The 57671-nt window shown below is 54.1% G+C and carries 24 protein-coding genes and 1 pseudogene (1 of these 25 running past the window's edge); 19 read left to right on the plus strand and 6 right to left on the minus strand.

Annotated features, from left to right (window positions below):
* The first annotated feature begins 1570 nt into the window (after positions 1-1570).
* From MXE39_RS08385 to MXE39_RS08420, 8 genes and pseudogenes are all read left to right on the plus strand, one after another.
* Positions 1571-2899, plus strand: a complete 1329-nt coding sequence (locus MXE39_RS08385) for a chemotaxis response regulator protein-glutamate methylesterase (RefSeq protein ID WP_246978141.1) — start codon at positions 1571-1573, stop codon at positions 2897-2899.
* 1363 nt (positions 2900-4262) lie between these two features.
* On the plus strand, positions 4263-5009 hold the full coding sequence (locus MXE39_RS08390) for a flagellar motor protein (RefSeq protein WP_246978142.1): 747 nt from the start codon (positions 4263-4265) through the stop codon (positions 5007-5009).
* Between the two features lie 322 nt (positions 5010-5331).
* Positions 5332-5520 (plus strand): annotated as a pseudogene (locus MXE39_RS08395) (flagellar motor protein MotB); the annotation flags it as partial.
* A 123-nt stretch (positions 5521-5643) separates the two neighbouring features.
* Positions 5644-6594, plus strand: coding sequence for an OmpA family protein (locus tag MXE39_RS08400; RefSeq protein ID WP_348647476.1), 951 nt, complete (start codon positions 5644-5646; stop codon positions 6592-6594).
* Between the two features lie 1074 nt (positions 6595-7668).
* Positions 7669-8520, plus strand: coding sequence for a ParA family protein (locus tag MXE39_RS08405; protein WP_246978143.1), 852 nt, complete (start codon positions 7669-7671; stop codon positions 8518-8520).
* Positions 8521-9198: 678 nt separating this feature from the next.
* Positions 9199-11235 carry a chemotaxis protein CheW gene (locus tag MXE39_RS08410; RefSeq protein WP_247073977.1) on the plus strand — a complete coding sequence of 679 codons (2037 nt, stop codon included), beginning with the start codon at positions 9199-9201 and terminating at the stop codon, positions 11233-11235.
* Between the two features lie 600 nt (positions 11236-11835).
* Positions 11836-12348, plus strand: a complete 513-nt coding sequence (locus MXE39_RS08415) for a chemotaxis protein CheW (protein WP_246978145.1) — start codon at positions 11836-11838, stop codon at positions 12346-12348.
* Positions 12349-13008: 660 nt separating this feature from the next.
* Positions 13009-18111 carry a hypothetical protein gene (locus MXE39_RS08420; RefSeq protein ID WP_247073978.1) on the plus strand — a complete coding sequence of 1701 codons (5103 nt, stop codon included), beginning with the start codon at positions 13009-13011 and terminating at the stop codon, positions 18109-18111.
* Between the two features lie 289 nt (positions 18112-18400).
* Here the strand turns inward: MXE39_RS08420 and MXE39_RS08425 are convergent, their stop codons facing one another.
* From MXE39_RS08425 to MXE39_RS08435, 3 genes are all read right to left on the minus strand, one after another.
* Positions 18401-18757, minus strand: coding sequence for a hypothetical protein (locus MXE39_RS08425; protein ID WP_246978147.1), 357 nt, complete (start codon positions 18755-18757; stop codon positions 18401-18403).
* A gap of 397 nt (positions 18758-19154) precedes the next feature.
* Positions 19155-21221: a metallophosphoesterase gene (locus MXE39_RS08430; protein ID WP_246978148.1), complete on the minus strand. Its 2067-nt coding sequence runs from the start codon at positions 21219-21221 to the stop codon at positions 19155-19157.
* Positions 21222-22049: 828 nt separating this feature from the next.
* Positions 22050-23414 (minus strand): anhydro-N-acetylmuramic acid kinase, encoded by a 1365-nt coding sequence (locus MXE39_RS08435; RefSeq protein ID WP_246978149.1) that lies wholly within the window; start codon positions 23412-23414, stop codon positions 22050-22052.
* Positions 23415-24048: 634 nt separating this feature from the next.
* Here MXE39_RS08435 and MXE39_RS08440 point away from each other — a divergent pair.
* Entirely contained in the window at positions 24049-25098 is a 1050-nt protein-coding gene (locus tag MXE39_RS08440) for a galactose ABC transporter substrate-binding protein (protein WP_246978150.1), read from the plus strand.
* Positions 25099-25382: 284 nt separating this feature from the next.
* On the opposite strand, the gene MXE39_RS08445 is transcribed toward MXE39_RS08440, so the two are convergent.
* The 3 genes from MXE39_RS08445 to MXE39_RS08455 all read right to left on the minus strand — a co-directional run bounded on the left by MXE39_RS08445 (position 25383) and on the right by MXE39_RS08455 (position 28255).
* Positions 25383-25877, minus strand: a complete 495-nt coding sequence (locus tag MXE39_RS08445) for a GNAT family N-acetyltransferase (RefSeq protein ID WP_246978151.1) — start codon at positions 25875-25877, stop codon at positions 25383-25385.
* Positions 25878-25895: 18 nt separating this feature from the next.
* Complete coding sequence (locus tag MXE39_RS08450) at positions 25896-26390, minus strand: hypothetical protein (RefSeq protein ID WP_246978152.1); 495 nt, start codon at positions 26388-26390, stop codon at positions 25896-25898.
* A gap of 389 nt (positions 26391-26779) precedes the next feature.
* A complete protein-coding gene (locus MXE39_RS08455; RefSeq protein ID WP_246978153.1) occupies positions 26780-28255 on the minus strand; it encodes an AraC family transcriptional regulator in 1476 nt (491 codons plus the stop codon).
* Here MXE39_RS08455 and MXE39_RS08460 point away from each other — a divergent pair.
* From MXE39_RS08460 to MXE39_RS08505, 10 genes are all read left to right on the plus strand, one after another.
* Positions 28254-28460: a hypothetical protein gene (locus MXE39_RS08460; RefSeq protein WP_247073980.1), complete on the plus strand. Its 207-nt coding sequence runs from the start codon at positions 28254-28256 to the stop codon at positions 28458-28460. The genes MXE39_RS08455 and MXE39_RS08460 overlap by 2 nt on opposite strands.
* Positions 28461-30202: 1742 nt before the next feature.
* A complete protein-coding gene (locus MXE39_RS08465) occupies positions 30203-31945 on the plus strand; it encodes a putative transporter (RefSeq protein ID WP_246978154.1) in 1743 nt (580 codons plus the stop codon).
* Between the two features lie 121 nt (positions 31946-32066).
* Positions 32067-32600, plus strand: coding sequence for a GNAT family N-acetyltransferase (locus MXE39_RS08470; RefSeq protein ID WP_246978155.1), 534 nt, complete (start codon positions 32067-32069; stop codon positions 32598-32600).
* A gap of 997 nt (positions 32601-33597) precedes the next feature.
* Positions 33598-34770: a hypothetical protein gene (locus MXE39_RS08475; RefSeq protein ID WP_246978156.1), complete on the plus strand. Its 1173-nt coding sequence runs from the start codon at positions 33598-33600 to the stop codon at positions 34768-34770.
* Between the two features lie 284 nt (positions 34771-35054).
* Complete coding sequence (locus MXE39_RS08480) at positions 35055-35546, plus strand: YbaK/EbsC family protein (RefSeq protein ID WP_246978157.1); 492 nt, start codon at positions 35055-35057, stop codon at positions 35544-35546.
* Between the two features lie 177 nt (positions 35547-35723).
* Entirely contained in the window at positions 35724-36440 is a 717-nt protein-coding gene (locus MXE39_RS08485) for a DNA-deoxyinosine glycosylase (RefSeq protein WP_246978158.1), read from the plus strand.
* 269 nt (positions 36441-36709) lie between these two features.
* Positions 36710-38164: a hypothetical protein gene (locus MXE39_RS08490; protein ID WP_246978159.1), complete on the plus strand. Its 1455-nt coding sequence runs from the start codon at positions 36710-36712 to the stop codon at positions 38162-38164.
* A 1207-nt stretch (positions 38165-39371) separates the two neighbouring features.
* A complete protein-coding gene (locus tag MXE39_RS08495; protein ID WP_246978160.1) occupies positions 39372-42503 on the plus strand; it encodes a glycoside hydrolase family 2 TIM barrel-domain containing protein in 3132 nt (1043 codons plus the stop codon).
* Positions 42504-44802: 2299 nt separating this feature from the next.
* Positions 44803-46413: a methyl-accepting chemotaxis protein gene (locus MXE39_RS08500; protein ID WP_246978161.1), complete on the plus strand. Its 1611-nt coding sequence runs from the start codon at positions 44803-44805 to the stop codon at positions 46411-46413.
* Between the two features lie 563 nt (positions 46414-46976).
* Positions 46977-57671: the 5' portion of a hypothetical protein gene (locus MXE39_RS08505; RefSeq protein ID WP_247073982.1), read on the plus strand. The gene runs 2688 nt beyond the window's last position; 10695 of the gene's 13383 nt are visible here — the first part of the coding sequence; its start codon is at positions 46977-46979; its stop codon lies beyond the right edge, outside the window.

Here is a 57671-nt window from a genome sequence, read left to right on the forward strand (position 1 = left end):
CAAATATCCGACGGACATTCCACCCGTCATGCGGCCTGGGGGCTGCCATGCGGCATATCAACCCCTGTTCGCATGGCACTATTTTACCTAAGATAACAATCAATATGTTGCCGTCAAGGAAGCCTACGCAGCCCCCATGCATATGCAGCCTCCTGCGCATAGGCAGCCTCCGGCACATATGCAGCCGCCACGCATAGCTGTTCGCCGTGCTGGGGCCATAATGGGAGCAGTGCAGGGAGCCATGCTGGGCGGCCAACACAATAAGCGCGGGCTTCGTGCTTCTGGCCCCGATATGGCTCTGTATTGCAACCAGGAGACAGCCAAATTGGCTTAGCAGCCCATAGACAAAGTGGCTGAGCAGGGAGTGGGCCCAGACGTGGGCAGATTAGTATTGCAGATCAGTGCTGCGGACAACTTGTCATATATCATGTCTTATATGCGGAAGCCCGTATTTATAGGCCTAAAGCACAAAGCGTTTTTCTATCAGGCGTTGTATGTCTGTATCAATAAAAATTTTCAGATAGATACACAAAGCTGCTATTTTTCCCATAATGGCGTATCTTAAGTGTACAAAAGCCCGGCTTTATGGACTTTTTGCTTTAAAGTCTGGCAATGTAACTTAAGCCGTGCATATCCTTGCCGATATACACACCATTGCAGTAATGGCTTATCAGCCATAAAATGCACAGTCAAACACATCACCTGTATTCATTCCTTTTAATCATAAGGGGAAATCAGCGTCAGTCAGGCCGCGCGACAGCTGAGTCTTATTTTGCGGGCAGAACCTGCAGATAATGTTGCTTTTAGTAAGTGCCGCCTGCTAAAACTGCGTTACTACCTGAATCTGCTCTGTCACACATGTTTAGGCAGGCAGAACCTGCTGAATCTGTTCAGACATAAGGGCGGTCCATTTCAGGTTTCACTTTCTCTGTATGCAAAGGTGCGCTCTGTTGCAGCAATACAGCAGCGCAGGAAGGATCACGTGCCTGCATTGTGATTTGCACGAGCGGTTAAGTGGTTTTGTACCCATGTGTGATGATTTTTATTCTGTGTCTCAATTGCAGGGAGCCGAAGTGTACTTCAGGGAGCTTTTGCCTTTTTTAGGCAATAGCAGGCCTGCTTACTTAATTCAAATTGATTCAGCTGTATAATGTTCCAATGGTCTGACAGTCGTAAGGATTAAGATCAGCAAACAGGTTCCGCATCTGTTTTTAAATAAGCAGCACCCTGTCATGGGCACTGTTAACTGTTAAAAAACTGGCCGCAAAGGCCGCAAAGTTTTCTTTCAGATTCTGTGTGCATCGCTCTGAAGTTGCCTTGACCTGTGAGCCAGCCGGACAGATGCCGGGCTGCCATCACTTAAAGTCAGCTTTGGGAACACCAGCACTGACACAGTCTAAAACCATTGACTATAAGGAGCAGGGTATCAACCGCTATAGCTGTGTGTGGTTTGATGCTTTGTATATTTATCAGAATACGCTCCATCCTGGCGCTTCAGGCATAGAGATGGCAGCCGTTGCAGACCCGTGGGCCGCTTGCCCATGGCAGGTCGTAGATTTAAGAGGTTCTTATGGCAATTAAGGTACTCATCGTTGATGACTCTACCTTCTTCAGAAAAAGACTTACTGAGATTATTCAAGGCGATCCTGCTTTTGAGGTAGTCGGCGAGGCCAAGGACGGTAAGGAAGGTGTCGAAATGACCATGTCCTTAAAGCCTGATGTCATCACCATGGACGTAGAAATGCCTGTTATGGACGGCATTACTGCAGTTCAGGAGATCATGAACAAGTGCCCTACTCCAATTCTCATGTTCTCCTCTCTGACCTTTGAAGGTGCCAACTCAACCTTTAAGGCTCTGGAGGCTGGCGCTGTCGACTTCATGCCTAAGAACTTCGACGATATTGCCCACCGTCGCGAAGATGCTCTTAACGCCCTGCGCTCCAACATCAAGGCCGTTGCCCGCTCTCATATCCGCAGAGCTCCGCTGTCACGTCCAGCTGCCTCAGCCAGCTCAGCAGGCACTGCAGCACGTCCAGGTGCTCTTGGAAGTGCCACCTCTGCAACTGCACGAACCTCAACACTGGGCACTGCCCGTCCAGGTCTGTCATCAGCAGGCACCACCAGCACTCTGAGCAAGCCTGCATCTGCCACCCCGGCATCAGGTACATTCACCTCTGCTGCTGCCGCAGCCTCTCCACGCGTCAAGGACGATTTCGACAAGATTTACTCTTCCATCAGCTCAGTAAATCAGGGTCGTCCAGCTGCCGCCATTCAGTTCAGCTTTGGCGCTGCCAAGGGTGTATCCACCAATTTCAAGGTTTCCGGCAAGTCTCATGACCTGGTAGCCATCGGTTCTTCCACTGGCGGCCCGGTTGCCCTGCAGAACATCATTCCCAAGCTGCCACGTCTGGATGTTCCAGTTATCATCGTTCAGCACATGCCAGCTTCCTTTACCAGCACCTTTGCCCAGCGTCTTAACGGCATGAGCCAGAACGAGGTGGTTGAAGCCCAGGACAACATGGTTCTCGAGCCAGGTCATGTATACATCGCTCCAGGCGGACGCCAGATGATTCTCGACCGCGGAGCCGGCAAGACCAGAACCCGCATTCTGCCAGCTGACCCACGTGTGGTATACCACCCTTGTGTTGATGTTACCTTTGCTTCCATTGCCAATATCTACGGCGGTAAGGTACTGTCAATGATCCTGACCGGCATGGGATCCGACGGCTGTGAAGGCTGTCGTATGCTGCGCGGTAAGGGCGGCGTGGTCTGGGCTCAGAACGAGGACACCTGCGTTGTTTACGGCATGCCTCAGGCTGTTGTAAATGCAGGTCTGGCTGATCAGATCCTGCCTCTGGACAAGTTTGCAGACTGCATTGTCCAGGAAATGCGCCGCTAATGCGCAGCTGCCTTTAAGCTCCGTGAACAGGGGCAGGCCTTAATGTCAGGTCCGGCCCAGTCACAGCCTGCCCGGGCACAGCCTGCCCGAGCACAGCTTGCCCAGGCACAGTCTGCTGAGCACAGGCTGCTCAGTCACAGGCTTCTGAGCATAGCCCGCTCAGTCACAGACTGCCAAGGCAGGGAGCCTGGCATCAACATAACGAAGCCCGCAACCGGATATCCGGCTGCGGGCTTCGTCAGTTATGGACCAGCACTTTCATCCGCAGACGCGGACCTGACCAGATCATAGCACTGGCTTTAAGTTCACCGTGACTGAGGGGCCGGTGAGGAACTGAGCCTTCCAGGCTGGCCGGACCTGACCGGTCAGGCTGCCCAGGGCCAGTCAGGCCGGTACAGTTAAATGCTTGAGGTACTCAAATGTGCGCTACTGTCTTGAAGTGAGGCGTGCGCATGACAGGGAATTTTGTCCCATTATGGTGAATTGCTTTAAGAATTGCTGATCGTGCGCATGTTCCGGGAGTGCTGTAATTCTTGGATCCAGCCGGTATGCTATTATTTGCTTGTAAATTTTTTGGCTAAGTCCCTGGCATAAAATTAGCAAAGCATCTTAAAAAGTCTCATTCTGATGCGCTCTGCAGGGAATTAAGGCAATTTATCAGCCTGATAAATTACAGCTGTTTTTGATGAGTGACTGCCTTTTTATGCCTGTGAGCCGTTAGTGATTCCTGACTTGTAATTTCAGTGCGCTCTGCTGTCAAATTATAAGTAGAGCCCGTTCCCATGCCGCCTGAGCTTTGGTGACCCATGCAGACGGAGCTTGAGGGACCATATCCGTATATCGTGCCCCTCAAAGGTGCATAATTGATTAGATGTTCAGGAACTGACTTAAATACAGATTTCATTATGGCTGCTGACGGTACTGCGCTGCGCTGCTTTGCTGGCAGCTTTGCTTTTTAAATGGTGCCGTAAAGGTGTCAGTGCAGCCTTACTCAGACAAGCTCTGAGCAGATTTCGTCAGGGAGTGAAAGAACAGGTCCTTGCCTGTCTTACATGAACTGGCAAAGGTGCTTCGGCACAGCGCGTCACGAAAGTGACCAGGGGGGGGATCAACACTTTAAGCTTGCTCTTGCTGCTTAAAGAGGTCTGGTATGCCCTGTTTTGTCTTTTGGTTATATTGACTGAGGAGACCCCGGGACATTGTTCTGATGTATGACAGTATGTTTTTGTCTGTTCCTTTAAGCTCCGGTTGGGTGGAGCGGTAAAAGCAGTTCTGTGATACAGCCAATGCCGGCTTGCATGCAGGCCAGCGCTCCGGCGCCGGGCTGTGTTGATCAACGAGCTTTGTTCGGTGTGAAAATTTTATGAATTTAGTAGGTTTATTTTTAGCGGTAGGCTGCATTATCGCAACAATGCTGCTCGAAGGTACCCATCCATCTGCTCTGGTTAACCTGCCAGCAGCACTGGTGGTAGCAGGTGCATCCCTTTCTGCCTGTATCGTGCAGTTCTCCATCAAGGAGCTGCTCAGCGCTTTCAAGCACATGTTATGGCTTATTACCCCTCCACGTCTTAACTTCCAGTCTCAGGGTGACCTGCTTGCCGGCATGTCCACCGTGGCCCGTCAGCAGGGTCCACTGGCTCTGGAAAACTCCGTAGCATCTGCCAATGACGACTTCACCCGTACCGGCATTCAGATGATTGTGGACGGTGTGGATAAGGACGCTCTGTATGCCCTCCTTGAAAACGCCATTGAACTTGAGCAGCAGAAGCTCGAGCCTAACGCCAAGTTCTACGAAGCCATGGGCGGTTACTTCCCTACCATGGGTATCGTGGGCGCGGTACTTGGTCTGATTCACGCTATGTCCCTGCTCGATCGTCCTGACCTGCTCGGTCCTGCCATCGCCGTAGCCTTCGTGGCCACCATTTACGGTGTGGCCGGTGCTAACGCCTTCCTTATTCCTGCTGCCAACCGTATTCGCGCCATTAACGCTGAAATCGCTCTGTACAAGTACATGACCCTTGAGGGCCTTGTATCAATCGCCAGTGCCGAGAATACCCTGATGCTCAAGCGCCGTATCGGTGTTTACACAGGCAACCTTAATGGTGAATAGTCACTGATTGTGACTGACCTTCTTCGGGACTGACTGCCGTTCAGTACACTGAACGGGCAGGACACCGAAGCTGTGCTTAACCCACAGCTGACAGTAAGTCTGTACTGTCAGTCTCATGTCTCCACCATGAGCCTGCGGCCATAAGCTTTCAGGTTCAGCGGTAACAGGGACAACCCCCGCAAGAGAAAAAGCATCAGGGCCATGTCTTTAGGACAAGCAAGAGCCCTGATTAATCAGGTAGTCCTGATGCTTTATCAAGCTAGCAGGACAGCCCGGTGGTAACACACCGAGGCGAAATGCGGGCATGAACAGGATTTAAAAAATGGCTAGAAAGAAGAAACATCCGCCTCACGAAAACCTTGAGCGCTGGCTGGTATCTTATGCTGACTTCATGACACTGCTGTTTGCCGTGTTCGTGGTGCTCTACTCCTTCGCTATGGCCAAGTCTGTAGACGCCCAGTCCATGATTAAGGGACTGATGGCATCCTTCAGTGAAATGGGCATGGTGTCAGCCGTGCCTGGCGTTATTGCTCTGCCAGGTCCGGTTGCCAATCTGATGGCTGACGCCTCACTGGCCTCTGCTGCCAGCGCCAAGGGCGAAGTTGAGTCTCAGGCCCAGGGCGGCGGCGGTGTTATGGACTTTGGTATCACCCAGCAGAGCCTTGAGGATGCCGGTGCTACCGAGCAGACCTCCAACTCTGATGAAGATGCTGAGGCCATTACTCAGGGTGATCTGGACGTATCTGAGGTCAGCAAGCCAACAGCCGGCTCCAAGACCAATGTAACTCCAGACGAAGAAACCGACCGCAGCTCCGGTATGACTGCCGGCGGCAAGCTCGATGAAACCGGTGAAGGCGGTATTGGCCCAGCCGAGAGCGAGCTTGAGGGTGAAAACCCAAGCGGCCAGCCTTTTGACTCCTTAATGCGCTCCATTTCCGAGACCATTAATGATGAAGGCTTAAACAACGAGATTATTGTTGAGCATGACCCTAACTGGATCACCATCAACATTTCCTCATCACTGCTGTTTGCCAACAACTCAGCCTCCATTCTGACCCGTTCCCGTCCGGTCATTGCCACCATTGCCAATGCCCTTAAGGATGTGAACAACTACGTTCGTGTACGTGGTTATACTGACAACACCTTTGTTCCAAGTGCTATCTACGGCAACAACTGGGAGCTGTCATCACGCCGCGCCATTAATGTACTGCAGGAACTGGAGACTAATGGCATCGATCCTAAGCGTCTGGCTGCAGAGGCTTTCGGTCAGTACTCTCCTTTCTACTCCAACGCAACCCGCGCTGGCCGTGCTCAGAACCGCAGAGTAGTTATTGCCATCTCCCGTGAGGCCTTAAAGCCTGAAACCCTGGCTATCGTACCAGGCAACAGCGATCGTATTATTCCGACCCGCCGTGCCGGTCAGGGCGGCTTCAGCTTCCAGTCCAATACTGACGGTTCAGTATCATTCAAGGCCGAGCCTCTTGGTCCTGATGCTGGTGCTGGTGCTGTAGACGAGGCTGTTCCGGAGGAAGCCCCACCACCAAATGGTGATGTAGGTCTGCCTTTCGGTCAACAGGGCGAGTAATTCTCATTCAGCCCTTTCAACAGGCGCTGCCGCAAGGCAGCGCCCTTTGTGTTTAGAGTACAGTTGACAGCACTTTGACTGGCTGCGGGCCTGCTTATGCCACCCGGCACCAGGCCATCGAGCAGCCGCCACAGCCGTGGCGGCATGCGCCACACGGCTGGCGCCGCGTTGCACCAGGCCATCGGGCAGCCGCCACCGCCGTCGCGGCATGCGCAGCACGGCTGGCGCCGCGTTGCACCATGCCATCAGGCAGTCGCCTCATGGACGCATGTGTGTCAGTGGCAGTTGTGGCCAGAGTTCTGTCAACTTTATTCTCAGCACCGGTCTGAGCATGCAGCTGATTTGCGCTGTGACATGCCAGTACCTTCCCCTCCATCCTTAATCTGTTTCCACTGTGCAGCCCAGGCGCTGCACCAAAATCCCGCCTGGACATACACCGGCTGGCCGCTGAGCAGGCTGCACAGGATCCGGCCCGGACTGGTCACCTGCACCAGCAGGTGCTCAGAGGACCGGTCTGAGCGGCCCAATAGCTGCAGCTTCCGTCTTACCGGGCTGCAGGGCCGGTTGTGCATCCTTGCCTGAGCCCGTATCTGTGTGACCTAAGCCTGTTAAGACAATCAACGTGTACCAGCTTTCAGGTCAAGGAGTATCAGGACAGGCGATTTTTTTGATCTTTATGGGCAATGGGGCGCTAGTATCAGGCCGATATTGTTAAAATAGGCCCTGCGTGATCCAAAGCGCAGACTCAAAGCTGTGAATATGCATATGTGACAGTATCCCTGGCAATACCATTACACAGGCATCAGAGCGTGGCACGGACATCAGGTCCGAAAGTCAGCAGCAATGCCACAAGCGCCAGAGCCGCGCCTTAAACCGCGTCATAGCCGCGTCACAGGTGCTCCACAGGCTGCGTTGTAGCCGCTTCATAAGCTGCTGCAGCCGTGCTGCAGTGCCAGGCAGTGCAGGCAGAGCCTGCTGCAGCCGCGTTTGCGATAAGAGAAACTCAATAACCTGGGCCGACTGGCCCGTGCATAAGTCATCGACCTTGGTTTTAATTAATTTCAGGAGTTATCAGTGTTAGTTTGGGCAGTTGCAAGTCAGAAGGGTGGTGTGGGCAAGACAACCACGGTGGCAACACTCGCTGGCTGGTTGCATAAAGAAAAGCTCCGCGTACTGGTGGTCGATACCGACCCTCATGCCTCCCTGACCTCATATCTTGGTTATGAGGACGACAGGCTCGAGCAGAATAATCTCTTTGATCTGTATGCCATGAAGGATCTCACTCGTGAGGGCATTCTTGGCTGTATCACTCATACTCCTCATGACGGTCTGGATCTCATTGCCGCCTCCATGACTCTGGCCACCATTGACCGCCATCTGTCAGGCCGCCAGGGTGTAGGTCGTATTCTGGCCCGCTCTCTCAAGATGATTGAAGACTGCTATGACGTAGTCCTGGTCGACTGTCCTCCAGTTCTGGGCGCTCTTATGGTTAATGCTCTGGTAGCCAGCTCCACCATTATTGTTCCAACCCAGACTGAGTTCCTTGCTCTCAAGGGCCTCGAGGGCATGGTCAGAACCTTTACCGTCATGCAGCGTGCCAATAAGAGCGTTCATTTTGAATACCTTATTGTTCCTACCATGTATGACCGTCGTACCAAGGCCTCAGTACAGAGCCTGAGCTATCTTAAGACTCACTACAGTGATCATATCTGGCAGGAGAGCATTCCTGTTGATGTGTCTTTCCGTGAGTCATCAGCAAAGCGTCTGCCACTGCCGCTTATGGATGAGACCCGCCAGGGCGCCGTTGCCTACCACCGTCTGCTTAAGAACCTGGTAGAGCAGGAGCTCGAGCGCAGCCCTCAGAAAGTTACCCCAAGACTTATGGAGATGGTCGAGCGTCTCCAGTACATGCCAGCACAGATCTGACCTGGCAGGGGCCTGAGCGCATAACGGCATGTCTCATACCTGCTGACCTCAAGCCTCTCCTGATCCCTGAATGACTCTTGCCTCATGGAGTCTGTCCACGCAGCAAGGCTCATGGCACTCTTCAATGCGCAGGGCACGCAGCAATTGCGTTGCTGCCGGCAATGTGCAGAACGCCGCAAAGTGCAGAGTACGCAGCCCGGCGGGGGCCAACAGGCACAGCAACCCGGCAGCTATGCCGCGCCACAAAGCGGCCGTGGCGCAATGTCAGAGCAGGGCAATGCACAGGGCGCATTTTATGGGGGCACAGGGCACTCACACACGTCAGTGAGACATGGTCAAAATTGCACAGATCTGCTGGTTACCTCCTGAGATCTGTGACGGCGAAAATCAGATTCACACAGCTTTGAAGCTGGTGCCTGCGGCTGTTGCAGCAGCGGTCCGGTAACTGTCATCTCAGGAGTTTTCCTGACAGTATCAGGACAGCGCATGAGCACCACCATGGCAGTCAGGCTGCCTAAAAGAGCTTGAATGCAGGGCCTGATGAGCCCTGAGCAATACAACAGAACAGTTTTCCAGTCAGGAATCTTGGACCAGATTTTCATGACTGCAGGGATCAGCAATCCCGGAAACAGCTTTACTTTCGGAGATCCCCGAGGGGATCACTCAAGGAGTGTTTGGATGTCAGCAAGTCATCACGATCGCGAAGAGGAGACTCTAATCGCCTACTTCCAGCAAATGCTGGCTGATGTAGATGACCAGGAATTCGACGGTGAAATCCAGTCAGAGGCTGGAGATCTCGCAGCCGTACCTGCGCAGGAGTCAGCATACAGTGCTGAGTCCAACAGGCAGGTATTGCAAAGTGCCAATGCCGCCATCCATTCCGGTCACAGCGCAGCTGCCGAAGAAACTCCTGAGCCAGAAGCACCGCTTACCGCTGCCGAGCAGCACACCATGGATGCCATGGGAGCCATTGATCCTGAGCTGGCCCCGCCTCCTGCCGATCCTGTGCTGGGTGGTCCTGTATCCTTAACAGCCATGGCTGAACGCGCTGCAGCAGCCCGTGCTGCCGCTGAAGCTGCTGCTGCAGCCGCTGCCGCAGCCGAGGCAGCCCGCTCTGCATCAGAGGCCGCTGAAGCGGCTCAGGCCGTAACTGAAGCCGAGGACGCTCCTAGTGCCGCCGCAGCTGCAGCTGTTGCAACCTCAGTACACAGTGCCCTTGTCGCCCGTGCTGAAAGTGAGCTTGCTGCCGTTCAGAGCGAAATGGCCCGAGAGGCAGCCATGAGAGAGGCTCAGGGCATGAGTCCTGAAGAGGCTCTCAGAGAAGGCCTGCAAATGCACAAAGATCCGGTGCCAATGCCTGACTCTGCTCCACAGCCAGCTGTAACTCATCAAAATATTCAGGCCCAGTCCACCTTATCTGCTTCATCTTCAGACAGTATCAATCAGGATACTGCAGCTGCAGCAGCTGAAGCCGCTGCAGAATACGCCGCAGCCGCAGCCACTCTGGCATCGGCATCATCTGCTGAGTCAGCCGCCGCCGCCGCTCAGGCCGCCCTTGCTGCATCAGCAGGCAGCTCTGCAGTTCCAGAGCCTCAGCCACAGCCTGTTACTCATACCCGTACCGAAGAGTCTACTCTTGAGTACGCAACTCCTGCAGATTCAGACAGTCTCCAGCGCCTGCTGGCAACAGTTGAGGTCGACACCGACGCTGAAACAGCAGTAAAGACCGAGCAGCCAGAGGTCAAGGTCGAAGTTGCCCCGGCCGAGCCTGAGGTCAAGGTTGAAGTTGCCCCGGCTGAGCCTGAGGTCAAGGTTGAAGTTGCCCCGGCCGAGCCTGAGGTCAAGGTCGAAGTTGCCCCGGCCGAACCTGAGGTCAAGGTCGAAGTTGCCCCGGCTGAGCCTGAGGTCAAGGTCGAAGCTGCCCCGGCTGAGCCTGAGGTCAAGGTCGAAGCTGCCCCGGCTGAACCAGAGGTCAAGGTCGAAGCTGCCCCAGCCGAACCAGAGGTCAAGGTTGAGGTTGCCCCGGCCCCTGTCGCACCGGCTCCTGCCGTTGAGGTTGCAGCTCCCGTTGCCGCACCGGCTCCTGTTATTGCTGCTGCCAAAAAGCAGGAGGCCGAGGTGGTCAAGACCCCTCAGCAGCTTGCTCAGGAGCGCATGGCCAAAAAGCTCGAGGCCATTGCTGCCGAGTGGAAGAATGTCGATCTGGGCGAGCAGTTCCAGGTGCTCTTCTTCCTTGTACAGGGCGTACGCTTTGCCGTTCCACTTATCGATCTTGGTGGCATTTTCGAATGCGACAAGATTACTCAGCTCTTTGGCAAGCCATCCTGGTTTATGGGTATTACCGATGTCCGTGGCGACAAGATCAATATCGTAGATACCCTGCGCTGGGTTATGCCTGAGATCAACGACAGCCCTGACAAGTATCCATATCTGATTTCCCTTGGTAACACCGAGTGGTCCATTGGCTGTGATGTTCTTGAGGGTAACCGTACTCTTACCAGCTCTCAGATCAAGTGGCGTGAAATTCCAGGCAACCGTCCATGGCTTGCCGGTATCGTTACCTCCGACAAGTGTGCCGTGCTGCATGTTCAGTCCCTGATTGCTCTGTTTGAGGCCGGTGCTGACATTGAGGATCTTTACAAGAACCTCAAGTCCAAGGAAGAAACCGAGAGCAATAAGAGCGACAAAAATGCCACAGCTCCGGCCGCACGCTAAGACTGGCGCAGGCCATAAGCCGCAGCGCTAGCGTCGTGGCCCGTCAGCCGCAGCTGTAGCGCCGTGCGCCATCAGGCACACGCGCACTGGCTGTCAGTCGCACGCGGACGCGTCGGCCGCTCAGGCGATGCGCAGGATCGCCTGGCAGCAGCGAAGCTCAGCTGATGCGTAGCGACGTGCTGCATCCTCGTGACTGAGCTGCTGCAGGGCTGTTTGAACGCTTTAGTTGCCAGAGGGGCATATGGCCTGATGTCGGGAGTTCAAACCGGGCCAGCCTGTAACTAGAACAGGGGCGCAATAGCGATAACTTTGCGGGTTGTGCACGCAGGGATTTGCAAATTATGCGTTATTACCGGTAAAATTCCGGCAACTAAGATATAATCAGAATATTGACTTTCAGCTGGACTGATACTGCGGTCTGCATGGTCACATGTTTTGTGCCTGAGGGCACAGTCAAAGCAAACTGATAAGGTGCCTTTAGACCAGAGCTGACTAATCAGCCTGACGGGTAGCCAGTGCGCAGCACCCTGCGCAATCATCAGTTCGTCTCCACCAGCTTGTTATCGCGGTTGGAGATTGTGTTTAGAGGATTTTTCAAAAATGGCTAATGATGCAGCAACTTCTACCTCAATTTACGATCCTGATAACAACAACCAGGGTGAGGTATTACGCTGGGTTACCTTCCAGCTGGACAAGGAAATCTATGGCGTAAACGTAATGCAGGTTCGTGAAGTATTACGTTACTCCGACATTGCTCCTGTTCCAGGTGCTCCTGCCTATGTTCTGGGCATTATCAACCTGCGTGGTAACGTAGTATCTGTTATCGACACCCGTATGCGTTTTGGTCTGCCTCCATCAGAGGTTACCGACAACACCCGTATCATGATCATCGAGTCTGAGCGTCAGGTTGTGGGCATTCTGGTTGACTCCGTTGCCGAGGTAGTAGACCTCAACACCGCCGATATCGACGACACTCCAAACGTCGGTACCGAGGAGAGCGCCAAGTTCATCTGCGGTGTATGCAACCGTGATGATGACCTCTTAATTCTCATCGATTTATACAAGCTCCTTTCCGAGGAAGAGTGGCAGGACATCGCCAACATCTCCAACTAATAAGGACCTGTATCGCTCCTGACTGCCACGGGCTTTGCCTGCCACAGGCCGGGCCAGGAGCTGCATCAGGAAGGCTTCATGACCTCACCGGTCGTGGAGCCTTTCGTCATTATGGGCCCCCATTTTCATTCCCTGTCGCCAGAGAGTCTCATACCGGTGATGAAGCTGCCCCGCGCGCAGCGCGCTGCGCCGGCCTTCCCGCCGGGGCGCGCGGCCAGTCCACAGCCTTTATGGCTGAAAGCCTCCACGACGGGCAACAGGCGGCGCAGACAGGCCCTGACAGGCAGGAGATCCGGTTCCGGGAGTGCGGTCACCGTAGACGCGCAGTCAGTCCGTGGCCCTGTGCGCTTAAGATGTGATCACATCTGCGTATCGGCAGTGCCATAAGGCTTAAAAGGCTTGATAACTGGGGGCTTGTGGTATACTGAGGCGCTTGCAGGTATATCCTGCTTTTGGTTTTTGTATCGATATGGTGATACAGAACCTGTCAATTCTAAGAGAGATTGAAAGGGCTTCACTGCCTGGTTCCTGTCAATGTCACTTCTTAACCGTGACAGACCGGCTTTGGAGTATTTGGTTTAGGTTGTACAGTCAGCCAGTACCGCCAGGATAAGGCGGTGCAGTTTCGGAAAGCTGACTTATAGGAAAATTCTGATGGACATGACCAGCAGCGGAATGAGCCTGCTCTCAATTTATCTCGTGGGCGGCCTGATAGTTGTTTTGCTCCTGTTACTGGCAGCCTTTATCCTGAATAACAGGCGTGCTTCCCGCATCGAAGGTGCCATGGAGGAGATGCAGGAACGTCTTGTTCAGTCAGAAGTTGCGCTTAAGGACGCCGAGCAGTCGCTCGACGAGCTCTTTGGCCGTCGTCGTCTTGAGGGCGGTTCCTCCGTAAGCGATCTGTCTTCCATTACCTATGTTGATGAAGAGGGTAACGAGCATAACCTCAAGGAAACCATTGAGGGCATGAACCGTCAGATCGCTGATATCGGTGCCGAGCAGCAGCGTTATTACGAAAGCATTATCAAGGAGCAGCAGGTTCTGGTCGAATCAGTATCCTCGGTCAAGGATCTGATTGGCAATATTCAGTCCGGCGGCTCCCATGGCGACATGGGCCAGAGTGATACGTCCATGCGCGCCTCCATGAACATGGACACTCAGCAACCTTTGCGTCAGCAGAGCTATGGCAATCAGAACATGTATGCCCAGAATGAAGAGCAGGCATACATGGCCGCTGACGAAGCTTTCAATCAGAGTTCCAATGGCATCTTTATGCCACCTGATGGCACTGAAAGCCAGGGTGGTGGTGATGACGATCTGGTTAATGATGCCGCCTTTGCCCAGACTGCCTCAGATATTGCACGTCTGGTAGCCCGTACTGACTTTAACAGCCTGGACACTTCAGGCGCTCCGGCTACTATTGGCGAGCACATGAACAATGCCCGCAACGAGCAGGGGGCTCAGAGCCGTGGTCAGGGCCGTCAGGGACAGGGTCGCGGTCAGGGTCAGAACCGTGGCCAGAATCAGGGGCGCAAGCCTCAGCCAGGCCAGCCTTTCTACAATGGCGGCCGCGATCCTATGAATCCTCTGGGAATTAACAACAACTATTCCCAGAACAATGCCGAAATGGGCTCCTTTGCTGCCGACCAGAACATGCCATATGGCTCCCCACAGGGGCAGGTTTATGGTTCCGGCCAACAGGTGAATCCCACGCCAGGCTTATCCTCAAACTCAGAATTCATCCAGGTCGAGATCGACCCGCAGCAACGTTTATCACGACAGGAATCCGTATTAGAGCAGCCTGAGGCTGATCAGCAGCCTGAGCAGGCCGTCGGTGGCCGTACCTCATCAGGAACTGCCTTCATCAAGGCTGCTGATGACGACAGCTTTATCCCGGTAAATCATGCTGACGCCCTCAGTGCCGTCGATGACAGCGCCTCAGCCATGAGCAGCGGCAGTGCTGACATGGGATCTGGCATGGACGGGGGCGCTGGCATGGGCAGCGCCGACCCGGGCATGGGCAGTGGCTCACAGGGCAGCGCCGGTCGTGACCTTGGCAATATCTCAGTTGACGATCTGAGCATGCCTGATGACATGATAATTCCAGAGGGCATGCAGGCCCCTCCACCTCCAGTTCATGTTCCGCCACCAGTTGATGATCTGGTATTACCAGACAATGGAAGTGCTGATGGCATGAGTGGACTCAGTGCCGAGGACATGGCCGACCTTTCTGATGATCAGATTGGCGATATTGCAGATGCCACCATGGACGAGGTCATTGCCGAGGCCACCTCTACCTCTAAGGTTAATGATGGCCTTGAGTTTGCCTCGGACGATTTTGAGGCTCCGGTGCCATCACCAAATCTGTCAGCCAATGACGGCGTGTCAGGCAATGTGCTCTCAGGTGACGAAGTTCAGGACATGCTCCATGAGCTCGATGACCTTGACCTCAAAGCTGTCTCCCAGTCAGATAATGACGGCGCTGCCTCTGCAGGCAATGCTGCAGCCGCAGCATCATCTGCAGACACTTCAGGCGCTGATGCTCAGCCACGCGATCCTGTAGCCGATACCATTGAGGAAATCATGGATATCATGGGCGACGATCCGGCTGCAGCTGTCGTCGACGAGCTCAGAATGAGCAGCAGGCCTGACCGTGATGAAAAGTCTGATCTGACTGACAAATCAGACAGCTCTGACCTTTCAGATAAGAACATCAGGGGCCGCAAGAACCGTAAGTCCGACAGGGGTGCCAGGTCTGGCAAGGACAGCAAGCCGGACAAATCCGACATGGCAGCTGACCTGTCAGCTGACAGGTCAGCTGGCGAGGCGGATACAGCCGGCGGCGCTGCAGGCGCTGCAGGCGGTGCCGATGGCAAGGGCGGCGATGAGAGCAGCTCTGCTGCTCAGAGTGGTGCAGCTGCACGCGTGATTGAGGAACCAGCTCAGGTTATCCTTTCTGTTCAGTCTGGCATTGCTCCTGAAGAGTCATCCTCAGCTCGCAGAAATAACAACAGACTCAAGGAGGGGGAGCGCTCCACCTACAAGGCTGAAAGCTTTGAGGGCAGTGGTCGTCCTGATCACTCCAATGGTTATCAGCCTGATAAGGACAGCTCTGATTTTTCCTCTGTTGCCATTACCGAGGAAGGTCAGGCGCTGCGCTCTTTTGCCAGCGCAGATCAGCTCAAAAACGGCAGCTATGCTCAGCCTGATCGCAATGATGGCTGGACCATGGAAAGTGGTGACAGCTCCCTGATTTCATCAAAGGATATAGGTGGAAAGGAAGATCAGGAACGCCTTGAGGCTCTTGAGAAATTTACCCGTCGCAACAGCAAGGTTACCCCGTCTGAGGACATCAGCTCTGATGGTGATGATGGTGCTGTCTCCTTCAGCTCAGAGCAGAGCGTGGGTGAGGCCACCGGCAAGACTCAGCTGACCATCGACTATGCCTCAAGCAAGTCACTTGATGATATTGACGATCTCAGAGTGGCTGTTAACCATGATATGAGTCCTGCTGATGCTGCAAAAGCTGCCAGGGCTGGCAGAGGCAGTGCCGGTGACAGCACCGGTGCGACAGGTGGCATGACCGGCGACATGTCTCAGGCCAATGAGAACTATGCAAGCTCTGCAGAGTCTGCTCCTGTGGTAGACATGATCTACGATCATGAATTTGTGCAGAAGCAGAAGGAAATGGGCAATACCAGTATCAGACTTGATACCCTGGACAAGGCCCATGAGTACATCGAAGCAGGTGTTTCCCTGGCTGAGATTTCTGCCAATACCGGTCTTAGTGAAGATGAGCTGCGTCTGATTTACGAAGTTGATGAAGACGGCAGGATCAAGGACACTTCAGCCGAGTTCAAGCGTAAAGCCATGGAGCATGAGGCTGAAATGCAGCGTCAGGCTCTGCTTACCCCTGAGGAAAAGGCCGCTCTGGAGCTGCCGGTTACCCAAGAGGAGCTGGCTGCCGCCGACTCTGCTCTGGCCGCCGCAGCTGCATCAGATCGCGACAGTCATACCGGCCGATCCGGCAATGCCGCCTCAGGCAGCGCCCAGAACGACTCAGACTCACAGGCAGGTTCAGCAAAGAGCCGCAAGGGCAAGAAGAAAAACAAAAAGGATGCTTCTCGCAAGTCACGCAAGCGTGCTGCTCTTGAAAGTCCTGAGCCATCATCAGCCCTTGATAAGGATGAGCGTCAGATCATTGCCTCCATGATGCAGGAGAAGCCTGATCCATTCTCCCCAGAGGTGGCCCGTCAGGCCCGTCTTGAGCTCAATGATCTATATGCTGTAGCCGGTAATACCACTTTTACTGCAGGTGTTGAGCTTCCTGATGAGGTTCCTGAGGAAATTGCCCTTGCAGACAAGCTGCGTGAGGCCGGCGCCCGTCCTGGCGACATGCCGGAACTTAATGTTCCTGACACCATGATGAGCTTTGGCCGCTCACTTGATGATATTTCCTCTCTGGCTGCCGGTGACGGTATCCGTGCTCAGAGCATTACCCTTTCAGATGATGAGGTAATCAGTGACAAGGATCTCGATGCTATCGACCGCCTTGCTGATTCCATCATCAGTGAAAACGAAAAGAAGGGGCTGCTCACTACCAGCCGTCAGAGTCAGGGTGAGACTGCAGCCGGTTCATCAGTTTCCTACGATGAAGTTGAAGATCCGCTCAATGTGCTCAATGACTTCAAGCACAAGGGCGCTTCAGCTGCAGCACTGGCTCTGAGCGTGGAAAACACCTCCCAGGATTATCTGCGCAACCTTACCGCTGACCTTGATTCAGCTCTTGAGGATGACAGCGTTACCATTGGCAGCTCTGCCAGGGCACCGGCTGAGCCGGTGATCGAGCTCAGTCCTGAGGACAAGGTTAAGGCCAACCGTGAGAAGATCAGCAAGCTTGCCTCCGGCCGTGACAGCAACTCACATGCAGCCCGCGCTGCAGCTGTTGAAGATCAGCGCGCCCGGGCCCGCCGCAACAGAGCAGCTGACCAGAGCTCCATTGGAGCCATTGGTTCAGTTACCTCTGAAAGCTCCATTGCTGAATCGGTAATGCCAGTGGGTAACGGTTCTGCCTGGGCTGCAGCTGCTGGTGCAGCAGCGGCGGCCGGTCGCAGCATCGCCCGTGGCGGCGCTCAGGGAGCTGCTGCCATGAATGGAGGCGGTCACGGTACCCCTCAGGATCTGGCACAGCTTTTAGGTGCTGACGCTGTTGATGACGAGGATCTGCAGATGCTTACCGGTGCCCGAGCCGAAGCAGCAGGTGCCGGTATCGCCGGGGCAAACCGTGGCGGTGGCCGCTCTGCCTCCTATCCAACAGTAGAGCAGGCTCTTGCCCGGATGGATTCACCTCCATCGGCAGGTGGCGCGCTCAGTATTGGCGCTGTGGAGAGACCGCTTCCGGCTACCTCTGCCTTCTCTCATGCCACCTCCATGAATCCTGGCATGTCTGATGTAGTGTCCATGGCTCCAATGGCTCTGGGTACTATTGAGGGCGGCACCTCATGGAGTGATGATGCAGCTGCAGCTGCGGATGATGACGAGGATCCGGCAGCCCTGTTAAGCCAGGTAGTAAACGGTGGTCTCAACTCGGTCTCAACCTTAAGCAAGGACCAGCTTGATACCCTCAATGAGCTGCACAATACTGGTATGGCAGGTGGTGCCGCCGCAGCCTCAGCTGCAGCAACGGCTCAGCCAGGCAGCCGCAGTGGTGGCCATTACGCCAACTACCAGGCCCGTAACGCCTACGGCATCAAGCGCCGCTAAAGGGCACGCCAGCAGCACCCGGCTGCCGGCTCGCCCGTAACCTCCAGATCAAAAAAAAGGCCCGTAGCTGACAAGCTGACGGGCCTTTTTTTGGGCCTGGCTACCAGATCTCAAAGTGGACCTGCTCCGTAATCTTATCTGCAGACCGGCCGCGTCGGGGCAGCTGCGCTGCAGCATCGCTGCAAATATGCACCAGCGACGCTGCAATTACGCACCAGCGACGCTGCGTCTACTCAGCTCTCAAGCAGTCTCAACGCAGCCTCGAGGCTGTCTCGAGACATCCTGGCGGTCAGAGCGGGGCGCTTTCGTAATCCTGAGGTTCGCTGACCATTTCGTTCTTGACCAGGGCCGGAATAAAGTCATCCTCATCGGCAGGAGAGGTAAAAGGGCTGATCTCATGCCAGCTGCAGGCACCGGGAATAAAGTGCACATATCTGAGCACATCCCTGTCCTCGTGGGAGCCGTGAACAGTATAGGGATCGGTGCCCAGGGCGTTGCAGTTTTCCACAGGGTCAGGGGCATTGCATGAGAGCATTTCCAGGAACCATACGTCTACACTCTTGAACCTGCCAGAGGTGCCGCTGCCATAAATTCCCTCCAGGGTGCCCTCTACTGAAGGCAGGTTATAAATCTCATTATTGCTCATAGACGTACCACAAAATCATCACAATACAGCCATACCAGACAGCCTTACCCGTGCAGCGCCTGCACAGTACAGACAGTACAGGCAGGACGGCACTACATTCATACCTGCGATTGCGCCTGCGCAATGCACCGGCGCCATGCAGAGCGCAAAGGCCAGTCATGACCGTCATGCCTGCGCCGGCCATGCTCAGAATACAGAGAATACTCATATCTGTAGCGTACCGCCAGGCCGCCGTTAAAATTAAAGAGCCTATTCTAGCATGCCCTCAAAAACACAGCCCGTCGCCTGTATGTCAACAGGAGGCGGGCTGGTATTGGCGCTGCTGCGCCTGCAGCGGGCGCCGCAGTAGCTGCAGCTTAAGCTGCAGCATGCCGTCAGGCAGGCAGCAGCGGGGGAATCAGCGTTTTTCGAGCATGTCCTTTACTCCCTTGTCATCAGGCTTTTGCTTAGAATTGCCCAGGGAGATGGCGTACTCGCTCTGAATTTCAGCTGTGCTGTTTTCGGAGTTGTACTCAAGTTCAGCAAGCTCCTCAGGAGTGAGCGGCCTGACAGGAGCACGACCTGATGGCGAGGACTGGTCAGCCGGATTGGCCGGAGTTCCTCTGGCCTTGCCGTCGCTACTGTGAGTCTGGGACATGCGCTCGGCTGTCTGTCCCTGATTACGGCCCAGTGATGCGGCCTTGCTGTCACTTACAGCAGCTGAGCTTTCCTTGAGCACCTCAAGGTAAATGCCGTCAGGGAAGTGTACGCGGTTATCCTCAGGTGCCGGTTCTTCCACTGTTTTCTCTGGAGCAGCCGGAGCCGGAGTGCGGCTTTCATTGATGATTTCGTTGATGCGGTTAATCTGGTCTGTGCTCAGGTTTTCTGGCAGAAGGGCCAGACTGGTTATGCTATGCCAGGTCTTGCCACTTTCAGTGTCTACCATAGGCAGGATGAGATTGAGTCCCTGGACGCTGCCTGAACTGGTACGGATTTCACTGGCATCCACAGGGCTGCCTCCACGAGGTGAGGTTTCCTGAGAAAGCACATCTGGCAGTGCGCCTCCTGGAGCACCAGTGCCGGCTGCTGCAGGCTGGTTTTTGCTTGCAGATGCTGTCAGCACCATCTGGCCAGGTGCACTCTGTGACTTGCCTGCAGCACCGGCTGCAACTGCACCGTCAGCCTTGCTGCCAGCTGCCGCATTCTGAGCGGCGCCTCTGGCCTCTGCCATGGCCTTGCGCTGTTGGGCCTCACGGGCCTTGAGGGCAGCTGCCTCAGCTCGTTCGCGTTTGATGTCTGCAGCCCTGGTAATTTTGACTGTTTTTTCAGTGGCCGGAGTGCTGGAGCGCAGGGTCATGACTACAAATTCATTAGGCACACCCAGACGGATTGGATAGCCCTGCCATACGGCAATGCCGTTGCTTACTATCAGATCGGTGCTTTTAATGCGGTAATGTCCGGATAAAAAGCCGTCATTGAGACGGGCGACAATCTGGTTAAAACCCAGGACCAGACCGCCATGGGTATGGCCTGAGAGTACCAGGTCAACCTTTTTGTCGCTGTCGGCAAAATCAACAGCATAGGCCGGGCGGTGCGAAAGAATGACGGTAGGAGCGCTGTCATCAAGAGCGGCAGCTACGCCTTTGACATCAGGCAATGGCAGGCCGTAATTGGCCGCTTTAGGGTCGGTAAGACCGCCCAGAGTAAGCATGGTCTTGCCCTTGGCGTCCTTAAGCGCAACTACCTTGTTATCAAGGCTGATAAGGCCTCCCTGGACAAAATAGTCATGCCACTGCTGATAGCCTGAGTAGTACTCATGATTACCGGAGGTGATATAGACACCGTATTTGGCCTTGAGGTCAAAGAGCTGGCGTACTACGGCATGACGGCGGTTGACCTTGCCATCGATAAGGTCGCCAGGCAGCAGGACGAGATCAGGGTTGAGGGCGTTGATGCGGGTAATAATGTCAGCCACATAGGACGGATCAGACGGAGCGGAAATATGGAAGTCTGAGAGCATAATCACTCTGAGACCATCAAGGCGCGGATCGAGGCGCTCCATGGTGATCTGATAGTGATTGATACGTGGCTTGGTATAGGCGCAGGAGGTACCGTAGCAGGCAATGGCAAAGGCACCAAGCAGCATCAGCTGGGCATGGAAAACGGAAAATTCAGGCAGGACAGAGGCCTTGATGTCACGGCGCATGATCTTGACTGTGCCATTGATGGCAAGGCGGATCAGGACGAGCGCAGCAAGGGTAATCAGGGTAGTGCGGGCCAGATCGAGAACGAAGTAAAGATTGTAGGGAATATCAGGATCAAAGCCGTTGCCGCCGGTAATCACGTAGATGTAGTTGCGGCTCATGCCTGTAATGACAACAGCAGCAAGAATGGCCTTGGAGCGCCATGACAGACGCAATGGCAGAATAAGGCCTGCCAGGAGAACCAGGAGAACAACTAAAGTAACTGCTGTCAGGGTGTTCATAACTTAACCGAAAAACTGTTCTGTTAACCGTCACCATCTGCCTCACAGTAGCAGGGGGCTGACGGTCTGTCCCATAAAACCGTGCCTGTGGTGCAAGGTGCCACACAGCTGAGCATATGGCAACATAAGCTCCAGGCAGCGGAGGCCAGTAAACCTTGCATTAAGGACAAGCATATCAGGAACACCTGTGGTCTGCAGATGTCTGAGCCTGAGCTCACGAAACGCGACATCATCACAGCAACTGCCCCAGCCTGGCCTGCGCCACGTCCCTGGCCTGTGGCTGGACGCCGTTGCCCTGGCCACAGGCTATGGCTTGGCCGGGCAGGAATTGAGCGCCAGTCATCAGGCCTTATCAGGCCAGATGCCATATGGGCAGTGGTTTTGAGGGGATATCTTCTGCAGGTGCAGCTTGCGACCGGTGATGTTCGGTCTAAAGTGTTCCAGATTATGGACTGAAAGTGCAACCGGACCTCAGGCGGTTCCGGAAATACTCCATGGCGCACATTACACAGGTCTTATGCCTGCTCACGGCAAAGGCAAAACGCCATTGCATCTTTCGTCCGGACTGTGTGTACACAGCCCCGCCTGATTATACATAGCAAAACTTAGCTGAAACATGGTCATGGCAAAAAGGCGGGAGTGCTTCATGGACTTTGAGCATGACCAGACCAGGATCTGTTTGTCCACTGAGTCGCCGGGCATAATCAGGCCAGGTCTTGTTCAGGCAATGCCTTTCTGGCAGTCCCCGGGCTTTGTGCCATACAGCCGGACATACATCCGGTCATACAGCCGGACATACAGCCAGGTAGCGGGAGGGCGTGCTGACGGTCAGCGTGTGGCGCGGATAAGGCGGCTGAAAGCGCCATCGGGAGCCGGACACAGTGTGCCGGCAATGGAGAGGCGGCGGGCGTTGCTCGAACTGAACAGAGGCAGGGGGACAGCATTTACTGTGCACCAGGCAAACCAGGCAAAGGCCTCAGCCTCAAGGAACTTTGGATCGACACCAAAGTCCTGAGCCTGCATGACAGTAAGCTCAAGTCCGGCCTTTGAGCCCAGAGCGACCATGCGTTCAAGCAGGAAGCTGTTAAAGGCTCCTCCTCCGCAGGCCACAAGGTCAATGCTGGTGCTCATGACCTCAGGGTGGGCATCACAGACGCGGCTTATGGCATCTGTTACAGTGCTTGCGGTCAGCTCTGTAAGCAGGGCCAGCAGGTCGTTTATCTGCTCAGTGCTCTGAGGGTTGAGTTCTTTGAGCAGGGGCGCAATGAAGTCCTGATTGAACAGTTCACGGCCGGTAGACTTTGGCCATGGTCGGGCAAAGTATTCGTGCTTTAGCAGGGAGCTCAGCTGCTGTTCATCGCACTTTCCCTTGCGGGCATGGGCGCCATCAGGGTCAAAAGGGATATCAAGGAAGGTACGGCACACATAGTCCATAAGGGTATTGGCTGGACCGGTATCAAAGGCAGTGAGCAAATTGTGCCCACCTGGCAGAACGCTGATATTGGCAATGCCGCCCAGATTGAGTACTACACGGGTACGGTTGCTGTCAGCAAAGACGCTCTGATGAAAGGCCTGAGCAAGGGGAGCACCCTGACCGCCATTGGCAATATCGGCAGCACGGAAGTTGACCACGGCATCAATACCTGTGGTGGAGGCCAGCAGGGGGCCGTTATCAATCTGGATGCTGAAACCGGCCTCAGGATGATGACGTATGGTCTGGCCGTGAGCTCCAATAGCAAAGACGTCCTGAGCACTGACACCTGCCTTGCTGAGCACGGCAGTTACAGCACGGGACTCACCAAGGGCTACGGCATTTGACGCAAGGCCCAGATTGTAGACATTATCGTGCTCTGATCCGGCTGAGCACAGGCCATTGAGCATGGCGCGCTCCTCATCACTCCAGTCCACGGCAGCGGTGGCCAGAGTGCGGTACCTCATGGCGCCTTTCTCATCCTGTCCAATGGACATGAGCACGGCATCAATACCGTCAATGCTGGTACCTGACATAAGACCAATAAACAGCCTGTCCTGCAGCCTGCCCTTGCCATAGCGCTCATATGGATCGGCACCACCTGAATGGCATACTGAACCGTTATTGCCTGATCCAGGGGCTCCAGGAACGGTGGTATCAGCACCTGGTGCACTTATGCCAGGCTGTAAGCAGCCTGCAGCTGTCATATTGCTCATATCCATACTCCAAAACCTGTCATACTCTGTCCTGATAGACCAGCCGCTCCGGCTGCCTCGGCTGCCACGGTCCTTAGGTCTGGTCCGCCCGTGCTGCCGCCCGGCTGGCTATGGCCGTCCTGTCGCCCGGCTGACCATGGTCGTCTGTCTGGTCCGGCCGTCCTGGCGCCCGGCTGGCCATGGCCGTATGTCTGGCCGGGCCAGCCTGCCCCAGCCTTGCAAGGATGGGCCCACAGGACCGCAGCACATAATACTGCACAAGAGGCTGGCTGGGAAAATCAATACGCCGCTTACTGCTCAGTATGGTGCGCTGCACTGTGCCCCTGAGGCACGCAGGCGTTCAGGCAATAAGGCAGCCGCTCTGAAGGCGGCGCTGCCGGCATGCTTCCCGGCCTGAGCGTCTCATGGGCGGTGCCAGGACATATTGTTCTGTGAACAGGCGTGTATTGTCAGGTGCCCGGCACGGTGGGGTATAGTTGAGACTGAGGCAGGGAGCAAGGGCGAAATCGCAGGCAGGCATGTATCGACCTGGGATGAGCATACCTGGCCTGTTATGTCACTATGAAGTGGCGCGGATGATAAATTTATCAGGGCGCTGAACAGAGTATAATGACTGTCACAGCTACGAGGAATTTGAATTTTGAATAAATTTTTATCCTTTCTGGCAGCAGCTTTTGCAGGTCTGTCCAGTATGTCGGCCGTCAGTGCAGGTATTGATCACAGTGAAAGCCCGGCCCAGGTTAAGGTGTTCTACTATTCGCTTTCTGATCCCTTTATCGGTCATTTGAGCATCTCTTTGCAGGATCAGGCCATAGGCAGCATGATCAGGGTTACCCAGTATGATGCTCAGGGAAGTCTGCAGCGTCAGCTCGAGCAGCTGGAGTTTGTGCTCAACGGGCAGTCCGACCGTACACCTGTGATGGTAAACCCTGTTGATAATCACGATGGCAGTGAGGCCCTGGAAATTGCCCGCCGTCATAATGTGCCGGTAATTTTCTTTAACCGTCGACCTTCTGATGAGGTCATGAACAGTTATCCCGATGCCTGGTTTGTGGGTACCAATCCTGAACTGGCAGGCATGATTCAGGGCCAGATGGTATCTGAATATGTCAAAAGCCATCCTGAGATGGACCGCAATGGCGATGGCATCATCAGCTACCTCATGTTCAAGGGCGAATCAAATCACGAAGATACCGAGCAGCGCACCTCTGCTTTTGTCCGTAACATTGCCAATGCAGGGGTCAAATTCGTGCAGCTCAATGCTGCCTATTGCGACTGGTCACGTCCCCGTGCTTTTACGGTGATGAACAATCTCATCAGCCGCCACGGTCTTGATGGTATAGAGCTGGTGGTCTGCAACAGTGACTCCATGGCTCTGGGCGTCATTGATGCCCTGCAGGACAGGGGCTATAACCGTACTGAGACATCAGACGGATCAGAAAGCCCGCTCATTCCCGTATTTGGCATCGACGCGCTGTCGGCTGCTCTTGATGCAGTTGAGCGCGGCATTATGGCCGGCACAGTGCTCAATAACTACAGCGCCACAGCTGATGTGCTGCTGCGCATAGTTGAGGGCTATCTTTACGGCGAGCAGATTGACTCAGACTTCCTTGGATATCCCGTTATGAACCGCACTGTTGAGGTGCCTTACGTCAAGGTCAATACCGATACCGTCTATTTGCTGCGCTGACCATGCTGCAGCGGCCTGCAGCTTGCCTGCATCTCGCCATCTCGCCTGCAGCTGCGCTCCCCGGCGGTCTGCCCCTGCAGCACATGGGCATGCCCCGGGCACCAGGCAAAGACGCGCCGCGCCCGGGCATCACAGGGAGCTGTGATGCCCAATAAGGACAGAGGCCCTGGCCCACACAAGTGAGCCAGGGCCTCTGCCTTTACAGGGTGCGGGCGCTGCCAGCGGTGCGGCCGCCTGCATATGCTGCAGCACAGCAGCAGCGGCTGGAGCCGCCTCCTGCCGTATTATTCACTGCGCATCCAGTCGTAGCACACACGCTCGCCATCGCCGCCTGGACGATCGTACATGACAACGCCAATGTACTTGAAGCCCAGCTTCTCCATGATATGAATCATTGGCTTGTTGGCGCGGTGGGTATCAACGCGCACATAGTCGTGCTGATCCATGACATGACGGAAGATGAACTGCCCGGCGCCATAGCCCGGAGCTGTAGCCAGACGGTGAATTACTGCATAGTCACAGTCGGCACTCCACTGACCGTCGAGCTGATGGTAGGCAGGCTCATAAGGGCTGACCACGAAAACTCCCACTACCAGATCATCTTTGCAGCAGACAAAGGCCTCATTTTTGGACAGAGCTTCATCAAGGCAGCTGCTGTCAGGGAAACCGTTGGTCCACTGGGTAGTGTTGCCAATGCTGGCCATATAGCTGCGGGCCTCATCGAAAAGCTCATCGATGCGTGGATAGTCTTCAAGTGTTGCAAGTCTGATTGTAAGCATAGTGGAGGATACCTGTATTCAGTTGGCTGATGGACGCATCCAGTCGTAGGCTACACGGTCACCGTAGCCAGGATAGTGAACAATACCGCAGTATCTGAAGCCGAACTTCTCCAGCAGGTGGAGCATGGTCTTATTGTTTTCGTGAGTATCGATGCGGATGTAAGGGTACTTTTCAGTCAGGTATTGGAAAATGAAGCTGCCGGCACCTTTTTCAGGCAGGGCTCCCATACGGTGGACCACAATATAAGGCTCATCACAGCTCCATGAGCCGCTGTGAATATGGTCATACTGCTCTTCATAATCACCAAGAGCAAAGCTGGCCAGCACAGTGTTGCTCTCATCTGTGCACACATAGCCGTGGCCGGAAACAATATCCTGCTCCACTACGGCTGCAGTAGGATATTTGCTGTCCCATTGATCAGGGTTGCCCTGTGCGTTCATATAGGCACGACAGGTGTCAAAGAGCTGGTCGAGGCAGGATAAATCCCCGGTTTCGGTCTTTCTGATGAGCAATCTTCACCTCATTTTCTGGCAGAAACAATAGTTTTATGCACAAGTAGCCTCACTCACGTCAGGGCCACTGCAGCTCAATAGTTTACCTTGAAATATCTGCCCTTTTGCCCAAAATCTCACTGCACGCCCCAAATTCAGCAATGTCCCTTCATGTCCGCTCAGCATGGCCGGCCGCCCAGCCTCTGAGCCGGTCTACCTCCTGGGGAGGCCTGCCGCACAGCTGACCGTATGCCCGGCTGCCCTGGCGTGCAGCGCAGGTCGCTGCGCAGCTGGCAGCGTATGGCATAAAGCACTGCGCCGGCATAAGCCGGCGCGTGTTAACAGTAAATGAGGCTGGGGCGGGGCCTGGTGCCATGGCCTGCAGATGTGCAGCGGCCTCAGGCCCTGATTCAGACTCCGGCTGCTGCTCCGCCTTCGGCCGCAGCACCCATGCTGCCGTATTCGGATGAGTAGCGCTCAAAGTAGGAGTAGCTGCGGGATACCGGCTCCTGGTTCTCCCTGAGCATGTTACGTACTTCCTTAGGGGTGAGCTTGAAGCGGGCCTTGAAAGAGCGGTAGAACTGCTTGGAGTCGGAGAAGCCGTGGCGTCTCATAATGGTTGAGATAGGGGTCTTGTCCTCGGTAAGGTCATTGTAGACGTGGCACAGGCGCAGCTCGCTTACGTAGGACAGCAGACTCATGCCTACAGCTTCTTTGAATACCTTGCAGAAATAGCGCGGATGCAGATTGATAAGAGCTGCCATGTCATCAAGACGTATATGCTCGTTGTAGTGAGTCTTAAGGAAGTCCAGCACCGGCTGCAGACGGCGCAGGTTCATGTTCTTGCTAAGAGCAATGGCTACCTTGGCCTCGGCTTCGAGCTGAGCTGATGCGGCATTACCGGCCATCAGACTGTCGTCATGATCTTCATGGCCGCACATGCAGTCAGCAGCGCTGCCATCGCCATGAAGACTGTAAGGGGCGCCGTCCTCATCAGAAAGCCTGAAGCCATGGGCTGGCTCATTGTTTTCCAGATCACTGTCCTGACGGGCAGAGCTCATGGAACCAAAGCGCGGAGTCATGCCGCTGAAACTGGTGGCCATGGTGGTAGTACGGTCAGGATGGGCGTTGACCGGCTCTGTTTCCAGCAGTTCTGAGGCATGCTGGCTGAGAGCGGCCTGCTGGGCAAGATGATGGAGGTTAAGGGCACCTGGGGTACGCAGCTGATTGTGCATGGAGGCACTAAGGGCCGGCAAAGGTACAATGATTTCCATAAGGCATGAGAGTATGCCATACAGGGCATGGTTGAAATGAACCTTAAAGCCCATTTCCCCCTGACTGGTTTCATGAGCTACGGTAAGCTCAAGCAGGTAGTCGGCAAGTCGCTCCAGACACCTGGGGGAGGCGCGCTTGAGATCAAAGCGCAGCGGCAGGGGCAGATCGTAGCTGAGTTCCTGCTCAAGGAAGCTCTCCGGAATCTGCAGTACATAAGCCTCGTTATAGCTGGTACATGCAGAGTTGTGCAGCTCATTGCAGTTAATGAGCACGAAGTTGGCACCCTCAGCGCTCAGGTTGCACTGATTAGGCAGGTCAGCTTCAATTTCCGGCGGTGGATCACTAAAACGCAGGTTAATACCGCGCAGATCACTGACACTGGCAGGCAGCGGTTCAGGGAAGCGGGGCAGCGCGCATTTCATGCAGGCATTGCTGGCAGCCTGCTCGGGAATCTCCACCATGAGCTTGCCTCGGGTGAGATAGATCAGCTCAAGGGCAGGATGGTAGTGGAAAGGCACAAAGGATCCGTAATCACCGGAGCGGAAGAAACGCACCGGCAATTTCTCCTGGATTTCTGCCTGTTCATATTGCTGTATATGATTTTTGCCCATGTTAAACCTACCTGAAAAGCTGTTTAATTTCAGAATATATCACAGATGGTTTGCAGGTCATGTTGAGAAAAAAGTGAAATTATCCCCTAAATCACTGACTATTTTCTCTGGATATCAGGTGCAGGACTGCATTATTATCTGCATTGTTGAAAATAACCCAGACCCGGCCCAAGTGGTAAAAACTGAAAAATTTTCCCGTCCCTAAGGGCTTTTCAGCCCAGAAGGCCATTATCTGGATCACTGTCTTGTACCTGTGGGCACAGCTGCTCTCAGGCTGGCAGTTTACCTGAAGCAATACATATATAAGGGGCACATAAGGGAATCACGGGCACCAGGCCCCGCCCCCACGTCAGCAGTGCCGCCAGGGCCCATCGGCCCCGCTGCCACATGGCACAAGACACATGGTCCCACAGCCCGATGATTTCCGACGCAGTGGCCCATGGGCCAGCATCCTGCGGCTGTGCCGCTATATGGCCGCATGGCCCCGTGGTCCGGTCACCTTTCCCGCGCAATTCAGTGCAATTGAGCGCAATTTCGGCTTTGGTCCGCTCAGGCAACATAAGGGCAGTTTATGTATACAGCTCAGCGCTCCGCCTCAGAGAGGCTCTTATTCTTGTCTGATTTGGTCAGTACTTCAATTTTGTCTGGATGTGCTGACACGACAGCACCGGCCGTACAGCGCGGCCCAGTGCCAGAGTTAAACAATCCGTAGGGCGGTTCTTTTCAGAGCCGCCGTTCCTGATTCATTTTACTGTGTCCTGGTGCGCCGTTCATAGCGTTTCCTGCCTGACGTATGACCGCATCGACATTCTTAAAGCAAAGCCAGCAGCAACGCAGCCGCCACCGCTATCCAATCCCTTACTCATTTACCACTCCCGCATCACAGTCAAAGTGCCCGGTAAGCTCAATAAGCTCAATAAGATCTGACAGCAAATGAGCATAATGAGCTCAATGAGCTTACTCAGAGCCCTTACGCGCTTATGCGGTCAGTGACAGCATGACACCTGAGCGGCATTGTGCGCCGCACGTGTGCTGCCTGCCCAGCCGCAGCTGAGGTGGTTGCGGCAGCGGAGGCGGCGCGGCAGCTGCTGATATTGCGCCAGCCGGGCAAAAGGTATGACAAGCATGCGAAAAAAGCTTTGCTGTGGTGCACTTATGCAGGATTTTATGCAGACGGATAAAGTAGTTAGTTTACACAGGTAAAACACAAATAAATGTGTATATCTTTATATTTGTCTGATGAATAAAAACTGGTGTAATCAGCATATTTACGGGCATTGCCCAGGCCTGATCCTGGGGCATGCCCAGGGTATGTTAGTGTCAGAGCATTGTACATGTCCAAAAACATCATTAAAAAGGGCATTTTCATAGCTCAACAGGGCCATTAAACGCGGCTTTTTGCGCTTGATTTTGTGATGCGGATCACCGAAAATAGCGGCATTGAGCACTTGTTGGAAAAATTGTTCATTTTATATTTGTTCAATATATGTGATGAACTGCTCAAATTCTCCTTCCAGAGTCATCGTTTTTACTGTGAAAATACCCGTGCAGGGTATGAGAGTTTTTTGCATTGCCAAAACGGGCTCAACTGCATTCTGATCACCTATGGATGTGATTGGAGGGGCAGTAAGGGTTAATGGCTTTTGTCAGGGGCTGCCCTGATAATACGTTTTTCAGGTTGTCTTTTAAGATCTGGTCAGTTGTCCCTGAAACGGGGTTGCCTGTGCCGGACATAACCGTGACAGGTCAGGACTTTTCAAAACGGCAGCTTCAGGGCTGCAGTTTGAAGTACTGGCGGTTGCGCGGAAGAGGACGGCTCTTAAAAGAGCACTTGGAAAGTGAGATGACAACCCTTTTGCCTTAAGTACTTTGATGTTATGGCGCAATGCGGGAGTTTTACTCCCTTTGTACTGTGATCATGACTTCCGGTGTTTTTTAGGAAAGCTTATGTCCACAATTCCTTTTTTAACGTTGGCGATTTCAACAGCCGCCATATTGGGAATTCTGCTTGGCGAAATCCGCTATCGCGGTATCGGCCTGGGTATTGGTGGTGTACTGTTCTCAGGTATTTTCGTCGGTCACTTCTTCCACGAGTGGTTCGGTTTAACCGTACGTACTCCAGATGGTCTGACCAATGCAGGTGAAATTCTGACCTACGTACAGGAGTTCGGTCTTATCCTGTTCGTATACGCAATTGGTGTGCAGGTAGGCCCAAGCTTCTTTGCCTCTCTGCGTTCCATGGGTGCCAAGCTTATCGGCTGGGTAGTAGTCATCATTGCTCTGGGCTGCTCCGTGGCCTTGACCCTCCACTTTGTCGGTATTCTCAAAATCGACGCCATGGTTGGTGTCTATTCCGGTGCCATTACCAATACCCCGTCACTTGGTGCTGCCTTCCAGATGATTCTGGACATGGAGAGCGTACTGGGCGAGCAGGGTGTTGATACCAGTGCTGCAGGCTTTGATGAGACTCTGGTTCCATCAGCCTACGCCATGGCCTATCCATTTGGTGTCTGCGGCATTTTGCTGACCATGATTCTGATTCGTGCTATCTTCCGCGTAAATATCGAAGACGAAGCAAAGAAGTACATGGAGTCAAAGGCTGCTTCTCAGGGTGAAATTACCTCTTTCAACGTCAACGTACTGTCCAAGGACTTCATCGGCAAGCCTTTATCATCAGTGCCTGGCATTGTTGAGGAGCACCTGGTATGCTCCCGTATCAAGCGTGGCAAGGATCTTTTAGTTCCTCATGCCGATACTGTTCTTGAGTACGAGGACATTCTGCACCTGGTAGGTGCCCGTCAGCATCTGCACCCTGTTATTGCAGCTGTGGGCAAGAAGGTGGACTCTGCCTATACCACTACCCGTGGTACCAACAAGATCGTAAAGCGCATAGTTGTTACCAACAATGCCGTCATCGGTCACTCCATTGAGTCTCTGCACCTTGAAGAGCGTTTTGACATCATTGCTTCACGTTTATACCGTGCCGGTGTGCAGTTTATTCCTTCTCATGACATGAGACTGCAGTTTGGTGACTCCCTGAACGTTCTGGGTACTAAGGAGCACATTGACGCCGCTTCCAAGATTCTGGGTAATTCTGATATCGCCCTGCACAAGGTCGCCATGCTGCCAATTTTCATTGGTCTGGCTCTTGGTATTCTGCTTGGTACTATCCCAATTCCTGTTTCAGGTGTTCCAGCACCTCTCAAGCTGGGTATTGCCGGTGGTCCTCTGGTTATGGCCATTCTGCTTTCCCGCTTTGGTGAGACCCTGACTTTCAAGCGTATCCGCTGGTACATGCCATCAGCAGGTCTTTCTGCCCTGCGTGAAATTGGTATCACCCTGTTCCTTTCCATTGTCGGTATCTGTGCCGGTGCCAATGGCTTCTGGTCTACTCTGACCCAGGGTCCAGGTGTTACCTGGATGATGTGCGGTATGCTGATTACCTTTATCCCAATCTTTGTAGTTGGCATTCTGGCTTACAAGATTTCCAAGGTTAACTATCTGGTACTGTGCGGCATGATCGCCGGTTCCATGACCGATCCTCCAGCCCTTGCTTTTGCCAACGGTATGCATTCCAACCCTGAGGCCTCTTCCCTGGGTTATGCCACCGTTTATCCGGTAACCATGTTCCTGCGTATTCTGTCACCACAGGTCATGATTATCATTGCGGTACTGGTTGCAGGCTTCTAGCCTCAGTTATAAGATCCTGTCTGCACCAGGAACAGTATCGCATGCAGCAGCTGTTGGGGCTGCATGAAAAAAGCCGGCTGCTCAGTGCAACCGGCTTTTTTCTTAAACTAAGGAGTTGTCTATGAAAACATTTGAAATCAAAGATCCGACTCATCGGATGTATAAGGCCTTTGAAACCCTGTACCACTCAAGCTTCCCGGCTCATGCTCAGCGTTCACGCGCCCAGCAGATGGAGGCTTTCAAGGACAGTGCCTATCATCTGCTGTGCTTTGAGGATCAGGGGGAGCTTCTCGCCTTTATCAGTTACTGGACCCTTGGCAGCTGTACTTACATTGAGCACATTGCCGTTAACGACAAGCTCAGAGGTCAGGGCAATGGAGGCCGTGTTCTCAGATCTTTCATGGCTCTGATGAACAAAATCGTGCTGCTGGAAATTGAGCCTCTGACTGATGCCGAGTCCCAGGCCCGCTTCAATTTCTACCAGAAGTGCGGCTTTGGCGCCAATGAGATCGAGCATTTCCATCCTCCTTACAGAAAAGACAAAGAGCCTCATCCTCTTATTGTCATGACCTACGGTCGTCCAGTTTCCCAGGGAGAGTATGAAGCTTTCATGAGTGAGCTTACCAGCAAGGTAATGGCCATCACTCCCGATTAGTCAGCTCCTGCAGGCTCACCATAGCTGTGAGCCTGTTATGCCAGAATCAGGACCTGGCCTTAAAGCCAGGTCATGGCCAGCCTCAGCCCATTCACAACAAAATTCCGTCCCTCACCCCTGAGTCCACGGCAACTCCAGCACCATACAACGCCAGTACCCGGCCTATTGCTCAGTTCCATAGCGACATCCCTGGTCCGTCAATCCTCCCTGCAGCCGACCACGCCGCCCCCAGGTCATATCAGCCCCCGGCCAACTCCTCCCTGCAGCCGACCATGCCGCCCCTGGTCACATCAGCCCCCGGCCAACTCCTCCCTGCAGCCGATCACGCCGATCCATGGTCACATCAGCACCTGGCCCATTTCTCAGTTCCACTGCAAAAGTCCCAGTACCGCCCGAAGAGCACCTGGTCCTCAATTAGATAATTGTTCAAACATACATACTGTATGTATGTTACAGATTGCGCTATAATTCACTGTCCCATCAATAAGAGGGACAGAGCATTAGCATCATGCTCATGCTCATGCGTCTGAGCAGCAGCTGAGTTGCATTACCTGCTGTGGCGGCACCTGAGATAAGGTGCATGGCAGGTCCAGGGGCCTCTTTTCAGGCGGCTGACAGGCTCTGGCAAGTGTATGTGGCGGCACCTGAGATAAGGTGCATGGCAGGTGGCAGGGACGGCTTTCCAGGCAGCATCCAGGCATGGTGGCTTATGATGCATGATAATTTATATGTTGCAGGCTGAAGGTTGCAGCTTCTGGCTATGCAGCAGGGCCGACAAGTCGGTACCTTGCAAGGCAGTACCGCGCATGGCAGGCTTGCACAATGCAGGTGAGCACGAGTTGACTCCATACCTGGCAGATCCTTGCTGTGCAAAGGCGCCTGGCAGCAACCGCCATAGCGTGCCGTGTGTGGCATGGTTGCGTAAAGGCGCAGTGTCGCCGGTCCCATGGCGTGCTTGCGGGGGCGGGCAATTGAGGTTGATTAAAGGCAAAGGGCTATGATTACAGTAAAACCAGTCAATATTGGAATAGGTGGACCGCTTGCGGCTCTGGTAAGCGGCATGTCCGGTTACTCTCAGGCTTCGCCATGGTGGTCGCTCTTTCCTCTGGCCTGTGTGGTCGGTGCGCCGCTGACAGTGCTTTTTCCTGTGATCCTGCCTCTGTATATGCTCACCGTCATATCACGACGTTACCGTGAGCGCTGGGGAGCCCATGCCGCTTTTGAAGAAAGGCTCAGAGCCATGGCGGCCGCCGAGGCTCAGGCTGCTGCTGTAACAGACAGCGCCGCCCGTGAATTGGCTGGTGCGGATCAGGCGGCAGCAGAAGCCGGCCGTCAGATTAAGGATGACAAAAAGACTGAGCTTGGTCCTATTGAGGGTATTGGTGAGGCTGAGGTCAAAAAGGCAGGCGATCGTCAGGCCCAGATTGATGCTGAAATCGAGCAGGAGAGACTGAGACGTGAACATCAGCATGAGCTGGTCAGCAGCGCTCTGGCCCGCTTTAATCTTTCGGCCTTTATCAAAAACCACATGCTCATGCTCTCGCTCATTCTCACTGCCTACTACACAGTGCTCTCAGGAGCCTTTATCTGGGCAGGCTGGTCCATTTCTGAGGCCATGAACCGCTATACAGCCCTGGCCAGCAAGAACAAGGTACTGCAGATTGCTACCCCTGAGCAGCTTGCTTACTCAGATACCGTTATCAATATCGTAACCATTGCCGGCATTATTATTTTTACCGCCATGCTGGTGAGCTTTACTCTGGTGGCTGTGCGTGCAGTGAAAGATCTGCTGGTAATCAGACTCAATGACAGCAGTTCAGAAAGCTCTCAGAGCATTTCTTTTAATGTAAACAGTGACAGTCAGGATCTGCTCTCCGGCTCCATGTTCTCACTGACCATGTCCGTAATCATCAGAAATCTGCCGGGCATAGCCGTACTGTCGGCCATTTTCTACTCAGCCTTTATTGTCATTGAACGCTACTATGCTCATCTGCGCATTTCAGCCATTGATGCCATGGTGCTGGGCAGGGATTACTTTGATCCGAGTCTGCTCTTTATCTTCCTCAGGCTGTATGCCGTCCAGGCCTTTACCGTCAGCCTGATGCTGGTGGTCCTCATGTCCCTGCACGCCATAGCCCTCAACTTCCAGCACCGCTTCTCCCGCAGCTGACCGCCGTGTGCACAGCTGCCGCTGCAACAGCCGCTGTGGCAGCGGCATCTGCGTCAGGCGCAGTACCGCAGGCAGCAGCCGGCCAGTGCGCAAGCTGGCCTGCGGCCAGTGGCCAGTGAGCCAGGACGTGGTACTTTCAAAGACCGTATGCCGGGCATTGCCATCCGATGTGGTGCTCAGCTACGGTCTTTTTGCTTACATACTTGGGAAAGGGGCAGCTTTAAGGCACAATAGTCAGGCTCTGAGAGCAGGCAATATCATGGCTCATTAATCAGGAAAGGCTCATGTACATCAAGGATACTCTGCTGCCATTACTTAACTCTTATCAGATCAACTATCAGCTCTATGCCCATGAGGCCCTGTCTCATGGCGATATTGATATTGAGCTGCCGGACATGAAGGGCACCATTTTGAAGAACCTGGTGCTGACCAATAAGACCAGAGAGCTCTATCTGTTCACTCTGCCTCTGGATTTCAGAGCCAATCTCAAGGGACTGTCCAATGCTCTGGGGGTACCACGTTTCAGCTTTGCCTCAGCAAGCGATCTTGCCTTCATGGGCATTCCTGCAGGTCACGTAAGTCCTTTCTGTCTGCTAAATGACCCAGGCTGCAAGGTAAGATACATCCAGCCTGTAGAGCTCGATGACTTTGCTCTGGTTAACTGTCATCCGCTGGATAACCATTTTTCCGTTGATATCAGCCGCCAGGACCTCGAGCAAATCGTAACCGGCAGCGGCCACGAAATTACCCGCGTTGACGGCGCAGTCTTCCGTTAACCATTATCTGCCAGGCATGCCCACAATGGCTGCCCCCTGGGCATTCCAGCCTCTGGCTTTCATCCCCGGGGGCAGCGCATGGCTTTCATCCCCGGGGCAGCGCATGGCTTTCATCCCCGGGGGCAGCGCATGGCTTTCATCCCCGGGGCAGCGCATGGCTTTCAGCACGGAGCTCTTATGTCCACATCAAAAAGCTCATCTCAGACCACTCGGGCAAAGGCTGGCGCGGGCAGCAAAAAGAGGACTGCCTCAGCTGCCCGTACCAGAGCTGCATCTTCCAGGGGGTCAGCTGCAGCTGTGGCTGACGCAGCTGCACCAGCGGCAACCGGTGTGGCTGAGGCCGGGGCCGGTGGTGAGCGCATTTATGGCTTTGAGCCCTTTGTTCCCGACAATGCGCGCGTGCTGATCCTGGGCTCCATGCCCTCGGTCAAAAGCCTGGAGCAGGGCTTTTACTATGCCAATGCGCAAAACCGCATGTTCAGGCTGATTGCCCTGTATTATGCGCGCTCACTTGGTATTGCCCCTGAGGATGCCCAGCCGCTTGCTACTGTTGAACAGTGCAAGGCGGCCCTTGAGCATCTGGGCATTGCCATGTGGGACGTAATCGCCAGCTGTCAGAGAGTGGGCTCGCTTGATTCCAATATCAAAAATCCTGTCTGTGCCGACATCATTGGCCTTATCAGCCATTACCCCTCAATAACAACCGTTATCACCAATGGCGGTCTGTCAGCCCGTCTTTTTGAGCGCCATACGCTTAAAGATCCCCGTCTTCAGGGCATTGAACTGCCCTTTACCCATATTGCTCTGCCCTCAACCTCTGCTGCCAATACCATCAAATTCGAGCGCCTGAAAGAAAGCTACGATCAGGCCCTGCTGCCTGTGCTGGGCATTTAGCAAGGCCCCAGCCTGCTGCTGTTACAGCAAAGCCCTGGTCAGCCCAGGCATGTCCTCCCAAGGCGTGACCTGTCCAGGCGGGGCATGCCCCGGTATGCCCCCACATGGACGCTCCTGCGGAACGGTGCAGGGGCGGGAGTGTACTTCCATGATGCCCTGGTGGTCAGGTGTTGAACAGATGCGGTCATGATGGAGCTGATGCTGATAAAATAGGGCTTATGAGCCGATCAATTCCCGGCGGCAGCGCCGCCAGGTGACGCTCAGTATTATTGTTTTTTGTTATCGATGAGGTTGCCATGATCAATGACATTGATGTGATATGGAGAAAGCTCCTGACCCTGGCAGGCGCGGGCGCTGTTGCCGTCGCTTCATGCCTGATGGCCGCCCATGCCTCAGACGGTACAGCAACTTCCCCATCACATAATGAATCCATTTCAGCTGCCAGTAAACACGACGCCGAGGCGCTGGCCGACGCCAACAGCCTGAGCAAGGTTGAGGCTGACCGTGCCATTGAGGCTCTTGAGGAGCAGCTGCTCTCTGAAAATACCAGCAGTGCCGGAGACACGGGCGGCCCCAGGGGCAGCGCAAACGGCAGAGCTGCTGGAACTGGCGCCGCTTCGGCAGGAGCTGTTATCGCATCACGTGCGGTGACCGCAGATGAGGCATCTGCAAGTTTAAAGGGCGCCTATGACCGCTCAGCTGCAGCAGCCAGTAAGCATGATGCCCGCCGCAAGGCCGACCGTGAGGCCGCCAGCAAGGCAACAGCCACCGCTGACCGCAATGACAATGCAGCCAGCAGCCGCGATTCAGACAATGTAAGTCACGTTCTCGACAGCGGAGCTGCCAAAGCAAGTGACATAGGTGGCGGCAAAGAGCTGGTGCTTGAGCGCTCCTTCAGCATCAGTTACATCAAGGTGCCAGCCAAGTGTGAAGAGGATACCCTCAAGAGCACCTGTACCCGTCTGGTCAACTACTATGCCCGCCGTTTTGAGCGCGAAATGGTGAGCAATATCAGCATTGACTACGATGAAAGTGATCCTTTTAGCAAGGACAATTTCAAAAGCAGTCTTAACCGCCAGAAGTCAGTGCAGCACATTCAGATGAGTGTGTACACTCATCCTGACAACAAGTTAATGACCATGTTCAGTATCTTCCGTCAGCGCATTGCCGGTGGAAAGGAGCAGCTGCTGGTCGAGACTATCAACTTTGAAACAGCCACTGGTCGTGTTATCCGTTTTAACGAGCTTTTTGAAAACCACCAGCTGGCCGCCATGCTCTGTGCACGCGCCATCGAGGCCCATTACCGCAAGTACAACTCTCCGCTGTTGCCTGTGGTTATATCAGCAACAGAGCTAAGTCCGTCCAATTTCATCATTACCCCGCGTGGCCTGCGCTTTTTCTTTGCTCCAGGCCTGGTAAAGCCTGACAGCAAGATTGCCGAAAGCATGCTGGTCGGACTTAATCGTCTTAAAACTGCCCGCCCGGACAGCCGCTGGTGGTCAGGCAAGAACATACCTGTGACCGAGGAGGAGAAAAAGGCTCTGGCCAACTCAGCTCTTGCAGGGGTCATCAGTCTTGATGAAAACAGCAATCTTGAGAAGATCAACGCCATCAACTCCCGTCGTCAGGCCGAAGGGGCAGCCGATCAGATTGCCAGCGACGTATACGATGATGAAGCCATGAGGGGACAGAAACGCGCCGTGGTCAAAGTTAACGAAAAGTAAGCCCCATAGTGACCTGCACAGGCTCTGCCCATGGCACAACCCTGTCTGGCGCGGTGCCATGACAGAGGTCCTTGCACCTGGGTAACGTCCCGGGCAGCTGCAGCATGACAGCATGCAGCTGCCAGCATTGATGACGTGGCATAACATGCGGTAATTTGTCTAATGCAAAGGCAGCTGTCTGAACGTATCAGAGGCTGCCTTTGCTTTTTTGTCAGGGGAGTCCACGCTAAAAGATGTGTCATTTGTGCTGTGCCGGCACAAAGTGCACGGCTGACGGGGGCGGCATGCCTGCAGGCATGAGCGGCATGCATGTCTGTCGACAGGGGTGCCATTTCTGTCTGTCTCGTGGTCGGCATGTCTGTCGGCAGGGGGGGGACATGCCTTTGGTCGTTGGGGCTGGGGCACGCTGGTATGGAGCCTGTAATTTGTTCGGCCTTTCATGGCTTTACTGGAGGGGAAAATAAGGTGGTCCGGGCCAGCCTGATCCGGGTTTAACTGGCTTTTTTATGGGGAATGTATGTATGGGACGAGGGGGTTGGAGTTAAGACACAGGTTTTTGTGAGAGTGGAAATAAATTGCGTAAATAGTTCCAACAAAGGGAAAAAGGCACGCTGTTTTTTGCTAACATTATCCCTTGTCCGGGAAGTGAGAATCCTGTTCATGTCAGGTGAAAAAACAGGACATATACTGCATGGTACTGACGGTGGAGGAGCCGCAGTCAGCCGCATGAACACAGCATGAGGCACATGACAGGGAACAGTAAGGTGAATTTTCCGGCAGCAATACAGCACAGTAAGCACACTTAATGGTGAAGGTATGACCTGGTTGAGTCCGGCTGCCTGCTGCTTTGAGCGAGCATAGCTGCAGGTTCAGACTCTGTCAGTGACTGAGGTCTTTACCGTGTTGCCTGCGCTTTATCAGCTGTATTTGGCTGCATCTGTCAGCAAAGGACAGAGGCAGTTATCAGGCATATGAACTCTTTGCCCGACAGGGGAAGTATCTCCGGACGAAAAACGGATGGGCTCCCGGCAGGGGCCGGCGCTGCCGCCCTGTGGTTTCAGGAGCGCTCTGAGACAGTCGGAGCCAGGTGCTGAGCTCATTGAGAAGCTCAGTGCAGAGCAGAGAGGGGCTTTGTGGTGGCCTCATATGACTGTGACACAGCTTGTGTGTTTGGTTGATCATTTCTTTATTCTAAGGAGTCTCCACAATGGCTGATTTTGATCTTGGCATAGTTAAGAATCCTCAAATTTATGAGCAGAACCGTCTTGCTCCTCATTCAGATCATGAGTGTTTCAGCAATTACCGTGAGCTGCTGGACGGCACTGAGAACTCGCTGCGTCACAGTCTCAACGGCAACTGGTTCTTCCATTACGCAAAGAACTTCGGTCAGATGGCTGCGGGCTTTGAAAATGACGATTTTGACGTGTCCGGCTGGAGCTCCATCCGTGTCCCAGGCCATTTTGAGACTCAGGGCTACGGCAAGCCTCACTACACCAATGTCTGCTATCCATGGGATGGCCGTGAGAAAGTACTGCCAGGTGAAATCCCAACCCGCTTTAACGCTGTAGGCTCATACGTTACTTTCTTTGAGAGCAAGTGGAACTGGGAAAACTGCTTTATCTGCTTTGAGGGCGTTGACTCAGCCTATGCCGTTTACCTCAACGGCCACTATGTAGGCTATGCCACCGGCTCCTTTACCCCGTCAGATTTCGACCTCACCCCTTACGTACGCCGTGGTCAGAACCGTCTTGCAGTACGTGTCTTCAGATACAGCTCAGGATCTCACCTTGAAGATCAGGATTTCTGGCGTCTGTCCGGCATCTTCCGTGGTGTCTACCTGTACTCAAAGCCAGCTGTTCACCTTGAGGATATATTCGTAAGGGCCACTCTTGATGAAAGCTGCACCCGTCCACTGTTAAACGGTACCGTACGTCTGAGCGCTCCTGGCGCCGTACAGATTCATCTGGTTGACGAGCATGGCAAGCGTGCTACCCGCTGGTTCAGCTCTGATGAGAGCAAGGGCAATGAATTTGATTTCAGCCTCGATATCAGCGGCCTTGATATCAAGCCATGGTCTGCCGAGCATCCAAATCTGTATTCCCTGCTGTGCCAGGTAGTAACCACTGAGACTGCCCAGTCCATAAACTATGTCAGCGAAGGTCAGGACGTCAAAGACGATATCGACCAGATGCTCAAAGTTGATGAGTCTGCACTCGAGGCCTGCCAGCTGAGAATTGGTTTCCGCCGTTTTGAGATGAAGAACGGCATCATGCACATCAACGGCAAGCGCATTGTGTTCAATGGCGTTAACCGTCATGAGTTCAGTCCTGTAGGCGGCCGTACCGTACCTGCAGAAGAGATCTACGAAGATCTGCTGACCATGAAGCGCAACAATATCAATGCCGTACGTACCTCTCACTATCCAAACTCCAGCATCTTCTATAATTTCTGTGATGAGCTGGGTCTGTACGTTATTGATGAGACCAATCTTGAGACTCATGGTACCTGGCAGATTCAGGGCAAGGCTACCCATACTCAGTACACTCTGCCTGATGGCCACCCTGAGTGGCACGATGCCGTTATCGCCCGTGGCCGCGCCATGCTCGAGCGTGACAAGAACCATCCTTGCGTGCTGATCTGGTCATGCGGTAATGAATCCTTTGGCGGTCAGACTCTCTTTGATCTGTCCAATTTCTTCCGTGAGCGTGATCCATCCCGTCTGGTCCACTATGAGGGCATTTTCCATGACCGCCGTTTCAACGGCACTTCCGACATGGAAAGCCAGATGTACACCACTGTTGCCGGCATCAAGAAGTTCCTGAGCGAGAACCCTGAGAAGCCTTTTATCATGTGTGAGTACACCCATGCCATGGGTCAGTCCTGCGGCGGCATGAAGCTTTACACCGATCTGGCCCGCACTGAGCCACGTTATCAGGGCGGTTTTATCTGGGACTACAAGGATCAGGCTTTCCTCGTATGCAATCAGGACGGTGTTGAGTACTATGCCTATGGCGGCGACTTTGACGATTTCCCAACCGAGTACAACTTCTCCGGTAACGGTATTGTCTATGCTGACGGATCTCCTACCTCCAAGATAAATGAGGTCAAATTCAACTATCAGAATTTCGACATCAAACCATCACGCAACAGCATCACCATCACCAATCACTCTCTGTTTACCAATGCTGATGAGTACGTACTCCACATAGAGCTGCTGCTCAATGGTACCAGTATCCAGACCTTTGATGACATTGTTTCTGTAGAGCCAGGTGAGACTGTTGAGACTGAGCTGCACATTGACGCCTTCGAGGACGTGCTGAGTGGTGACAGCTTTGATCCTTCCGCCGAGTATGTGATGCGTGCCTGTCTGTGCCTGAAGAGCCAGACTGCATGGGGCCCAAGCGGTCACAAGGTAGCCTTTGGTCAGTCTGTTATTCACTCTCCTGAGAAGTATGTAACCCTGCCTGAAAAGGAGCATGGTCTTGAGCTGCTCTCAACCGGCTTTAACTACGGCGTAGTAGGCGAAAACTTCCGTGTCCTGTTCTCAGTAGGTGCCGGCGGTCTGGTCAGCTACCAGGTAAATGGCATTGAGTACTTAAGCGGCATGCCTAAGCCAAACTTCTGGCGTGCTCCTACTGACAATGACCGAGGCAACAAGATGCCTTTTCGCAATGCCGTATGGCGTTCAGCAGGTCAGTTTGCCCGTTGCGTTGAACACAAGGCCGAAAGCCTCAGGGAGTGCGTACAGGTAAAATTCAGGATGCAGCTGGCTACTCTGCCAGTTGAGGCCTTTGTTGACCTGATCTACTCAGTCTACCCAACAGGTCAGATTCGTGTTGATCTTGACTACAAAAAGGCCGAGGGTCTGCCAGAGATTCCTGAATTTGGCATGCTCATGCCAGTCAAGTCCAGCTTCAGCCAGCTTGAGTTCTACGGTCGCGGCCCAACCGCCAATTACTTTGACCGCAAGAACGGCTACAAGCTTGGCTACTACACCAATGAGGTTATCGACGAGTTTGAGGTCTATCTGCGTCCTCAGGAGAGCGGCACACACTGCGATACCCGCTACTTCATCGTTCGTGACTCCAAGAGTGATCACGGTCTGATTGTGACCAGCATTGAGCGTCCTTTCAACTTCTCAGCTCTGCCATGGACTCCATACCAGATTGAGGAGGCCCAGCATCCATTTGAGCTGCCTGACTACGAGCGCACTATCCTCAAGATCAACTCCGAGATGATGGGCGTAGGCGGTGACGACAGCTGGGGCGCTCCAGTGCTCGAGCAGTTCCTGGTTCCAAACCGCGACTGCCACTTAAGCTTTGTCTTCCAGGGCTTCTAAGCCCCAGACCACCATCCATGCCACGGTCTGAGCTCCAGCAGAGCCCTGGCCTGGGCCTCAGTGTGGCCCCTGGCCGTGGGCCTGGATGGAGGCCCGGCAAGGCCGGTGCTGCACATCAGTGATGGCATCATGTCTGAGCCAGTACGGCTGCTTATCAGGTGGCCGTCAGTCCATGTTCCTGAGTGCCCTGATTTGCGGGTAAAACTCAAGGGAACATGGGCACGGGCATGGTGGGGATAACATATAGGTAAAGATCAAGCGTAATGCTGATAAAAAAGGCGACTGTTGTTTACGGACAGTCGCCTTTTGTTATTTCAGGGGTATAAAAACGGTTACATGCACTGTTATTTTCCGGCCTCAGGTGCACTGACATGGCCCAAATAATTACCCTGTGCGTTGACAGGATATACTGAATTGAAGTTCCTTAATTTACGCTGTCACCAGGTATGTGACACATGAAAGGTCATATTCGTCACAAATCAAACCTGTAATTACTGACAGCACTGCATCTGTGCGTTATTTTGTCAATATTCTGCTATTACATGGGCTTAACATACTGCAAGCACAATAGCCCGGCCTGACATGCTTTTGAGCCATGCCGGCCGTACGGAAAAATGAAAAACACCAGGCGGACCCAGCGCCAGTCAGCTAAATGACGCAGACATCAACAGGGAGCAAGTTCATCAGACACTGCTGAGCCAGATAATGCCATGGGACCAGGTGATATCAAAAGGTGGCCAGTTCAGCCAGTGACACCAGGGGCAGCTGTCTGCCCGGACATCAGAAGCATGGCGCTCTGGCCGCGACAAATGCGGCTCTGCAGCCAGACCGGACATAAGGAGCATGGCAGTAGGCCCGCTATATCAGCAGCACTACAGCAAGCCCGGACATCAGAAGCATGGCGCTCTTGCCGCGACAAATGCGGCTCTACAGCCAGCCCGGACATAAGGAGCATGGCAGTACGCCCGCGATATCAGCAGCACTACAGCCAGCCCGGACATCAAAAGCATGGCGCTCTGGCCGCGACAAATGCGGCTCTGCAGCCAGACTGGCCATAAGGAGCATGGCAGTAGGCCCGCGATATCAGCAGCGCTACAGCCAGCCCGGACATCAAAAGCATGGCGCTCTGGCCGCGAAATATGTGGCTCTACAGCTTCTCTGACATCAAACAAAGCCCTCCTGGTCTCAGCGCAGACATAAAGCCTCTGTGCCATGGCTGCAATGAAAGGGGCAACAACAATCGAATATGAATCATAAGGAGATGCTTACTCCGTCAGGCTCGCAAATGAGCCAGACAAAATAATTTGCTGTGAGTACGTGACTGTGGGGCGCATCAGTCTCTCTTGTCAGGTTCCGGCAGTTCAGCCGGACAGGGACGGTAATGGTCAAGGTCGTACTCACTATGGCATGCTGCCCGTCTTTTCTGACTGCTCTTACTGCTGATGCTATATGGTCTTTCATAACTGTCAGCATGACAGCAATGCTGGATTTGATCCGGAGTCATATCTGCAAGTAGTTTTCATTCCCGGAGCAGGTGATGTATGCCAGATAGCATTGCGCTCCTTAACAGCCTGAGCTGCTCCTGCGCACAGCCAGGCAGCAGGACGCAGCCTTAACTTCACAAAACTGTTCCTCAACAGGCCGTGGCTCATTGTTGATGCCTCAAAGAGCCCATGCCCGCAATGGTCTATGCTCATGTAGCCATGCCCGACCTGGTTCAGGCCCAATGTGGCCATGGCTGAACTTGTCCAGGATCCATGTGGGTATGGGTGAATGAGTCCCGGCTCAGCGTGTGTATGTTGGCATGAGGACGGGCTCTGGAACGTAATACCTGTTCTTTAAGGACGCAGTGCGTGATGCGGCATGATGCTGTGGCTGTGGCTGTGGCTGTGGCTGCGTGCTGTGATGCGCATGATTGCGTACGGTCTGATTGTTTACGGTCTTTTCTGTTTTCCCCTGACTGCTCTCAGGGATGATTCGACAAGTGCTTAAATTTTGCTCATGCAGCAGGGATACGTATCAGCATCTGAGTAACTTGTGGCAGGCGCCGTGGCGCCGGTCATATGCCCTCAGAGACGGTACTGGCTGCAGGGGCAGATATCCTGTTTTTGGTCCAATCAATATAAGCGTTCATAGTGGAGCCTTCCCTGATAACTTAGCGGATCTGTACCAGCTGTACTTTTTTGCTTTTTATGCATGTGGTGGCGCTCCTGCTGTTGGAGGCAGACTGAGCCTTACCGGCTGTGTCCGGTCTGGCAGGCCAGCTCTGACGGGCATATACGCATATGGCTGTTTAATTATGAGTTTCTTTGCTTCTTCTTCCATCAAAGTCCGGCTTATGGCCTGTTTTGGTCTGGTCATGGTGCTCTCATTGATAGTATCCGGCCTGTCAATCAATGCCATGTACAGCTCCATTTCAACTGCTACCAGGGTTTCAGAAATCATTACTGGTAATTACCGCCGTATTGCCCTGACATCGACTACCTTTGAAAGCACCAACGCAGCCATTATTAATTATCTGACTCCAAACAATCAGACTCCGGCAAACATGCAGAAGGTTAATGAGGAGATGGACAAATTCATTACCTCAACCAAGGCTCTGGGTGGCCGTCTTGGTCTGAAAGAAATAGTGTTTGCCCTCAAGGATCAGGCTCTTGAGTACGAGAGAATCTTTGAAAATGATGTAATGTCGCTTATTAATGCCGGCCGACCTTATGAGGCCCTTGAGGTTTACCTCAATGTGCTGGCTCCTCTGTCTACCACCATGAGAGCAGAAATCGAAAAGGTGGTGGCCTTACGCTTCATAGTAATTGAAGACCTTTCTGAAGAGCTGGTTCAGACAGGTTCACTTATCATGGTTATTTCCCTGACCACAATACAGCTTATTGTCAGCATCATCATTGCACTTGTCATTTCCTCCTCCATCCAGCGCGCCATCAAGGCTCAGTGCACTGCAGCACAGGCACTTTCAAATGGTGAGTTCAACTACAGGTTTGCTCCATCATCAAAAGACGAGTTTGGTGTGCTCAACAATGCCATGATTTCCATGGCAGCCAAACTGCGTGAGACCATTGCTCATGTCATCACCCTTGCTGACAAGGTCAATGCTGATATGAGTGATATGGAAAAATCAGCTCAGAATATCTGTGAGGCCATGGAGCGCACCGAGCGCAAGGCTATTGCCGTATCTGCATCTGCTGATGAGATGGTGGCTACCACTACCAATATTGCCAACAACTGTAAGGATGCCGCCGCTTCATCTCAGGAGTCGGCTGATCTGACCAGTGTGGGCATGAAGAGTGTTAACGAGTCCACCAACGCTATTCGGGATCAGTATGAGCACATGAAGCAGAATGCCTCCACCATCCAGTCTCTTGTAGACCAGGCTCTCAAGATTGGTTCCATTGTAGGCACCATTGATGAGATTGCTGCTCAGACCAATCTGCTGGCCCTTAATGCTGCCATTGAGGCTGCCCGTGCCGGTGAGGCCGGTCGTGGCTTTGCCGTGGTAGCAGATGAGGTTCGAGCCCTTGCTAACCGTACCACAGCCTCTACTCAGGAAATACGAGGCATGGTGGACCGTATTCAGATAGAGACAGCTCATGCTACCGAGGCCATGCAGCAAAACCTGGACAGCATGTCTGAAGTTGCCTCCAGCAGCTCCGGTGTTCAGGAGAATCTGTCCAATGCCCTCAACTTTGTAAATGATGTAAATACCCAGATTACTCAGATTTCCAGTGCAGCTTCCCAGCAGACCACTGCTTCATCTGAGATCTCCAACAACATGCAGGACATTACCCATGCGGCCACCGAGGTTAACAATGTGGCTCAGAATGCCCGCACCACCTTCGTGGGCACAGCAGACAGCCTCAACGATCTGATAGACAGGCTCAAGTTCTTCAAGATCTGATGACGGTATCATGACCGCACAGCAGGCAGGCATGGTCATGGTACGTAAGACCATGACCGCCCGGCATGGTTGAGCCATGCTGTGGCGGCCAGGCCCTGGTCCTTCGTCCCTGGCCTTGAGCCATGGTGCCAGGACATTGCTGCCAGACAGGCAGCTGGAGTCCTTAATGCAGTTATGTTCACCATAGATCAGTTATTCATATGATGGCCGCCACCTGGCAGCCGACTGAAGCAATGCCCCCGTAATCCTTATCCGGATGCGGGGTTTTTGCGTCTTAAGGGGGCACTGTTGCTTATGGCTGGTCCAAAAGGGGCCTTTTGCACGAATCAGAGCCTGATATTCAGGAAAGTAACAGGTGTACTAATGGCACGCAAATGGAGCGCAGGTGGCGCGCAAGTGGCGCCGCTACGGGCCGTACGCGGGCCGCAAGCGCTCCCGGGCTTTACGGATGCCATGGGAGCTATTTGCTATAATGAGTGATCCATGGCCCGCATGCGGGCCGACCTCTGCCATCTTCTGAATCAGGCTTAAGAGCTCACAGGCTTTTACCCGAAGGACATGCTGTGCCATCTTCATCCTCATCCTCAAAAGCACGCTCTGCGGTAAAGAAAAAGGATACTTCCCTTACCCGCAGCAAGCGACGCTCCTCAAGGTCTTCAAGCACCGGGGTTCAGCCCGATGACGAATTGTCTGTTTATCAGGAGCTCGAAGCTGCCTTAAGCGCCGATCTTGAAAGCCGCAGCGCTCAGAAAGCTGCCGCCCGGTCCGCCCGCAGCGCCGACAGCCAGTCTGACAGGAGCGTCGACAGCCAGGCCCTGGGGGCTGACAGCAGCGCCTGCGACGGAGCCGGCGAACAGACCGCTGGCGCAGCAGCGGCCGCTGCTGGTGCGGGCGCTGAGGCTGCCAGGGGCGGCTCTCGCGCTGCCGGTCGTGCCGGTAAAGCAGCTGGGCGCTCAGCCACCGGGACGCGTAACTCCCGCAAGAAAAACACTGACACTGCTGCAGCTGCAGACAGTGCGTCAGACATGCCTGCCGATCACATGAGAGAGGATGACTCTGTGGTGGCAGTCGCAGCTGACATTTTCGTGGATGATGACAGCACAGCTCAGACAAGCCTGATTTCCGATGAGCTGATGAGTGATGCCCGAGAGCATGCCCGCCGTCGTCGTGCCGCCTTTGACGGTCAGGATCTTACTGATCGTGCAGATGCTGCTGCAGATGTTGCAGATGGTGACGATGGCGCAGCTCGTGATGGCACTGACAGAGCCGACAGTTCTGGCAGGGCCGACAGTGCAGCTGTCTCTGTCCATGATGACAGCGATGAGCTGGTGCAGATAGATGATGGTGGGATAAGTGGGGCTGCAACTGACGCTGCTGACTATGAGTACACAGCATCTGTATCTGACGATGACGCAGCTTCCGTCTATGATGAGCAGGCTGAAAGCTCTGAGGGAGTATCTGGCAGGGCAGGCAGAGGTTCTGGCCGTGCCTCCAGGTCCGCCAGGGGATCCCGCAGCCGCGCAGGCGGCCGCGCAGGCAGCGGTGGCAGCCGCACCGGCAGTGCGCGGGGCGAAGCTGGCGCGGGCGATGGGGGTAGTGAAGATGACGGGTACGTTGCCGACGGTGCGCTTGCTGATGACAGTAAGTTTGCTGATGACAGCAATGGCAGGGGCGAGGCCGCCATTGATGTAGGCACTGATCTCACTGAGGATGAGGCAGCAGGCTCTGACATGCATATTGGATCGCTGCTCAACTCGGGCATTGGTCTTTCTCATGCCATGATTCAGGGTACCCGTCTTGCCTCGCGCCGGAGCGGTAAGGGCGAAGATGCTGCAGCCATATCTGGACAGTTTCCGGGATCTGATCCGCGCCGGGTCATGATTGACAGACTTACTCATGTCTCGGGACGCACCATGGACATGAGTGCCCTTATTCATGAGCTTAAGCTGGTTGAAAAGGAGATGGCCAGGGTGGCCGGTCAGGAAAGTCTCGGTGGTTTTGCCGCTGCGGCCAATGATCTTATTCTCTATCGCAAGCTTGAAGAGCTGGGCGCCGAGCAGTACAGCAATATCACTGCAGGTCAGCTGCGTACCCTTATTAAGCGCAGTATTCCCAAGCTGACCGACAAGATGATTTTAGAGTGCTGGCAGTGCTTTAAGTCATGTATCAAAAATGAAGAGCTCAGCGAGTCAATTGAAGAAATTGCCAGAGAGCACAATATCACTCTGCCCTACAATGAGGTGGAGGCATGGCTCTTTACCGAGGAGGCTGACTTCCGTGGCGACCCTGTGCTTTCAGCTGTTCGTCGTACCGTGGTGGATGCCTACAGCAGCTATGAAGAAGAGCTGCTGAACATTGTCAAAATCTTTGATATCAAGAACTCCCATTTCTCCAAGGCTTATGACGAAGTAACCTTCTATTACTATCTTATTGCCCACAAGACCGGCAGGGAGAGTGATTTCCGCATTTATGAGGCTCTGGTAAAGCTCAAAAATCATATTGAGCTCTTTATCCTCATGCGCGGCAGCTTTGTCAAAACCTCAGATTTCTCGGTATTTTCCGACAGTGAGCAGGCAGGTGAGATTTACGACGATCACAGTGTCTTTTCCCAGCCTGTCTACAATAATGGCAGTGAGCTTGGCAAACTTGATCCCTGTGGCATGCACTTCTGCTACCTGGAGTCAGTGCTCACCACAGTAGTGGACTCAAAATCTGACCGGGATCTTCTCTTTACCTTTATCCGCAAGTTTGGCGATCTCTACGTCCAGCAGGCCAGCCACAAGTTCTTCAATCCCAGCATGGGCTTTGAATTTGACTTTGTGCCCGGAGTGCTGAGCTACCTGCATGGTGTCTATGCCTGCAAGACAGGTGCTGAGGCTTTTTATGATGCCTCCCGTCGCGTTGAGGACAGTGAGGAATCTCCTATTGTGCTCTACGAGCTCTTCATAAACGAAGAGGCTCTCAACAGTGCCAGATGCGCCGAGCACCGTCATGCCTGGGACAAGTTCCACAAAACCCTTGCCGAAAATCCTTTTGAGCATCAGTTTACCGACGAGATGAAGGAGTGGGCTACCCACATCTATCATCAGGAGGCGGTGGACAGGGCTGTTGCGTCCTTAAACCCTGGTATCGTTACCTGCGGCCATCCTATGAGTGCCGAGGTCAATTACCTCAATGACCAGGTTTACTGTGAGCTCATGGCTTTTTACAGTAAGTATCTCATCAATATTGAGCGCCGTAATCTCTATGCTCTGACTCAGCAGCAGGCTGTTGATGAGGCCGTGGAGACCGCCAGCGCTGACGATGATGAGGCAATTGGGGCCGCAGCCACCTCTGCATCAGCTGCAGCTGCGGCAGCGGACGCTGCTGACGCGGCCGATGGTGCAGATGCGCATGATGGGGCAGGGGCTGACAGGGATGACGGGGATGATGACTCTGAGGCCGCTGCAGCACTGGCGGCAGCCAGAGCGGCGGCAGCAAAGGCTGCTGCCAGGGCTGCGGCTGCCACAGCTGCTGCCTCAGCTGCTGCCTCAGCTGCAGCCAGCACGTCAGGATCTGAGGATTATGACAGTGACATCTGGCTGCTGGGTGACAATGGCTTTATTCCTGTAATTCCTGGCACTCCGGCACTGTCATCTTTTCTTATTGGACGTGTCTTTACCTATGGCGAGCTTATTGGCGAGCAGAACATAGGCATGGGCTATTCAGCCATGATTTATGCCGATATCTGCGGCAACTATCTGGCCTCAGCCTACCGCTCCCAGTATTACCAGGCGCTCTTTGACTCCAAGATCAACTGCGAGGGGCAGCTCTTTTTCCTCTATCAGATGCGCTCCATTCTGGCATTTCATATGGGCATGACCTGCCTTGACATGCCGCTGTGTTCGCTGCGTCTGTACCACAATTACGATTTCCACATTTCTCACAGCTCAACAGCTGCCTATTTCCGTGCCCTCAGCGCCCAGAGTGACTCCTGGAAAAAGATTCTGGAGCGCAATCCAACCCTGGACCCAGGTCTTGAGCATGAAGGCCGTCAGTGTCTGCAAAGTACGGTCTTTGGCACCATTGTAAGCAATGCCCTGATCTACCTTTGTGATCTGGTGGAGGAGAACACCCGCATGGGTGACTTCTACCATAACAGTCTTCTGTTGCTTACCAGTCTGCTGGCCCGCTGCCTTAAGGCTGAATACAATCCGGCAGGCTGTCTGGCGGTCTACCGTGTCATGACCACCAACTGGGGCGGCTCCATCAGCTCTATCGATCAGGCCGAGTTTTCAGTGCTGTTTCCGCACAGCTCGCCCTCTGATCTGCTCTACCATCAGCTTTTTCCTCATGCCGCCAGCAACAGTAATGCCGATGATCTCATTGGTCCTGAGTTCTCCCGTGAGGACACGGCAGCTCTGTTTTTACAGACAGGCATGCTCTCACCTGACCACCGTGAACAGGGGTACAACCTGCTCAATGGTCATCTGTCTTCATACAAGGGCAATTTTGCGCCGGTAACCGAGCCTTATCTTGACGAGCTTTACCGTACCAGTGCCGGTCTTGGTAATGCTTCATCAATTTCCTACCTGTCAGAAATCTCCCATGCTCTGCAACATGAGGATGAGAGCGATCTCTATGCCCTGATGGGCGGGCGCATGCAGGCAGGTGCGCTGTACAAGAAGCTCAGCCATTACTTCATCAAAAACGAAATGGATGCCGAGCGCAGCCGTCTTGCTTTCCAGATGTTCCTCATGCACCGTCCTTACGGTTTTTATGAGTCCTATCTGGTACTGCGCGAGCATGAGGACCGTATTGCCGAGGCACATACCTGGCTGTTTTATGCAGCACGTCTTGCCGTGCCTGAGGCCGTGAGCGAACTGGAGTCCCTTAAGGCTGCCGGGCTCTTTGAGCCTCTGCCTTTCGTGGTTTATATCAAATACCTCGAAGAGCTGGCTCTTACCCGTGTTGATGCTCTGCTGGCGCTGCGACAGCTGGCTACCCGTGGCGGTGTGCTGCCGGTTAACAGCCTCTACTTTATGCGCTACATCGAGCGCAATCATGAGTTCTTCAGCAACTCCATGCTGCGCCGCAACATGCTCTCAAGCGGTCAGATTGATCTGGAGCTCGATGAGGAAAGAGATGTTCTCAAGGCCATTTCCCATGCCGAATTTTTCAAGTCCGAGCTTGATTATCTGCGCTTTAACAGCACGGACATGGAGGGCAATTTTGCCACCTTCCATCAGCTTGAAGAGCAGGATTTTGATCCTGATGCCTTCACAGGCAGTCAGATTGGCAATGATCAGATTGCCCAGCTGGTCACACGTATCTTTGTCTGTTTAAGTCACGGTACCAGCCAGCTTGAACGTGCCCTGCTGCTCAACTGGTACATGTCAGGTTCACTGCCATCCTATCTGACTCCTCTGGCCAGCAAGCTCGATATTACAGTCAACTCCCGTCAGGATCATGTAGGCATTGATTCGGTCATGGCCAATTACCGTGCCGATCTTGATACCTATCCTCTGTCACTGAACATTTGTCTGTGCATGGAAAAGCGTGGCAGTCACATTCTGGATAAGGCTGACTCGGTAGATGAGGTCTTTGAGGCTATTGTGCGAGGCGAGGGTGCCGGCATTACCCTTGAGACCATGTATGCCTTTACCCTCAACGCCTTGCGTGGCAGGGGACGCCCTAATGTCCAGCTGTTCCTGAACATGTGCCGCTACCTTGCCAATGTAGGTGACAGTGCCGCTGCGCGCTTTACCCATTTGTGCATGGATCACCTGACAGTCATGCCTTATGGCGATGTCTTTAATGACACCATGGTCGAATCCTATGAAAGGGATGTCACCAGATGGGCCGACTTCTTTGCCCGTCGTGCCTTTGACGGTGATTTGCTGCGCACCATGATTGAGTCACTGGAGGCAAGACTTGAGCGTGACTTCATTCTCAAAAACCATCTGACAGCAGGGGAAGGTACTCCTGTTGAGCCGGGCGCAGATGACATGCCAGGCTCTGCTCAGAGTGGTCTGTCGGGCATGCTCTACGGTGGCAGTGCCATAAGCGCTCAAACCATTGATGTGCTCTCAGGTGATGAGGGATCTGACTCTTATGAGCAGAGGGTAAGGCAGCTGGGCCGTCAGGAAGACCGCCTCAACTCCCTTATCATCCAGGAAAACCAGGAAGCAGCTGTATCCTTTGTTGATGCTTACGTCAAAGAGCTCGAGCGGCATCGTGATGACCGTGTTGCCCGTGCTGCAGAGGCTCACTCCAGCATGGAGGATGTCTCTGAGGTCATGGACGATCTCAATGAGGTTGATATTTTTGGTCCTACCAGCACGCTGATACTGCAGTCCAACAGCTTTGACCGCAGTCGTCTGCTCCTTGAGATTGAGCCGCGTCTGCTTGAGAATCAGGAACTGGTTATCAAGGAGCACATTGCCGGCCGTATCTACCTCAAGGCCTTTATCGACTATCTGTACTTCATGAAGACCAGAGGCTGGAATACGGTTCAGTCCATGGTCTTCAGCCGCAACGGCTGGCAGCTTGGACGACGAGCCAATGGCCCGGCCCGCAGCTATGCCTCGCTGCTGGCCCGCGACATGCTGACAGGAGCCCCGGGCGCCCGTGAGCGCTTCCTGTACTACGTCCAGAGCCATGCCTTCCGCTACCACCTCAATAGTGAGTATTTCCATGAGGACGACAGCTCTCAGACGGCCCGCAGGTTTGCCACTGATGTGCTGCAGATTGATTTGCGCTCCCAGAGATTTGAGGAGTTTTCCTCATCCATGGATCTGGAGGGCTTCCCTGAGTTCAAGGCTCTGATTTTAGAGGAGAGCAATGGCTATGTAGCCGGAAGACCACGTTTTTGCATTGATGGCCTTGAGTATGACCCTGAAAGCGGCTATTCATCAGGTGACAGTGATCCTGTCCCTGATCTGGTCTTAAGCCAGCAAGAAGCAGTAAAAGCCCGTGATGAACTCAAGAATCTGGCCCGTACTTTAAACGATCTGAGCACAGCAGATGCTGAGCTGCGCAGCCGCTGGTTTACCGTAAGTGATACCGCTCTGGCCGCCATGGTTCCTCAAGTGCCTGATCCTGATGATGCTGATGGCGACGAGGACGATGAGGGCGACAATGGCAGCGCCCGCTCCGCCAGCTCCGACCGCGCCGGCCGCCGCAAAGCCGGCCGCAGGGGCGGTACCCGTGCCCGCGCTCTGGAAAGAGCCAGAGCTCGAGCACAGGCCCGTGACATCGCCCGTGCCGGCACAGGCGCCGGCGCAAGCGCCAGCACTGGTGCTGATGCCAAGGGCAGCATCGGCGCTCAGTCCCGGGGCAGCACCGGTGCAGAGGATAATGCCTGGTCAAATGACAGCATCTGGGACGATGAGTCCTCAGACTCAAAGCGCTGGTATGACGACTGGTCGGACTGGATTTACGATGACAGTGAGTCCGAGTCTGCTGCCAGCAGGGGCGGCCTGCCTGCCATTGTGGATCGTGAGGCTGTAATAGCCCGCTGCCAGATTGAGCGTATTATCGGTATGGACAATATCGAGCGCCTGCTGGGCAGTGACGGTCAGTGGATCAGCTATACCTTCTATGAAAACAGCTCTACCTGCAGCGAAGACATTCTGTCTATGCTGGGACCTGGCTGTGCTCTTTTGCCTTACCGTCTTTTAAAGTCCATTGATCCTGAGTCGCGTAACAGGGTATTAAGCCGCAGCCGCCGTCTTAACAGTCTGGACATCAGTAAGGAGCAGGGTTCTGATATCTCAGCATTTCAGGCAGGTGATATCAATACTGCCCGTATTTACGGCATTAACCCTGAGCATGCGGTGCGTCGCTGGCATGTAAGCCTTGAGCAGCTCATTGACGCATCCGCTCAGGATGCTGCACGTCATAAGGCTGCTCTGGACCGCGCTGCTCTTGATGATGACGATGAAAGGAAAAAAGCTCCTTTAACAGCACATTTCCGCTCGAGCTACGACTATGCCCTGCATCAGGTTGATGTCATGGGAGTGGCTCTGGCACAGCTGTACAGCCGTGAACAGACCTCCATGAGTGCCACTGTCAGCAGCGGCACTGGAGGAGCAGAGGACAGCAGCTCTGGCAGCCGCTCCCGCAGCACCCGCGCCGCCCTCAGAGCTGGCAGCTCTGCAGGCGCTGCCGGGCGTGCCGCAGCTGACCGTGCAGCTTCCCATTCTGCAGCAGAAAGCTCTGCACACCGTATTTATCAGGATGATGATTACGAAGATCAGCTGGCCGATGAGCTGATGCGCCACATTGAAGAGGACAGTGACCAGGATTCAGGCGCCCGCACCACTGAGAGCGCCACAAGCAAGTCAGGCAGCCGCTCCGGCCGCTCCAGCCGTGCCGGCCGCACCGCCAGGGGCGGCACTGCCGACAAGGCCGGCAAGGCCGGCAGGCGCCAGGCCTCCAGTACAGAGGTGGAGCTGACTCCAGAGGATCTGGGGCTTGCTCAGAGCGATCTTATTGATGACAGCCATGTCCGTATCAGCACCAGCTTCAAAGATTTGTGGGGCAGGGGTAAAAATGGCTCTGATGGTAATGATGCTGATGATCAGATTGATGGACCTGATGCCCTCAGTGCCTTAAGCATTTATGAGTACGAGCCCGGCGATCTGCAGGATCTGACAGCTGTTGCCGCTGATGAGGCCGGTGCAGACAGTGATAAGGAAAATACTCTGCTAAGCGCCGGCAGCGCTGCCATGGCACGCCGTCATCTTACTGTTGAAGAAAAGCAGCTGCTGCGTGATCTCATTTCCGGAAAGGAGTATCAGGGCGGTCTCTTTACTCTTTCTTACGCCTCTGATCCCGATGAGGTGATTGAAAAGGCCCGCAGGCGTTCTAAAAACACAGGTCGCTCCTATGGCATAAATCCAGGCGAATCATGGTGGGATGATCCTGCTGAAGAGCAGCAGCGCAATGGCGCAGCTGCAGTCAGTGCCGTGATTGAAGAGGGCGCGGGAGAGCAAGGCAGTGATGGCACCGGCGGTATGTTCTCCGGCACCGGTTCGGCTGTTCGTGCCCTGCGTGCGCGCATGGGTAATGACGGGGCTGATGTAATTACCAATGAGCGCAGTGATGATGAAAACCTTATCTATGACCGCCTTAAGTCTTTCCTGAGCAGCAGACTTGGTATGGCAATTCCTGGTCTTGAGGGGGTTGATGCAGCTGTCCTTTCAGAGGGGCTGGGGCCTGACTTTGATGATATGGATGAAGCCAGTGATGACGGCTCGGACTCCTGCTGGAGCCGTGTCAGAGCTGCCGGTTCGCCACTGCTGCGCCGTATCTTTGAGCATGCCTGGGAGTTTGATGAGCAGCTTGAGTATCAGTACACCCGTCCATGGATGTTCCATGAGGACGAGAACCCGCTGCATGTCTATATATACATGTTACTCAATCTGTGTACTGCCAATGAAACCTGGGATCTGCGCCTTGGCTGTGAGGAGCAGTTCCTAGATGCCCTTTATTCTCAGGGATATTACTTTGGCTGCTCGGATCTGGTGGACTGCTCATTTAAGAACACAGTCTATGAGTCATGGCGCTACCGTTTTGAGCGCTCTGAGGTATCCTCACAGCGTGGCAGCGCCATTTCCAATCTGGCAGGCTCCATTCTTGAGCGTATCTTAAACAAGGATGAGCTTACAGAGTTCTACCGCTGTGATGTCAATGCTGTCACCGAAGAAACAGCAATTGTCGCTGAGCATTTTACTTTCCCTGAGGACACTCCCAAGCATTATCTGGTGGAAGCTCTCATCAACTACTCTGATGAGCAGGTCTCCCGCCGTTCGCGTTATTACAAGGTACTGACTTCAGCAACAGCCCGCCAGCTGCAAAGCCACAATTACATGGTCATGCTCGATGACAGCATGCAGCATCAGGCTTTTTACGATCTCTTTAACAGCCGCACCATGCTTGCCCGTGCACCTAATGTCATGCACTGGCTCTATCAGCACAGCTTCAAGGGCATGGACATAGGTCATGTCACTCCGCGCCATCCTTTGTGGACCAGAGGCAGCACAGTGCTGGACCTCATTTCCGCCACCCTGGAGCGCTCTACCATGGGCGTTACAGCCGACGGGGAGGAGACCCCATCCACCAGAGCCCCGGCCGCGAGCACGTCAGCCGCCTGCAATCAGGCCGCCAGCTCATCAGCCGGCATCACTCCGGCCGCCAGCACGGCGGCCGACAGGGGCTTGCCAGCTGCCGCCGCCCTGAAAAATCATCTGCACTCAGGAACTGCTCATGACAGCCTGGCTCTTTGTCCAGTGGAGACTGACACTGCAGCAGGTCTGCTGGTTGACAGTCCTGAGCTTGCCTATGAGGATGTGCGCCTTGCCAAGTTCCATAGCAGCCTGAGCGGCGATGAGGACTGCCGCCGCCTGAGCTACGTCGAGCTTGTTTATGGTCAGGGCTGCTCCTATGAGGAGCTGACCCGTGGGCAGCGCAATGAGCTTGATGCCCTGACGCTCAAGTTCATTGGCATGCAGGATACGCTCAACGCAGCTGCCGAATCAGGTGGACTTGTCTACTCTCCATTTGCAGCTGAGTATGTGGCTGCCGGTCTTGATATCACTGATGATCGCCCATGGTCTGATGTGGCTGAGCAAAGGGCCCGTGAGTTTGACCGCCGCAGCATGGAGCTGTATGGATATCATGGCCTGCGCGGCACCACACTGGGCTCATACCGTGATCAGGTGAATTTTTCAGATGAAGACTATGACTACTTCCAGCAGTACTTTGCTGCCTGCCCGCTGAAGAAAGCAAGCGGCCTCAAAGACGTTGCTGACCGCCTGGTCTTCAGCGGACGCACCCGTGATGCTCTTGCCATGCATAACATGTCGCTGGTGCAGCTGCAGACAGCCGATCCTGACTCCGAGGAGGAAAGTGAGGAAATCGAGCTGCGCCTTGCATGCTATGAGTACGCAAGGTCCATGGGTCTCAAGTACTTTATCTACGATGAGGACAACTTCTCTGACACCCTGACCAACGTCATCATCAGCCACGTTTGCGGACACCGCGAGGCTCTGATTGAGCAGGCCGCCGCTGCTGCCGCAGCCGCAGGCATTGATCTCTCAGCAGGTCCGGCCGCCGCCGCTGCAGCTGCTGCGGCCGCAGCAGCATCCGCATCGGGCGCTGCTGCCGCCGACCGGGACGAACACCTGGATGACGGGCCTGGTGACGGCGGCTACGAGGATCAGGGCGATGATGACGAGGAGATTAGCGACGAAGATGTCCTGACCACAGGAGAT

Origin of the sequence: Anaerobiospirillum sp. NML120511, from assembly GCF_023050955.1 — a bacterium.
Lineage (GTDB): Bacteria > Pseudomonadota > Gammaproteobacteria > Enterobacterales > Succinivibrionaceae > Anaerobiospirillum.

Bases quoted from the DNA above. Each gene is read 5' to 3' on its own strand.
- MXE39_RS08385 (WP_246978141.1), top strand. From the start codon at position 1,571: ATGGCAATTAAGGTACTCATCGTTGATGACTCTACCTTCTTCAGAAAA.
- MXE39_RS08390 (WP_246978142.1), top strand. From the start codon at position 4,263: ATGAATTTAGTAGGTTTATTTTTAGCGGTAGGCTGCATTATCGCAACA.
- MXE39_RS08400 (WP_348647476.1), top strand. From the start codon at position 5,644: ATGGACTTTGGTATCACCCAGCAGAGCCTTGAGGATGCCGGTGCTACC.
- MXE39_RS08410 (WP_247073977.1), top strand. From the start codon at position 9,199: ATGTCAGCAAGTCATCACGATCGCGAAGAGGAGACTCTAATCGCCTAC.
- MXE39_RS08415 (WP_246978145.1), top strand. From the start codon at position 11,836: ATGGCTAATGATGCAGCAACTTCTACCTCAATTTACGATCCTGATAAC.
- MXE39_RS08420 (WP_247073978.1), top strand. From the start codon at position 13,009: ATGACCAGCAGCGGAATGAGCCTGCTCTCAATTTATCTCGTGGGCGGC.
- MXE39_RS08425 (WP_246978147.1), bottom strand. From the start codon at position 18,757: ATGAGCAATAATGAGATTTATAACCTGCCTTCAGTAGAGGGCACCCTG.
- MXE39_RS08430 (WP_246978148.1), bottom strand. From the start codon at position 21,221: ATGAACACCCTGACAGCAGTTACTTTAGTTGTTCTCCTGGTTCTCCTG.
- MXE39_RS08435 (WP_246978149.1), bottom strand. From the start codon at position 23,414: ATGGATATGAGCAATATGACAGCTGCAGGCTGCTTACAGCCTGGCATA.
- MXE39_RS08445 (WP_246978151.1), bottom strand. From the start codon at position 25,877: ATGCTTACAATCAGACTTGCAACACTTGAAGACTATCCACGCATCGAT.
- MXE39_RS08460 (WP_247073980.1), top strand. From the start codon at position 28,254: ATGTTAAACCTACCTGAAAAGCTGTTTAATTTCAGAATATATCACAGA.
- MXE39_RS08455 (WP_246978153.1), bottom strand. From the start codon at position 28,255: ATGGGCAAAAATCATATACAGCAATATGAACAGGCAGAAATCCAGGAG.
- MXE39_RS08465 (WP_246978154.1), top strand. From the start codon at position 30,203: ATGTCCACAATTCCTTTTTTAACGTTGGCGATTTCAACAGCCGCCATA.
- MXE39_RS08470 (WP_246978155.1), top strand. From the start codon at position 32,067: ATGAAAACATTTGAAATCAAAGATCCGACTCATCGGATGTATAAGGCC.
- MXE39_RS08475 (WP_246978156.1), top strand. From the start codon at position 33,598: ATGATTACAGTAAAACCAGTCAATATTGGAATAGGTGGACCGCTTGCG.
- MXE39_RS08480 (WP_246978157.1), top strand. From the start codon at position 35,055: ATGTACATCAAGGATACTCTGCTGCCATTACTTAACTCTTATCAGATC.
- MXE39_RS08485 (WP_246978158.1), top strand. From the start codon at position 35,724: ATGTCCACATCAAAAAGCTCATCTCAGACCACTCGGGCAAAGGCTGGC.
- MXE39_RS08495 (WP_246978160.1), top strand. From the start codon at position 39,372: ATGGCTGATTTTGATCTTGGCATAGTTAAGAATCCTCAAATTTATGAG.
- MXE39_RS08500 (WP_246978161.1), top strand. From the start codon at position 44,803: ATGAGTTTCTTTGCTTCTTCTTCCATCAAAGTCCGGCTTATGGCCTGT.